We start from the raw sequence: 57671 nt of genomic DNA, 5'->3' as shown, positions 1-57671 counted from the left end.
GCCAAAAGCAGTGGTACTCGCAGTTCTCGACATAATGTCCATACCGCGCGTAACCATGATGCACCTAGCGTACGTGATGTTTCCCAGGCGCGACGATCTACGCTCGAAAACGCCGCCTGTGAAAGTGCAACCATCACCGGTGCGCAAATTAACATTTGTCCTAAAATCATACCTTGTTGGGTAAACAACCACTTTAAATCACCTAGCACCCCTTGGCGAGTCAGCAATAAATAAACCAATAGCCCAATGACAACCGTTGGAATCGATTGCAAAGTTTGAATGAGGTTGGTTACCACCCAGCGGCCACGAAAATGGCTGAATGCCAGAATAAACCCTAAGATAATCGATGGAATAATCGTGATCAGCAGCGCCGCAAAGGACACCGAAAAAGAGATATTAATAATCGCCCAAACATCTGGGTCAAAAGAGAGCAGCAAGCTAAATGCTTGCTGCAATAGGGCTAACCAGCCGTCACTCATTTTTTATATGTTGCCTTGAACAATTGCTCTCCTTGCACTGTGAATTCATTAATCATAGTTTGTGTCGCTGGGCTAATTAGCCAATCACTGAACGCTTTTGCACCTTTATGATTAAGATCTGGATACTTTTCTGCGTTAATTAATATGACTTGGTAAGGGTTGGCTAATGCTGCGCCGCCTTCAAAACTAATGGTTAAATCAAGTTTAGCTTTATAAGCAATAAAAGTACCACGGTCTGCTAACGTATAAGCTTGTAATTCATTTGCCATTAACAAGGTTTTACCCATGCCTTGGCCTACTGAAGTATAACCGGCAAAGTCAGGTGTTACGCCAGCAGCTTGCCAAATTTCAAGCTCCTTCATGTGGGTGCCTGAGTTATCCCCACGAGAGATAAACTGACTTGGTTTAGCCGCAATTTTACTAAATGCTTCCGTTGCATCTTTGCTTGATTTTGCCGCTGCGGGATCATCTTTAGGCCCAAGAATAATAAAATCGTTTTCCATAATACCGCGGGGCTCAACACCATAACCATCGGCAACAAATTTAGCTTCAGCTTCTGGCGCGTGGGTCATTACTACATCAACATCACCCTGGCTGCCTAGCTTTAATGCCTGACCTGTCCCTGTCGCAATAACTTGTACGCTGTAGCCAGATTCAGCTTCAAACTTAGGTAAAATAGCCCCTAATAAGCCAGAGTTTTCAGTACTGGTTGTTGTGGCGAGTTTAATCACTTCACCTGCTAACGCGATTGGGCTGAACATTGCGCCACTAAAAACCGCTGCGGCTAATAACATGCTGACACTTGCTTTAAGTTTTAACATTTCCATTCCTTGTAGTATTAATGACCAGATTTTTTTCTTAATTACCAAAGCCATAAGCAAGTTAAATGCCAAATGATTTTAATGCAAATACAGTTCACGCCTGAAATCGAAATTGTGAACTTGATCCCAAGCTTGAAGTAATTATGATAGACAAATTGTCCCACGATCACTTTTCTGTGGTTCATAGTGACCCTGTCATTTCGATTCAATGGTAGAGTAAGTTCAAAGCGTGTCAAAATGTCCTAATAAGAGTCCATTTATGAGTCCAGACGAACAGATTACCCCTGCAGCCCAAACCACAATGTCGGTATTAATCGTAGATGACGAGCCAGGCATGCGCAGTTTTTTGATGAAAGCCTTAGCCAAAAAATTCGCCCTAGTTGAAACCGCATCCACCATCGCTCAAGCAGAAACGCTCCGTAGCCAAGGTCATTTTGATTTACTCATTGTCGACATTAGACTCCCTGATCGTTCTGGCATTGAGTGGCATGAAGCATTAAACGATCGCGAGAGACAATCGGACATTATTTTTATGACGGGTTATGCCGATATGGATGTGGCGATTAAAGCGTTACGGGCAGGTGCTTCTGACTTTATTATGAAGCCATTTCACCTTGAACAAATGATGACCGCAGTTGATCGCTGCATTGAAAAACGCTTGTTAAAACGCGAAAACTTTATGCTAAGGCGCGAATTGGCCCATGGGCAGTCATCAACTATTATTGGTAACAGCGAAGCTATCCGTGATGTTAAACAGGTCATTGAACGTATTGCTCCCACCAATGCAGTGGTATTGATTGAAGGAGAATCTGGCACGGGTAAAGAGCTCGTTGCAAGGCAATTACATCAACTCAGTGGCCGCAGTGGTGCTTTTGTGCCTGTTAACTGTGGCGCTATCGCACCAGAATTATTGGCCAGTGAGTTATTTGGCCATACAGCAGGAGCATTTACGGGTGCCAAAGGCAATCGTGAAGGCCTGTTTAGTTATGCCTCTGGCGGGACCATTTTTTTAGATGAAATTGGCGAAATGCCAATGAACATGCAAACTGCATTATTGCGTGTGCTCGAAGAGCGATCGATTAGACCCGTGGGCAGTGAAAAAGAAATCGATATTGATGTGCGAGTGGTTGCCGCAACCAATCGTTTATTGATTGATGAAGTCGAAGCGGGACGTTTTCGTCGAGACTTATTTTACCGTCTAAATGTACTCAATATTGTGATCCCTTCTTTGCGCTCTCGCCCTGAAGATGTTGTTGAATTAACGCATTTCTTTACCTTACAGCTATCACAAGAACTGGGCATCAAAGATATTATTTGGAGTCATGAAGACCTGCAGGTTCTTCAGCAATATGATTGGCCAGGTAATATCCGTGAGTTACGCAATATGATTGAACGTTGCATTTTATTGGGAAAACCCCCCGCAGAATATTGGAAGAAGCCTGTTGTGACTGTGATACCTGAAGCTATGGGTTACCCACTTGATTGGCCTCTAAAAGAAGTCGAAAAGCAACATGTTACCCAGGTCGTTGATGCCCATAATGGTAATAAGTCAGCAGCAGCACGAGATTTAGGGGTGTCACGTAAAACTCTCGACCGTAAATACAAAGAGTGGGCTCATCACGACGATGACTGTGATGGAGTAACGCCGTAGTGGTTAATAAATCGGGTTTATTCACTCGAGTATTTGGCATTAGTTGGCTACAGATGCAGTCAAAGGTGCGCTATCGCATTTTATTTCTAACCTTATTGCCGATCTTATTAACCCTGGTGAGCTTAGTTTTTATCACGATTTATTGGAACGTGATATATACAGGCAACCAATTGTTTATGAAGGTGAAAGCCGATCTCGTTGTAGCCGAGAATACATTGGAACAGGTGCAGCAGCGACAACAACATCAGCTTAGTACCATTAGCGGATCGTGGGATTTTCAACATGCTTTTCAGTTGCTTAATCACAGTGACTCTCAACCTAATGCTGCCGCGATTAATGCACTCAATATCTTATTGGCCCAGCAACAACAAACGCTAGGCTTAGACTTTTTACGTCTCATTAGTCTTGCAGATGCCGCCGCCGATCCTGATTTACGGATAATGCTGCACCAAACACAACAGCATGCAATATCAGGACTAATGGTTTTGCCCGGCACTCGACTCGCGCGGATCAATTTGGCCCTTGCAGAGCAAGCTGAAATTGAGCTTGTTGCCACTAGGCATGCGGCAGAACCGCCTAAAAAATCGGAAAGTCGCGGGTTATTAAGTCGCACACTAATGCCTGTAGCCGACCGGTCTGGTAATGTGTTTTGGTATATTGATGGTGGTGTGCTGCTTAATCGTAACACGTTGATTGTCGACCATATTCGGGACTTGGTTTATGGTGAGGGGACGTTACCTGAGCGCTCAATTGGCACCGTGACACTATTTTTAGATAATATCCGTATTAGTACCAATGTGCCTTTCGAACAGTTTCCAAGTGATCTGAGCAAACAAAATAGAGCCATTGGCACTTTAGTATCAGACGAAGTGTATCAGCAAGTGTTAATCGAAGGCGAAAACTGGATTAACCGAGCCTTTGTATTGAACGAATGGTATATATCGGGCTATTCACCCTTGTATGATATTCGCGGTAAACGTGTCGGCATGGTTTACGCCGGATTTTCTGAAGCGCCATTTTTACATAACTACTTATTAAACATTATTGAGCTCGGCACCATTTTGGTGATCGTGTTATTTCTGTCTGGCTTTTTGGTGTATCGCGGCGCAAATAGTTTATTGCAGCCCATTGAATATATTCACCAGGTTGTGACCGCTGTGCAATCGGGGCGCAATATCCGCATTGGTAAACTGGACTTAACCAGCGATAACGAATTAGCACAATTAGCAGAGCAGTTTGATCGTATGCTCGACCAATTACAGCGACGCAATACACAAATTCAAGCTGCAGCAGAGCAACTCGAAATCAAAGTTGAACAACGAACTCGCAGCTTACAGGATAAAACAGAAGAGCTTGAACGAAACGTCGCCTTATTACATGCCACTCGCCAGCAATTGGTTACCAATGAAAAACTCAGCGCATTAGGTGAGTTGATTGCCGGCATCGCTCATGAAATCAATAATCCCACCGCGGTGATTTTGGGCAATATGGAGCTATTAAAATATGAGCTTGGCGATGGTGCAAAAGTCGTCGAAGAAGAAATTGAGTTAGTTATTCAGCAGGTAGGACGCATCACCACGATTATCCGCAGCTTATTACAATACAGTCGCCCAGGGGAATTTAATGCACCAATAGAGTCTCAAGCGATTACGCCTATTGTAGAAGAAGTGCTGTTATTGGCACGTCACTCCATTGAGCAGCAAAAAGTGGAACTGGTGAAAGAATTAACCGCCAGCACACTGGTAGAGGTTAATCGACCACAACTATTGCAAGTGTTGATCAATTTAATGGTTAATGCGGCCCACGCTATTAAGGTTAATGGTCGCATTTGGGTGAGAGCGTATGATTGGATTGAGGATGGCCAGAGTATTGGGGTGAAAATTGAAGTTGAAGATGAGGGCGTTGGTATTTCGAAAGAGGATTTAAGCCGCATATTCGATCCATTTTATACCACCCGTAAAGACGGTACAGGCTTAGGTTTATCATTAAGTTATGGCATTATTAAACGTCTTGGCGGTACCATTGAAGTTAAATCAACACTTGATGTCGGTACCGTCTTTACGATTGGTTTGTATCATAAAGCAAAAGATGATCAACAACTTGGACCATACGATGGTTTACAGTTTGGCGATAAAATATAATATAAATGCTAAAAAACAGGCAAAAAAAAGCCGGGAATAATTCCCGGCCACAAAGAGTGTGTGAGCAATGTCGTGCTTGCGAACTCAGTAGACTGTTTAAAGGTGATGAAGTCTCTATTGAGTAAACTGAGTTTTGGAACGCACATTAATAGTAATCATTCTCATTTGTGTTTGCAAGTCATTAAACGATAAAATGATCATCTTTACATTGTCATCATTAACAGAATCAATAGCCTTAATTATGGGGACATCTCGTTAATCGAATCGATGTTTGGGTGATGTTTTAGTAGAGGGCTGTTTACTCATGTTCAATGTCTAGTTTGCATCGCGTAGACTAATTTGAACTTTGAACTTTGAACTTTGAGCTTTGATGTGAATTGATGGGGTGGGATTTAACCATCAAGCTTAGCAATCACGACGACTAAGCTTGATGTATGACTATTTCGAGTTCAGATTATTTATTCGCTTCAATAATGACGTTTTCGTTATTGATAGGGCTGTCGAACAAAATCTTGTCTTGAAGCACTTTGAGTAACACGCCATATGCTGGTAAGAATAAGCCTAAACTGACGATTAATTTAAAGCCATAATCTACCGTAGCGATTTCGGGCCAATGGGTAGCCATAAACGTGTCGCTAGATGCGTAGAAAGCCACACTAAAGAAGACTAACGTATCGACTAGATTACCGATTAAGGTCGATGCCGCAGGAGCAACCCACCATGCTTTTGCTCGGCGTAACTTAGCAAATACCGTAATGTCCATCAACTGGCCAATCAGATACGCTACAAAGCTGGCAAAGGCAATTCTGAATACAAAGCTGTTCCATTCTGCTAACGCTGAAAATGCTTGTAGCTGACCTTGATGAAATAACACGCCCACCAAATATGACACCAATAATGCAGGGATCATGGCTTTGAGAATAATATTTCTGGCAGCTTGCTGACCAAAAATTCTCACGGTTAAGTCAGTGGCTAAATACACAAAGGGAAAGCTAAATGCGCCCCACGTGGTGTGGTAGCTAAACAGCTGAAAAGGTAATTGAACAAGGTAGTTACTTGCGCAAATAATTAAGATGTGAAAACTGACTAATAGCATCAGTGCTCGGCGATATTTCGCCTGGGATAACTGCAACATATTGTGGCCTTTTTAATTGGGTTAGCGCGGGGTGAGGGAACCCGCTATTGATACGGTTAACAGTATTTATGTATGTCAGTTTAGCGACATATCGCTATAAAGCGGTTTCATAAATGACTACTACAGAGAATATTATCATTATGGTTGTGTTGCTACTTAGCGCTTTTTAGCCTGGTTAACTTAAGCGGAAAAAGGGCTGCAAACACGGGGGCGGGATAATAGCATGGGTAATATTCAAGCGAAAGATTTAAGCGCGGTTAAAAGTCGATTAAAATAGACAGCACAGTGGCTAATTTATTTTCTAATTCTTGCCATTCTGCCAACGGGTCTGAGCCTGCGACAATCCCAGCTCCTGCAAATAAATTGATTCTACGTGGTTCAATTAATGCGCTACGGATTGCCACCGAAAATTCAGATTCATTGCGATTAAAATAGCCACAAGCTCCAGCGTACCAGCCTCTGACATATCCTTCACGTTGACGAATAAAGCTCAATGCGGCTTCACGCGGTAATCCTCCAACCGCAGGCGTAGGGTGTAATGCGCGCAATAATTCAAAGTCACTGACGCCGGGTTGTAATTGAGCCCTAATTGAGCGATGTAAGTGCTGAATATGATTTAATTTAAAAATTTTAGGGTGTTCATCAGCCCCAAGGTATTGGCTTAGTGGTGTTAACACATCGACAATATGTTGTCTTACTAGCTGATTTTCATGGCTGTTTTTAATATCATCTAATAAAGCTTGCGCCAGCAGATTGTCTTCATCTGGGTTAAGCCCACGCACAGTCGTACCTGCCAATGCTTCGGTAAATAGCTCTTGTTGGCGGCGCAAATATAAACGCTCAGGCGAACATGAAATAAAGGCTCGTTGCGGACTAAATTGAAAACCAAACTGAAAACTGTTGGGGTTTCTGCCTTGCCAACATGCTAATACTGTCCACGGATCGATATCATCACTGACATCAATTTGAGTATGCCGTGACAACACCACTTTAGGTGTGGTGCGATTAAACTTTTCTTGAGTGACTTGCTCAACGAGCTCTTTCCAGCGTTCATAACGGGGTAAATCACTGCGCCCCATTAAAGTCATTTTGTGCGGCGGCGGCAAAGGTTGCGGTTTATTCACTTGCGCAATGGCAGTCAATGCAGCTTGAATTTCTTGTTGAGCGTCGGTGCCCTCAAAATTGAGGTTAACCAGTATTCTGAGTGTATTGCCGGTTCGGCGTAATTCAATTCTAGGCAACACAAAATGTGCGCGGCCAAACTCAGGCCAACTTTCTACTGTGCGGTCAAAGGCAAGGCCACCATAATAGCGAATGTCTTGCTGATTGGTTTTATTACGTTGTTGCTGATAAATCTGTGCCAAGACATTGTCGTCGACTTGGTCTTCAAAAAAGAAGCTTTTACAGGCACCAATTGCAGCGACATCTTCATCTCGATCTCTACCGTGCCAATAAATTTTCGGGAATTGATTTTGAGCAGCTAACCAGGAAAGTAAGGGTAATGCAGGAGCATCTACCGACAATTGGATAATAGATTCACGCGCAGGCACTTTACTCAGCTGGTTAAGCTTAGTAATCAGTTCATTAAATTGTGATGAAAAGGAGTGGCCCAAAAAGAAATACCTCACGTATAAACACTACAGAGCTAAGGTAATAAAGCGATTAAACACTGTCAATTAGCAAGGTTAAATCGTGTGATCTGAATTACTAATATAATCATTTAGACAGTTTGAAAGCGGCATATTATGTTATGCCGTTATGAAAAACACTTACCTAACTTTGTAAGCGCTTACTATTAACGAGGTGGTGATAACTTGTTTGTTAAAATCGACAGCTAACAATTAACATAAGAATTGTTTATTTCGATGAGTCATGTATAAACATAAGTCACAATAATACCGTGACCAAAAGACTATACTGACTAAAATCGATAGAATAGTGGCGTAAAGTAGTTCAAAATAGTAGCGCTCAATCTGTGAGCTAAGTCTCATTATTAAGTTTTCTTCCCGGAGTACGTGTGCATGGGCGATTCAGTTGAATCAAGCAATGTCATTAAGATCCCTGTTGATAGACTTGCCCTTGGCATGTTTGTTACCGCTATCGATCGTCAACAAAGCAAAGTCGATATTCGCAATCCTGGCCAAATAAAGCATCGTGACGCAATTGTTAAGCTCAAAAAGAACAATATCGCAGTGGTGTGGGTCGATGTTGATCGCTCGTCAGATACCTGCGGATTAAAAAAAGGTGACCGCGCTAACGCACCCGCTAATCCATTGGCACGTAAAGCAACGGTGACTCGTGATGGTCAACAGGCACAAGCTAAAAAGTTACTTGCCGAAGCCAAAGGTTTGATCAAAAAAGTGATGTCTGAAACTTTCGAGGGTAAACCTATCGAAGTGGGTCAATTTGAAGACGTTGCCGACAAAATGATTGAGTCGGTGATGGATGATGCCGACGCGTTTAAATGTATCTCAGCATTGCGCACAAAAGATGCCTACCTTCTTGAACACTCAATTAACGTCGCATTCTTACTGGTTACTTTTGGCAAGCACCTAGGGCTTGAGCGTGAATTGCTTAAGCAAATGGCTGTGGGCGGTATTTTACATGATATCGGCAAAATCAAAGTCGATAATGAAGTGCTGCATAAACCTGGAAGGCTAACTCCGGAAGAGTTTGAGCACATGAAGTTGCATCAAGTGTATGCTGCTGAAATTATGCGCGAGACCGAAGGATTGTCGCAAGTGAGTAAAGATGTGTGCTTAATGCATCATGAAAAGCTTGACGGCAAAGGCTATCCTCATGGACTCACCGAAGACCAAATTCCTCAACATGGTCGCATGAGCTGTATTGTTGATATTTTCGATGCGCTAACCGCAACTCGCTGTTACAAAGAAGCCATGAGTCCGGCGGCAGCATTTAAAATTTTGCTCAGTTTGACGCCGTTTCATTTAGACCAAAAACTGGTTTATGAGTTTATCCGCTGTGTGGGCATTTACCCAGTGGGTTCGCTTGTGCAACTGTCTGATGAACGCGTGGGTATTGTATGGGACTCAAAAGGACGTGATGCTTTACATCCTATTGTAAAATGCTTTTATTCGTTAAAGCATAAACGCTATACCGAAGTGACTATGGTTGATTTACATAAAGCAGAGCTGAATATCGAACGTGGTGTATCACCAGGGACGCTAGAAGTCGACCCAACGCCATTTTATTAAGGCAAAATGACATCGCAGTCAGTGAGTGCTGCGATGGATAACTTCTTTGACGGCCTATTTAATGATAGGTAATGTCTTGATACATGGGGGCGAGCTTAGCCAGTAACGCATTACGTGTACCAATAGACACGTTTTGTTGTGTTAATGCGTTAATCAAATGACCGACAACGGCATCAAAATCCGCCTGGCTAATGTGTAAACCAATATGCGCATCAAACATAGATGCTCCTTGATACTCACAGCCTCCACCGCTCACAACACATAAATGCTCAATTAAACGTTGGCGAAATATCTCAATGTCAGTTTGAGCAAAGTGATGCACTATGCGTTTATCTTGTGACAGGTTTACCAAAAAATCATCAGTAATTAGGCTAATGCCAGCATTACCGCCCAACTGTTGATACAAGGTTGTCGGTTGATTAGCGCAGCCTGAACCGACTAGCAGTAAGCCAACGAATAAGCTGATGAAATAGTGCTTAGCAGTGAGCATTACAATGTCCCCTCAATCGATAAATACCAGCCTTTTTGTTGCTCAAAACCCGCAATACTACCCAAGTCGACATATGCACCTACAAGAGACACATGTTTATTGATAAACCAGGCAGCAAAGATATCCTGCCAGTCATCTTCCTTGGCAAAGCCGAGTTGATCGGGTTTTTGTTTGTATTCATAACCCACAGCAAAGCTGTCGGATAACAGTAACGCAATAGAAGCTTCTGCTTGCAGGTGATAATTGTTGTCTGTCGCGGTGCCAAAACCCAGTAATCCGGTTTGATTAGCCTTGGTAGCTCTGAGGGTTAAATTAGTTACTAGGTTGCGACCGGCAATAGCATCAAAATACACTTTACTGGCCGCAAGATACACATCTAGCCCCCAATCATTGCGTGCTCCCACCGCTTGTGGAATGGCATAGTCATCAACGCGTTTGTATTGCATGCCTACGCTTATTTGCGGCAGATTACTGTAAAGTAATTCGCCTGCAAGTTTGTATTTAACGCCAACAATATCTTGGCCAAGCTTGCCGCCCATAGTGTCGAGATCGAAAGTCTGTTTAGCTAAACTTAACTCGAATCGATTATTGATACTCAGCGATGCCCCAACGGCATGTAAAGTAAAATCATCAACTGAAACCTGGGTATTCATTGCGGTTACTGACCATTGGTCTGAGCTGGCATAACCATTTATGACTGCCCATGGCACAATTCCGCCGCCCGCCGTACCTTCAATGGTAGTGGCACCACCAGTGGCAATCACTTTGCTCGTATCGGCATGTGCTGGCAGGCTTATACCCGCCACAATAAATAGGCTGATGATGAATATATTTCGAAACATTAACTCACCGTATCTTTGAGTTTAGCGGCCAGATCGGCCTGATTAAATTGGCTAAACCATATTGCAAAATCATCCGCTTTAAGCGGTTTTGAATACACATAACCTTGTACGATATCGCAATCGAGTCGACGTAAAATGTCGATACCTTCTGTTGACTCAACCCCTTCAGCAACCACAGACAAATTAAGCCCTTTAATGAGCCGAATACTGGTGTCGACAATCATTAAATCTGTGGCATCTGTATGAATATCTTTAATAAAGCTGCGATCAATTTTAACTTCATTTACGGGTAACAGCTTTAAATAGGCCAGTGACGAATGCCCGGTACCAAAGTCATCAATGGCGATGGCGATGCCAATACCTTTAAATTGCTGCAATACCGCGATAACCGTTTGAGCGTCCTTCATCACCGCGCCTTCGGTAACCTCTATCGACAGTGCTTCAATCGGTAAATCATGATCAGCTAACAGCTGTTTAATATCTTGAGGCAGTTGGGCATTAGTGAGATCGTGAGCCGATAAGTTAATCGCAACTTTTAGCTCAATTCCCTGAGTTTTCCATTGGGCTAATTGTTTCACTGTGGCGTTAAGCACCCAGTCACTGATCATCGAAATATTGCCCGAGTTTTCAGCTAAACGAATAAATTCATCTGGCGGAATAAACCCGAGTTGCGGATGCTGCCAACGAATTAATGTCTCGGCGCTATCGCAGCGATTGCTGTGAATATCCACTTTAGGTTGAAATACCAAATGCAGTTGCCCCTGACTAATGGCAATCGGTAAATCGCGAATAATCATTAACTCGCGCAGATAACGCTCATCCTCGCCTTGCAAATAAGTGGCAATGGCTAACGATTCAATACGGGCTTGATTTAATGCTATTTCTGCGTGGCGAATTAACTTGTCGATATCAGTGTGGTCATAGTCATCACTTAACTCAACCAATCCAACACGCACATTCACGCTGATTTTAGAGCCTTCAATATCATAAGGCTTAGTCAGTTGCTGTAAATAAATGTCGAGTTGTTCACGGCTAATACCGGGTTGAAATAACAATAAAAATGAGTCTCCATCTAAACGGGATATTAATGCAGTCGTTGGCGATAAGCTTTCTAAGCGACTGGCAAACAGCATGAGTAAATTGTCGGCATTCGCAAAGCCGATAATATTATTTAAATGTCGAAAGTTTTTAATGTCTATCATCGCGATGCAGCCATGCATTTGCATTAAAAGCTGGCCGAGTTGTTGTTTCGCCGCAACACGGTTATACAAACCGGTTAAGTTGTCATGTTGTGATTGATAGACTAAATCGTGTTCGCGCGACTCAATATTCTCCCGCATTACCGACAAGGTATTGGCTAACACTTGCAGTTCTGCTGGCGCACCCATAATGGGTTGCGGATTTTCACCTTGACCGACTTTTCGGGCAAAGTTAACCAGGGCGTAAATAGGCTGGGTGAGCCCGCCTGCAAACCAGGCGGCTATTAAGAATGCCAATAAACAGGTGATCGCAAATATCACCAGCATATTGTTACGCAGCGCATCGTAACTTTGTTGCCATTTTTCATTTGACTGGTGTAACACCGCCCACTGGTGGCCACTGTTTTTATCAAGGGCAATCGTAGTGGATAAATACTCGCTGACAACCGTGTCGCTAAAGTTATCCACGTTTTGTGCTATTTGGGTGATGTTTGCCAACACTTGTTGCTGTAAACCTTCGGGCAACGTTGACACGATATCGACTCTACCTGACTGGTTAATAAAGCTAATATCAATGCCCGTAATGGTCTTGGCCTGGTCAGCTACCGCTTTATCCATGGTAAACCCCATGCCCACCCAAGCAATTAATGTGGGTGCTTTTACGGGTTGTAACACAAATTGGTAGCTACTGTGGTCAACATTAAAGATATCGACACTGTTTGAACGATTTTGGGTTAAAGCAAATAGGTCATCGATATTTTCTGGCGTAAGCCCTGGCAAACTTGATGACAGTAATGTGCCTTTTGGCGACAATAATATGACCGCATTGGCATTAATCCGTCGACCGTGATTAGCTAACACCGATGATATGGTGTCTTGCTCCCCCGTAGCCACCGCGCGTTTAAAGCCAAAGTCAGCGCTCAATAATGATAAACTCTGACTGAGCTGGTCGCTTCGATTTGACAACATTTCAACAAAAATATTTGAACCAATATTGAGGTTTTGAGCTTGTTGTTGGCGGTAGTCTCGTTGCGTTGCGGTCAGCACAAACAGCGCTGTGGTTAACTGCATTAGCGTTAATATGAGTAAAAAAGCAATAATCAGCCGGCTACGGAAACTATTTGGCATGTTGTCCTACGTGTGAACTTGCATTGAGGTTAACACCAAAGCCGCCAGGCGGTGAAGAAGGCTTATCTTGTCTATCAACATCCAATGTTAATGTAACAGCATCAATCTCTTTATTAATCATCATTGTCGTCGGGGCCGTTTCTGCTTGTTGCCAAGGGTGCCAAAGCGTCACGCTATATTCGCCAGCCGGTAAATCGGTAATGTTGGCCAATCCCTTGTCATCGCTTGACGCAAAATAAGGGCTTTTTGCTACATAAATAAAGGCTTGCATATAGTCGTGAATATTACAGCCAATGGCCACTAAACCTGGCTGATCAAATAAAATTGGCGACTCAGTTTTGCCAACATACAGCTTTAATTCAAATTGCTTGGCTTCAGAAAAAGAATAAACATGATGGCGAGTGCGGTCTAAGTTAGGGAAATCGACTTGAGCACCTTGAGGTACAGCAAGGACAAACGGTGAAAAAATACGATCTTGTTGGCGCATTTCATAATGCTGCGGCGTTGTGGGTGGTAACTCTGTTGCCGTGATGGGGGTTAATTCGACAACGGCATCACCTAATGCGACGCCCTGAGTATCGGTGATAGTTACCGTTAAAGAGGCTGCACTTAGCGAGGAACACACTAAATAAGATAAACACAATAAACAGTAAGTGAGTCGAGTCATTGGTTTTTATTCGCCTTCTTGGTATGCATGTAACATAAAAGTTAACCCGGTAAGCATTGTCCATCATAACCCACAACATTGATAAATACGTCATCCCTATCAGGGTTAGGGACGCTTATTTCGGACGATACTCACTAATCACATAAATGTTTGTAACCGATTGATTATAAGCAACACTATAACAATAAAGCCCGTGTTTCTATCAGTTTAGCTTATATATCGAAAAGGTCGTGCGTAATGGTTAAGTAAATTGAGTGCTAAAGGCATAAATCTCATACAGAGGTGAGTATTAAGTCGCGATATTTCGTGACCTGGTTATACTGGTACCATGATTTGCAACAGATGTGGCGAAAATGGCTCATTCAGATACCGATTTAATCGTAACAGCTAACCATTTTTTACCTGAAAACACCTTATTGTTGAATGCCATGACTGAAGGCGTATACGGTTTTGACTTAGACGGAAATGCGGTATTTATTAACCCCGCCGCTGAGCAAATGACTGGCTGGAAAAATGAAGAGTTGATCGGCAAAAATATCCACGATTGTCATCATCACAGCCATGCTGATGGGACTCATTATCCACAGCACGATTGCCCCATTTATCGCACCTTGCATGACGCGATACCGCGGCAAGTTTCTGATGATGTTTTTTGGCGTAAAGACGGCAGCAGCTTTCCGGTGTATTACAGCTCAACGCCAGTTTATCATCAACACAAACTCGTGGGCGTTATCGCGATATTTCGTGATGTTAGTATGCAAAAACATACAGAACATTCCCTTAGGCAAGCGTTAGCGCAAGTGCAGGCATTGTCTGAACGCCTCGCATCAGAAAACCAATATTTACTGACTGAACTGCAAGGCCAACAAGGTGCGCTAGGGTTGTCAGGCAACAGCCAACCGATTAAACAATTAGTGCAACAGATTAACCTCGTGGCCAATACTGACAGTACCGTTTTGATTTGCGGTGAAAATGGCACAGGTAAAGAATTAGTTGCCCGTAGTTTGCATCGCTTGAGTCATCGAAAAGATCAACCCATGGTGAGCGTCAACTGTGCGGCTTTTTCCAGTGCATTATTAGAAAGCGAGCTGTTTGGTCATGAAAAAGGCGCATTTACCGGTGCAACAGCAAGACGTAAAGGTCGGTTTGAGTTAGCGCATAATGGCACATTATTTTTAGATGAAATTGCTGAGCTGAGTTTATCTGCCCAATCAAAGCTGTTACGCGTTATTCAAGAACACAGTTTTGAGCGGGTAGGCAGCAGCGACACCATTAGCGTAAACATCCGTTTAATTGCCGCGACTCACCATGATTTAGCTGCTCGAGTTGAGCAGGGTTTGTTTCGAATGGATTTATATTATCGCTTAAATGTATTTCCAATCACCGTACCGCCGCTACGAGATCGCCGTGAAGATATTCCACAATTGGTGAGCGATTTAGCTGCGTCATTGGGTAAAAAATTAGGCAAAAAAATCACTAAAGTCAGTACCAAAGGATTAAAAAACTTACAACAGTACAGCTGGCCCGGTAATGTACGAGAACTGCAAAACTTGATTGAGCGAGAAATTATTTTGTCGCCTAATGGCCAATTGTCATTTAATACCTTACCCGCAGTTGTGGCGTCACCGCTAGCAACCAGCACTTTAACGATGGCCCAAGCAGAAGCGGCTCACATTGTTGCGGTGTTAAATGCTACCCATTGGCGTATTTCAGGGCCTCAAGGCGCTGCAGCCATGCTCGATATGCCTGCTAGCACATTACGTTCGCGCATGAAAAAACTCGCCATCACACGCTAAGTGATTCACTTATTATCCAGCAACTATTTACATCTATCTCACTCATTATCTCAATAACGCGCTCTTTAAGTTTTACAGTGAGTCGCGATATATCGCCATTTACGCGTTATATCGTGACTCATTACGAACGAGGTTTATTTAAAAACAATTTAAATCATATGGTTATGTTTAATTTGTAGTTGGCGCAGTCTTTGCTATAGCAAGGCAGTATCGTGTTATAGGAAACCAGTTATGCCCAACTCATCAAATCACACCGCGCCAGTGGCCGAGCCGAGTGCCAACATCCGCACGTCGCAACGTATTCCGGTGGTTCAAATTGCCACGCCGTCGACTAAAATTCATGTGCGTGAGCAAAAGGGAATATTTCAACGATTACGTCAGTACAGTAGTACCCTATTAATCGCGGTATTTTTTCTGCTGCCATTTATTAATTACCAGGGGCGCCAAGCGATTCTGTTTGATGTTACTGAGCAACAATTCTTTTTCTTTAATCTCACCTTATGGCCACAAGACTTTACCGTATTAGCATGGTTTTTTATGGCGGCCGCCTTTGCGCTGTTTTTTGTGACCGTGTATTGGGGCCGAGTATGGTGCGGTTTTTTGTGTCCGCAAACCGCTTGGACATTTATTTACATGTGGGTTGAAGCAAAAGTTGAGGGTAACCATCATCACCGGGCAGCGTTAGACAAAGCGCCGTGGTCGTTAAGTAAATTGCGTAAGCGTGTCACTAAGCATGCGCTGTGGATAGTATTTGCGTTGCTTACGGGCTGCGGATTTATCAGTTATTTTATGCCTGCGCGCGAACTGTACATTGATATTTTTAGCGCAAGCAGTGGTTTTTGGACCGGTACGTGGGTGTGGTTTTTTGCGCTTTGCACTTATTTAAATGCCGGCTGGATGCGTGAAATGATGTGCTTGCATTGTTGTCCGTATTCACGTTTTCAGGCGGTGATGTTTGATGCAAATACCAAAACGGTAAGTTACGATGCTGCGCGTGGCGAGTCTAGAGGGCCGCGTAAACGCTCACAAAAAACAGATTTAGGTGACTGTGTTGACTGCAATTTATGCGTTGATGTTTGTCCAACAGGCATTGATATTCGTAACGGCTTACAATACGAATGCATTAACTGTGGGGCCTGTGTTGATGCGTGCAATCAAACCATGGACAAATTTGGTTATGCACCCAATTTAATCAGCTTTACTAGCGAAAACGTGTTGAAAGGCCAACCCAAAGCCAGTTTGTTTTCGTTAAAAGCTTTAGGGTATGCCAGTGCTTTACTGATTATGATTGGGTTAATTATTATCGATTTAAGTCAATTGAGCGATATTCAGCTTAATGTGATTCGCGACCGTCAAACCTTGTACCGTGAAGTGGGTATCGATACTGTCGAAAACAGTTATCAACTTAAAATTCGCAATAAAACCCAGCAAGCTGCGGTGTATAAGATTACGGTGCTCAGTGATAAAGCGCCAACGTTTACCATAGTGACCGATACCGTGGTGCAGATAAAACCCGGTGAGCAATTAGATTACCCCATTACGGTTAGCGCTCGTCGCAATGAGCGAATCGATGATGCGAGTCAGCAAACACTGCAATTTAGTGTGAGCCAAGTTTACAGTGCGGTAAATCCAACACCAGTAGAGCCTGAAAATCACGTGGCGCAGCAATCACGCTTTTTTTGGCCGTAATCACCAAGTCATCAATGTACAACTAACACCATAACAAAAAGGCTTCTCACATTGATTAAATGGGAGAAGCCTTTTTTGTTTAATGGCCGCAATTTTATTGTCACTATTTACTGTGTTGAATATCTATTGCTACCACAATGCATCACTTCGAGTATGTATTAACGCTGATGTAGTGCGTAATCGCTACCGTCTTTAGCGGTAAATACCTTGCAGTTGCCTTCAGTAGGCTGGCAGCTAGTGTGTAATAAGCTGATCCACTGCTTGTAAGGTGTTGGTAAGTTTTTAATTGGCATAGACACCTGAATATCTTCAATATTAGCGTCGTCACTAGCACCTAGCTTACCTAGGCGGTCAAAACAAATTTCAACATGGGTATCGTTGTTTTTTAATACCACAGAAGTCGGTTCATTTTTGTGACCCGTTAACGCCACAAATTGACATGGATTTTGTAAGCCACACTGGGTGCCATCTTTTAAGAAAGCCAGTAAGTGATTGTAGTAAACCACATAACTAGACACATCTTGATGTGAGCCATCGGCTAATGGGAATTGCGCATCCAAAAATTCTTTTGCATTTGTGCTGCGGTCATTTTGGTTAGTGGTCGCCACAAATTGCTCACCAATGAAGCGGTTAAGGTTTTGGGTGGCTGTAGAGCTTGCTTGAGTAGACATATTCATCGCCTTATTCCTCTTCGTATTGTTGTAGGTCACAGAACCATTTTAATTATTGTTTATCATTAAGCCTTGTTCGCAGCTTGATTTTTAGTCTATGCTATTTTTACAAACAATTTCACAATAAAAATTTTACAGTGTGAATTATACAAAATGAGAAATGAAAAAAGCTTAATGCGAAAGACCCATTTTTTGGGCACAAAGATAAGAAACTTGCGTAAACGCAACAACTTAACAATGGAAGACTTGTCGGCACGTTGTGTACGTGTTGACTCGAGCAATTCGCCATCTGTGTCATATTTGTCGATGATTGAACGCGGAAAACGGGTTCCGAGTGCAGATATGTTGGCGGTGATTGCGGTTGTTTTCCAAAAAGAAGTGGGTTGGTTTCTCGATGACGTGCCCGAAGATGAAGCTATTACGCCCGAAAAAGGTAACAAAGGTGGCATCAGTGGCATGCCTCTGGAGCCAAGTTTTTTATTTTCGAATGACATTCTGCAAATTGCCATTCCTGAAATGCTGTCGCAAACCGGCACCAGTGGCCGTCAATTTGCCCATTTGCTGATCCGCGCACACCAGGAGCATCATCAAAATCACTTTCCAGATTTAGAACGTGCCGCCGAAGAAGTGGGCTTAAAACGCATGCCGTTGGCCACCGAAGATATTATCGATATCGCCAAAGGTATGGGGTTAAAAATCAAGTGGATTGACCGGGCTCCGAAAGAAGTCATCAATGAAATGGGGTTGAGTTCTAAGCAATTAGTTACCTCTTTTTTTGAACCGCCAGGCACTATTTATATCAGTAACGTGTTGAAAAACAGACCCAGTAGATTGAGGTATGATTTGGCGGTGCACATCGGCCATTGCGTGTTGCACAATAAAGACGGCTTAAAGAGTGTGATGATGTCGGGCCGCCGTGATGACTTTGATGATGCACTTGTGCCTCAGTCAAATACCTTAAACGCGCAAGATATTTTGCACGCGTGGCGTGATTTTGAATCAAGCTTTTTTGCCGGCGCGTTACTGTGCCCTAAAGTGCCGTATCGACAATTACTTGACCGTCACGGCTATGAAATTAGCGTGCATAAACAATTGCAGGTTTCTGCCTCAGTGGCCATGCGCCGCATGACTGTGGTATCGCCTTACCCGCACTGGCATTACTTTGATGCTTATGCACCAGGTAAGCTTAAAGCGGTGTATCGAGGCAATGGTATTCCACTGCCTTGGGGCAATATGCGCCTAGTGGAAGATCCGTGTCAGCACTGGGCTGTATTTAGAATGATCAGCGAACCGGTTGAAGGCACATCGGCGCAAATATCGATTTTAAATGTTGGCAATGAACCGCGAATTTACTGTTGTGAGTCGGTCAAGGTCGATGACTCAGCGGGTAACCCGCATGTGTTATGTGCCGGTATCGATTTAAATCCAGCAATTGAGGCGCAAGGCAAAGACGCGCAATCTATTGCCAACGATTTAAAACAAGCTTGCGCTGGTAACGGTGGCTCAATTGTTATTCCTCAACACATTAAAAAAGACCTCACCAGCGTGGCGAAAATCCTCAATATTAATTGGATTGAACGCGGGATTAAAAGCGAAGCGCGCTTAATTTGCTCTCGTGGCGCAGTATGTCCTCGCCAACCAAGCTGTTATGCCGCAGGGCGTAATTTGTGTGAAGATAATTAGCGGTTAACCAATATGCATAAGCCGTCTAGCGCAAAGGCGGCTTATGGCATGTTAATGACCTGTTGTGACAAGTGCTGTTACGATTAACCGATAATGGCACAGGGTCTTTTTTCAAAGCGTTTATTGAGATAACGACTAAGCAGCATAAAATATTATCACCCAATGCTTCATGAGTTGGACTGTGTTCCAAAATCGATGTTCCGTAACAAATCCCCCTAAAAGTCCTACCTACAATTGATTAGTCGATATCCGCCGATATTTTCATCAAACATTATTATTAGTTCCCATTTTGGAATTGATTCCAACGATATGATGAAGCGTCAATAATATAAAAAGGGGTGATAACCTATGAGCAATATAGATCTATTAGGGCGCCGTAAGTTTATTGCAGGTCTAGGTATTGCTGCTGGTGCAGCGATGGTAGCACCAGCAATGGCAGTGTCTGAAAAGGCTGACGGTGTTAAATGGGACAAAGAAGTCGAAATCGTTATTATTGGTTCTGGCTTTGCAGGTTTAGCAGCGGCAATTGAAGCGACTAAACATGGTGCAAAAGACGTCCATATATTTGAAAAGATGTCCTACTTTGGTGGTAACTCGGCGATTAACGGTGGCTTATTTGCAGCGCCTGGTACGCCAATGCAAAAGAAAGAAGGTGTTGAAGATTCGGTAGACCGAATGGTTAATGACCAATTGGCTTCAGGCCGTGGTATTGCCGATGAAGCTTTGTTGCGCCACGTTGCATCGCATGCAGTTGAAGCGTTACAAATGACCTTAGATGCGGGTTCTGAATACCATCCTTACTTACAACAGTTAGGTGGTCACTCGGTTGCACGTACTTACCAAACGTCAGTAAGCTGTGGCGCAGGTATCACTCAACCATTGTACAAAGAGTGTAAACGTATTGGTGTAAACACTCACAATCGTTCTAAATTCGAAGGCTTTTTAGTCGGCCAAAAGGGTGAAGTTGTCGGCGTTAAAATGCGTCAAAATTATCATTTCGGTGAAGACCAGCCAGGTAAAGTCTTAAATATTCGCGCCAAAAAAGGTGTGATTATGGCGACTGGTGGCTTTGCGCAAAACGTTAATCTACGTATGGCGCAAGACCCAACCCTAACGGCAGATGTTGGTTGTACCAACGCCCCAGGTGCAACAGGCGAGGGCATGTTCGAAATGTTCCGTTTAGGTGCTATTCCTGTGCATTTAGCTCATATTCAATCAGGTCCTTGGGCTTCTCCTGATGAAGGTGGCTTTGGTTATGTGTCTAACTATTCCATTTTCAACATGCCTCATTCAATTGCGGTTAGCCGTACCACCGGTAAGCGTTTTATGAATGAAATTGCCGACCGTAAAATCCGTGCTGATGCTGAATTAAGTAACCGTGATGAGAAAGGTAATCCTGTACCGCCGATTTTGATCTCCAGCTTTAAAGATTCTAAAGCCCATCCAAATACCGAAAAAGTCATTAAGTACAATGTCGGTTGGAAATTTGAATCTGTAGAAGAGTTGGCTAAACACTTCAGCGTGCCACTCAAAGCGTTAAAAGAGCAGATCGCAGAATATAACGGCTATGTTAATAGCGGTGTAGATAAGCAATTTGGTAAAGATATGACCTTGGCTAAAAACAAGATTATTGAAGCACCATTTACGGTTGTGCGTTTATGGCCAAAAGTACATTACTGCCAGGGTGGCGTAAAAGTGAATACTAAAGCCGAAGTCACAGATAGCTTGACTGATCAGTCTATTCCAGGACTTTATGCCGCTGGCGAAGTGTGTGGTGGTATTCATGGCGTTAGCCGTTTAGGCAGTTGTTCTATCCCAGAATGTATGGTGATGGGTATGACAGCCGCTCGCAGCATCATGAAAGTTTAATTAGACCAGTGAACAAGAGGAATCATTAATGAAAAACTTTAATATTATACTTGGGCTGGTACTACTTGGATTAACCAGTTTATCAGTACAGTCAGCAGAGATCCGTGACTACCATAAAGAGGTTATCGGTAAAGACTGTAAAGCCTGTCATGACAATGGCATTAAGCAGTTTCCATCGGATCAAGCCTGTTTGCAGTGTCATGATGTTGATGAGTTAGCTAAGAAAACCGCCAGAAGTGAAGAAGACAAGTGGCAAAATCCACATAACAACCTTCACTATGGTAAAGATGTTCCTTGCCAAGAGTGTCATAGCGAACATAAAACAAAAGAGCCATTATGCAGTAACTGTCATACGTTTAAGTTTGATAAGCATAAAGGGTAAGTTAATTTAATCTTTATTAGCATTTAAAGCCGCATATTAATATGCGGCTTTATTTTTAATGCTAATTTATATTTATTATTTTAACGGTAGTCTTTATCTTGCTAAATAACTAAATAACTAAATAACTAAATAACTAAATAACTAAATAACTAAATAACTAAATAACTAACTAGATTTAATTGATCTTAGAGGTATGTGAGTTACTTGTTATTAATATGTACTAAGTTGGTTTTTGGAATTAATTCCACGAGTAAAATCCATTTCAATTACTAATAATAAAATGAGGTGGATGGTATGAAGTATAATATATTACTAGTGGCGATGTTGTTGTCTAGTTCTAGTATGGCAAATGAGTTACCTGCATTTTTAGATGCTAACGATATTAATGATGCAGAGTTTACTTGTTTAGGCGCCGAGCAAACTTATTCTAAAACTGATCAACAATATGTCGATATTCTGTGGAATGAAACACTGCAATATTTACAGTCTTACGCTGTAGCATTAACCAATAGTGAAAATGGTCCATGCTTAAATTCAGATCAAGCGATGTATGATTCTACCGAAGGTGGTAAGAATATGTGCATCATGGATCGCCGCGACATGAAGCTTCTTGTTAAAAACATTTACCAGGTGATTAATAATCCAAACAAAGCGAAAAAGTGTTTTGGTGCTCGCGAAGATGTAGATTGGATTTACAGTCCAGGTGGAGAGCTAGCGCAAAAGTCCCCCGTTGCCAAATGGCTTAAACGCACCACATTCGATACCTTCTTTGACACCAAAGTCACCAATAAAGATGTCCGTAAACTCGGTAAAGAATTTACCAAAAACTTTACCAAAATGGTTACGGGTAACGAAATTAAAATGCCTTCAGCATTTCCTACCGACATCAGTGCTAACACCTTACCTAACTTATGGGCTGCAGCGGGTTGGTTCCCAATGTATGCCGAAGAAAGTAAACGTAATGATAAAAATTACAACAATATACGTGGTGGTTATGCTTACGCCGAAATCTTTGGCCATTGGGGATTACTGCGCATTGACGAAATTAATAATCAAAAAGTGGGTGCCGAAATTGGCATGACAGTTCAGTCGGTAGATACGCTTTACCCTTATCATAACCATGCAATATCTGAAATTTATTACAATATGCGAGTACCTGCATGTGCTAATGAATTTAAAAGCTTTGCTGTTCGTGAAGACTCACCATTACTCACCACCGTAAAGCAAGACGACACAATGCGACAAGTACAGTTTGATGCTGGTCAACATAATGGCCACACTATGTGGCTTTCTGGCAGTGCAGATATGGATCCACTGATGTATTTTCATCAAAACACCATTCACGCATTTGAGGTAGATGGTAGCTGTGAAGCAAAACCTGAAGAGCGTGCAATTGTATCCGTTTGGGCCAGAAGTAATGCCGACGACAAACGTAATGACTACGGTACAACATTACTGTGTGAGTCAGCTAAAAATCCTGGTACTCCCGCACATAAAGATGAAGTTATTCAATGTGATTTAACCAAAATGAAATGGTAACGATCGTTTATATACATTAATACTAACAATTAAATTGGAATATATATAATGAAATTATTTAAACTTTCTTTATTATCAACTTTGGTGTCACTGTGTTTTGTTGCAAACTATTCAGTCGCACAAGATACTGATGATGGCATAAATGTATCAGGCACATTAAGAGCTAATTATTCATATAAAGAATACAGTGAAAGCGCTAAAGATAAGTCGGGAGACTTAACATTTGAAATGGCATCAATTAAATTTAATGGTAAATTAGATGATTGGGGTTTAGCATCTGAATATCGTTTTTATGATGGCTGGGAAACATTACGATATGGTTATGCTTTTTATGACTACTCGCCAGAATGGCAAATTCAACTTGGTATCAATCAGGTCCCTTTTGGTAATCCTGGGTTCATCTCAAATAGTTTTTGGTTTGGCGTACCGTATTATTTAGGTTTTGAAGACGATTACGATGCGGGTATTAAAACCGTTTATTCGAGTAATGGATGGGGGACTGAATTAGCGTTTTATAAAAATGCTGAATATGGTGCCAGTCGCAATGAACGTTATTCAACCGATTTGTATACTGGAACGGTTAACGGCACTGAATATTATAACGAAGAAACTAATCAGTTAAATGCTCGTCAAACCTACACAATGGAATACGAAGGCGGAAAAACCGTACTCGGTGGCTCGATTGAAGTGGGACAAATTTACAATAGCAACACTGGTAATAATGGCGATCGCTATGCAATTGCTCTGCATGTAGACAGTAGTTATAACGGTTGGAACTTACAACTTCAGGCAATGCAGTATGAGTATGATGCAGCTGACTCACTTGATGAGAATAAAATTGCCGTATCGGCTTACGCCTGGCAGTACGAGATTGCCTCAAAAGCTCAGGCCTACAGTGTCAACATAGCAAAAACGTTTACCACTAGCTGGGGCAGTGTAAAAGTATATAATGACTTTGGACTTGTGACACCAGACGTAGACAGTGACGATTACGACAATAGCTATCAAAATGTCACAGGTGTGGCGTTATCGTCAGGGCCGACATATACCATGATAGATTTTATCACGGGCAAAAATATGTATGCTTCGACATTAGACAACGGTCACGTTGGTCTTCCTGAGATTGGTGACAGCTGGGATTATCGTATCAATGTTAACTTTGGGTACTATTTTTAAGCGTTAACTATTTGTCTTCCATTAAATGCCAATCATTTGATTGGCATTTTTATTGTAATTTCGAGGCCATTTTTTAACGATATACTGCTTAATAATTCTGCTGATAACTGCCTCTGCTTTATTTCCACTCAGTAAATTGATCCACGTCTATATTCGTAAAATAGCAAAAGAGTAGTATCACAATCTCTAAAGCAGTTATCCCTGCTATACCGTCAAATACTCAGGAATTAACAAGTTCACACTATGATGATACTAGAAATAATAATTGTGCTCGGGGCCATTTACCTCGGTGCGAGAATGGGCAGCATAGGGATAGGCTTTGCTGGTGGCGTAGGCGTGTTAATTCTCACTGTGGGTTTAGGCTTAACGCCTGGCGCGATCCCTATCGACGTGATGTTGATTATTATGTCGGTCATTACTGCTATTGCTGCAATGCAAGAAGCGGGTGGAATGGATTATTTGGTGTCGATAGCTGAGAAATTACTGCGAAAACACCCAAAGCATATTACCTTTTTAGCGCCAATAGTGACCTATTTGATGACATTATTTGCTGGGACTGGCCATACGGCTTTTTCGACCTTACCGGTTATCGCTGAGGTGGCTAAAGAGCAGGGTATTCGTCCTTCTCGACCATTATCTATCGCCGTTGTTGCCTCACAAGTGGCTATTACGGCATCGCCTATTTCTGCTGCAGTGGTATTTTTCTCGGGGATTTTAGAGCCTTTTGGCGTGGATTATTTAGTGCTGTTAGCCGTGTGTATTCCCTCTACCTTCATTGCCTGTTTAGTGGGCGCCGCAGTCGCGTCGTTATTGGGTAAACCATTGCAAGAAGATGCTATTTATCAACAACGTTTAGCCGACGGATTAGTGAAGGTTCGTGGCGAAACTCAAGCCACATTATTACCTGGCGCTAAGCGGTCTGTTGCCATTTTTTTAGTGGCGATTGTTGCGGTGATGTCTTATGCCACCGCAATATCTGACAAAGTCGGTTTAATTACGCATCCAGTGCTGTCGCGCGATGTGGCGATTATGTTGTTTATGCTATCTGCTGCGGCGGCAATTACGTGGTTTTGCCGCTTAGATGCCAGCAAAATTTCTAATGCGTCGACGTTTAAGTCTGGCATGTCAGCGTGTATTTGTGTACTTGGGGTAGCATGGTTGGGTGATACTTTTGTATCTAATCATATTGATGAAATTAAAGATATCGCAGGCACTTTACTTCAAAACCAGCCCTGGTTGTTGTCGGTAGCGTTATTTTTTGCCTCTATGTTGTTGTATTCTCAAGGGGCGACAACAAAAGCATTAATGCCCGCAGCGCTGGCGATTGGCGTGAGTCCGTTAACGGCTATTGCATCGTTTGCTGCGGTGAGCGCCTTGTTTGTATTACCCACTTACCCAACATTATTAGCGGCAGTTGAAATGGACGACACGGGTTCAACGCGGATTGGTAAGGCGGTGTTTAACCACCCGTTTCTTATTCCTGGAGTCGTCACCATTGCCATGAGTGTGTTGTTGGCATTTTTGTTTGGTAGCATGATTTTATAGGCAATATTAAGGTGCTTTCTAGCAAGCTCAAAGAGGGCGTCATGGTGAGTATGTGATTGGGTATAACCCTATCGGTAAGCCAGATGACCTACCGTGAGTAATCACCTAGATAGCAGCGATAGGCTCGTCGAGTTGATAGCCTTTGTGTTCAACGTTGGCCTTAATTAAATCTATTAACTGTTTTGTCGCGTGGGTTTGAGTATTAGGGTTGAGATAGATCGACTCATTAAACAGCGGCAGTGGTGGTAAGCCATGTTTTAGTGGGTCTAACACCTGCATTTTATCGTTAATTCTAAATTCGGCTACCGGTGCAATCACTAAATCATTCTCGACGGCCATGCACAATGCTTGTGGTGATGGGGTAGACAGTAGCACTCTGATAGGACGCATAGATAATTGGTGATTAGCGAATACTTGTGCTCGAATAGGACAGTTTTCTGGGTATAAGCCTACAGGAATCGTTTTGTTTTTATGGGCATTACCGTTAGCCGCAGCAACCCATTTAAAACGGCGGGTAAATAATAGTTCGCCATTAACGGGTAATTGCCAATGCGTGGCAACAATCACGTCAAACTCACCTTGATGTAACCGCTTGTATAAATTACCGCTGACGTCGGTGTCGATGACTAATTCAATACAGGTGAATTCACGAATAAACTCTAATAAACAGCTGTTTAAATAGCATTTTATAAAGTCGGTTGGTACACCAAGGCGGATAACTTCACGATTATTGCACTCTTTTAATTCATCGAGAGCTTGTGAGTTTAGCTGGATCATTTTATAGGCGTAACTAAGTAAGGTTTCACCAGACTCGGTCAAGGTGACACCTTTGTTGTCTCTAATCAGCAACGTTTGGCCGACACTTTCTTCAAGCTTTTTAACTTGTAAGCTCAGTGTAGATTGGGTTCGGCAAATTTTATCTGCAGCTTTTGATAAGTTGCCACACTCAGCAACCGCGATAAAACTCTCTAATAATTCAATCTTTAACATAGGCCATTGAATAAGTTCATAGTGGTATCAGTATTACTCAATTTGCCATATCTAAAAAGCTTGCTATGGTGTAAATGTGAGATGTTAACGTTTTATTTATACTAAATATGATGGAGTACAAATGAGCAGCTGGGAAGAGCGCGGAAACTATTTGATTGAGGTGTCACAGCGTTGTTTAAAAGGTCACAAGACCTTTGATTTGTGCCGTTCACATTTAGTTGAGGCCAGCCAGATATCGAAAGGCACCATCTATAATCATTTTACCTCAGAAGCTGACCTCATTGTGGCGGTGGCCTGTGCCGATTATCGTCATTGGTTAGCGCAAGCAGAGCAAGACACTTTGCAATATAGTGACCCTTATTTACGCTATATATTCCATCATTGTCAGCGCTTGTATCACATCTTGTCTGAGCAATCGTTTGTTATCGCCAGAGTCATCCCTAATGAAGCCGTTATATCTCATGCCAGCGATTATTATCGTGAGCGTTTTGAACGTGTGAGCTCGCAATATAAGCAATGGAACGCGCAAACCTTAACTGAAATTGGTGAAGTTGGCGGATTTAATCGTGGTGAGTTACTGTGCGATTATTTACGCGGCGCGATGATTAACAGTGATGATGCACAAAAGCATCCAAATGATGCCGAAATGTACTATCAGTTTAGTTTTGCCATGACCCAATTAATGGGCCACTCACATAAACGCCCTCCCGGGATTAAAGTGTTTTTGCAATGGTTAGCGGACAAAGAAGCATAAAAAACCATGAAAGCGCTAAGCTATTCATGGTTTTTATTATTGAGACTGTATTGATTTCGGAAGACTGTAATTAATATTTAACTACTAACTATCAAATACTTACCTCAAAATACTTATCTCATGGTAACAAATTCTTCAGCGCCAGTAGGGTGAATTGCCACTACTGAGTCAAAGTCTGCTTTAGTTGCGCCCATTTTCATTGCCACGCCAAAGCCCTGAAGTATTTCGTCCATACCAAAACCGATACCGTGAATACCGACAACCACTTCATTATCACCTGCACACACCAGCTTCATTTTACACGCCTGGCGATGCGCTGTAACAGCGGAATACATTGAGGTAAAAGTAGAGGTGTAAACCTTGATATTGTCTTGGCCATACTGCTCAGCGGCTTCTGGCTCAGTTAGACCCATGGTACCGATAGGTGGATGACTAAATACTACGGTTGGAATTAAGCTGTAATCCATTTTGGCATCTGGCATGTTGCCAAATAAGCGCTCTGACAACAAACGACCCGCTTTAACGGCAACTGGGGTTAATTCAACACCACCCGCCATAATGTCGCCAACACAATAAATACCTTTAGCGGTGGTATTTTGTTGATCGTCAGTAATCACATAGCCTTTAGCATCTAACTTAACATCGGTATTTTCTAAGCCGATATTACCCGTTGACGGTGAACGGCCAATGGCCCAAATTAGGCAATCAATTGTTAAGCATTCACCGTTTTCAAGCGCTAGGGTTAAGCTGCCATCAGCATTTTTGTTAACCGACTTTGGCACGCTGTGAGTGTGCAATGTTGGGCCATCGGTGGCCATCGCTTCAACTAATGCGTCCATTAAAATAGGGTCAAAGTTACGCAGTGGCGCATGCTTACGTACCAATAAATGGGTTTCGCTGCCCAAGGCATGCAATACGCCTGCTACTTCAACAGCAATATAACCCGCGCCAACCACAGCAACGCGTTTTGGTTGCTCGCGCAGGGCGAAGAAACCGTCTGAATCAATACCGTATTCTGCACCCGGGATGTCTGGAATAGTCGGCGCGCCGCCAGTGGCAACAGTAATATGGTCAGCGGTGTAGTGCTCGCCATTGACTTCAATGGTGTTGTTATTAACAAAGCGACCATAGCCATTTAATAAGGTCACTTTATTATTCGCAAAACCACGACCGTAAGAATCATGGATGCGGCTAATATAAGCTTCACGATTGTTAACCAGAGTGTTCCAATCAAATTTATTGACAGTGACATCAAAGCCATAGTCTTTAGCGTACAGATTTAAGGCTTCGGCGACATGTGCGCCATACCACATGACTTTTTTAGGAACACAACCCACGTTAACGCAAGTGCCGCCAACGTGTTTTGCTTCAATGATAAGAACTTTTGCGCCACGCATTGCTGCACGGTTTGCTGAGGCGATACCGCCACTGCCTGCGCCAAGCGCGATATAGTCAAAATGTTGAGCCATGATGATCTCCACTACGATTAATGGCCCCATTGTAGGGGGGATTGTGTTTGCAATCTAGTCGTTTACTTATTGTGTTAGCGCAACGCATTAACGCTTATGCTGACATGCACCACGGTCAACGTTACCTGGGCCGCTGGTTGCACACTTAAGGCAAGCCCATTCGTCCTCTCTAATATCGATTTCATCTTGATAATGACTAAATTGACTGTGTTGGGTTTGGCGCTGCTTTTTTTGTAAGTGCGTTATGCGGTTATTTAACCAACGACAGCTAGGGTCGTCGACCATGCTTGGCCGCGTTTGACTTGATGAAAAATGAGATGGTTGATTGGCATCGATGTGTTGTTGCAAACTCGGTTTGAGGTAAATATCGTCAGCGCGATACTCTAACGCTGAACTCGTTTCAGAGGGTAATGTGATGCGATTACCTTGATGATCAATCGCTGATTGTGGTGGTAAATCATTGACGTTGTCATTACTAAGCTCAGTGGTATTTTTAGACGGTTGTTTATTTAACTGATTGAGCTCAGCGGCAACGGCTACCGAGGAAGCCCATAAAGAGGGTATCAACAATACGCCACATATAGCAGCGTATTGAACTTGGCGGGTTAGCATGTGCATTCCTTGCGCGATTAAATATTAACCACTCAGTGTAGTCGCACAATGATAAAACGCGAGTCTGCTAAAAGCCCAAACTGATAAATACACCCGCATAAGTTTCGTTTAAGCTGCCTTGTTGGCCGTCAATCCGGGCTTGTTGTTTAATGTCTTCTAAGGCAATGCTGTGGCTAATATGGGCGGCAATCGCAAGATTCTCACTAAATTGATGCTCTGCTTCTAGGCCAAATTGCACATGGTTGGCACCGTCGTGGTCTTCGCTACTGTAGCCAAAATCAAATCCTTGCAATACATAAGGTGTTAGCGTGAGTTGTGGGTTGATTTCCCAAGGACTGTGTACGCTCAGGGTAACAAAGTAACCAGACGCTTCAGTGGCATAAGTATAGTTGACGGCGGGGACCAACCAATCAATGCCGCTGTAGGTGATTGAACTAAAAAATTCATTGTCGGATGCGCGATCATCACCATAAAATTCCAGGCGTTGGTAGCCTATCGTGGCGTCAATGTCATCGTGTAGAGATACGCTGTATTCTAACCCAACATTCCATTCGGTGTAATGTACCTGGTCTGCTCGGCCAACCACAGCAAAGACCACCATGTCATTATGTTCAACGCTTGCAACAGCCCAGGCAATGCCGCCTTTATCTAGGTTGTCGCGACCCTCAGTAATGTAATGGTTCTCCCAGCCCACATCTAAGCCAAAGCTAGGTTGAGTATCAGCGAGGGCTAATGCAGGTGTTGACAGTGCTAAGCTAATTACCGCAAGTACCGGTAAAAAAACAGCAGTAACACCATGTTTACAACTAACAGTACAGAAAGCAAAGGTCATGTGTTGGCCCAAGGTTATGGTGCAGAGTGATGGTACATAGATGTGTTCGTAATGAGTATGGTATCTGTTTAATGTATAAATTAAATGATAATCAGTCTCGTTTGAGACCTAGTAAACAATAATAAAATTGTAAATTAAGTGTAAATTAAAACTGTGGAAGCAGTCACTTTATTTGTATGAATAATACGCTAGAGCCAACTCAGCAGATCAATCGTTAATTCATTCATCGCGATAATAGATCTTGAAAACGCAGCAAATTGACCCAATATATGTAGCAATTGACCCTATATAAGTCGTCACACGAATTATTTCGAGGAATCTTTATGAGCAATCCATTGCTAAATAGCGCAGCGTTACCCGAGTTTTCTAAAATCAAACCAGAACACATTCAGCCTGCGGTTGAGCAAGCCATTGCCAAATGTCGTGAAACCATTGATGTTTTACTGGCTAAAAATAGCCTATATACCTGGGACAACCTGATTGCCCCCCTTGAAGAAGTGGACGACGAATTAAGTAAAGCGTGGTCACCGGTATCGCACATGAATTCGGTTGTCAGCAGCGATGCATTGCGTGATGCCCATGATGCGTGTTTACCATTATTGTCTGATTACGGTACCTATGTTGGCCAGCATCAGGGGTTGTATGAGGCGTATAAATCAATTCATCAATCAGCTGGTTTTGCCGAGTTAACTCAAGCGCAGAAAAAAGTTATTGAACAAAGCTTACTCGATTTTGAATTGTCGGGCATTGGCTTAGATGATGGTCAAAAAGCGCGTTATGGCGAGATTGTTAAGCGTCTATCTGAGTTAACTAGCAACTTCTCTAACCAGTTACTCGATGCCACCGAAGCCTGGACCAAGTTGATTACCGACGAGGCTGATCTAGCGGGTTTACCTGAGTCGGCAGTGGCCGCTGCTAAAGCAATGGCTGAAGCCAAAGAGTTAAAGGGTTGGTTGTTTACCCTTGATTTCCCCTCTTATTTACCGGTGATGACCTACAGCGAAAACCGTGAGCTGCGTGAAGAATGCTACCGTGCATTTGTCACCCGCGCCTCAGATCAAGGTCCAAATGCTGGCGAATTTGATAACACTAATAACATGAACGAAATCGTGGCATTACGTCATGAGTTAGCCAATCTACTCGGTTTTTCCAGCTATGCAGATAAATCACTTGCCACCAAAATGGCAGAGTCACCAGAGCAGGTGTTGGGCTTTTTAAATGAATTAGGTCAGCGCTCAAAAGGCCAGGCGGCAACAGAATTAGCTGAACTACGTGCCTTTGCTAAAGAGCACTATGATGTCAGCGAAATGGCCTCATGGGACTTAAGTTTTTATGCCGAAAAACTGCAGCAACACAAATATGAAGTGTCGCAAGAAATTTTACGTCCGTACTTCCCAGAAGACAAAGTATTATCAGGACTATTCTTTACCGTTAACAAGCTATTTGGCTTAACGATTAACGAACAAAAAGGCGTTGATACCTGGCACAAAGACGTGCGTTTTTTTGATATTTTTGATGCTGATAACGTACATCGCGGCAGCTTCTATTTAGATTTATATGCCCGCAGCGGTAAGCGCGGCGGCGCATGGATGGACGATTGTCGTGGCCGTCGTATTACCTCTATCGGTCTGCAAAAACCAGTGGCTTACTTAACCTGTAACTTTAATGGCCCAGTAGACGGCAAGCCGGCGTTATTTACTCACGACGAAGTTACTACATTATTCCACGAGTTTGGCCACGGTATTCACCACATGCTAACAAAAGTCGATGTTGGCGGCGTATCGGGCATTAACGGTGTGCCTTGGGATGCCGTAGAGTTACCAAGTCAATTTATGGAAAACTGGTGCTGGCAAGAAGAAGCCCTAGCGGAAATCTCTGGCCACTACGAAACTGGCGAGCCATTACCAAAAGCATTGCTCGACAAAATGTTAGCCGCAAAGAACTTCCAGTCAGGCATGATGATGGTGCGCCAGCTTGAGTTCTCGTTGTTCGACTTTAGAATGCACCATGAGTTTGACCCAGCAAAAGGCGTCGATATCCAAGGTATTTTAGATGAAGTGCGCAGCCAAATAGCGGTATTAACCCCACCAAGCTTTAACCGCTTTCAACACGGTTTTGCCCACATTTTTGCCGGTGGATATGCTGCAGGTTATTACAGCTATAAATGGGCTGAAGTGTTATCGGCTGATGCGTTCTCACGTTTTGAAGACGAAGGCATCTTTAACCCAGAAACCGGTAAAAGCTTCTTAAATAACATTCTTGAAATGGGCGGAAGTGAAGAGCCAATGGAGCTGTTTAAACGCTTTATGGGCCGCGAACCCAACACAGATGCATTACTGCGTCACAGTGGTATTGCCGCGTAAATCATTAATGTAAACACTTTAAAAACCGACATTGATTGTCGGTTTTTTTATGCCTGCGATTTGAAACACTGCGGTCATTTGGGTTGATATAAAAATAAAGTTATCGTTTATCGATAATTTGTTGTCGAATAAAAATAACTATGCTAACGTTTAATTAACATTAGCCAACCTAGAATCATCATGGATAGAATTGTTTCACTCAGTAAATGGATTAAATTACTCATCGTTTTTTTAGCCTTATTACAAGCCAGTAGCTATTGCGGCACCATGGTGTTCGGCGAGTTTCAAGCGGGCGAATATGTACTCACAATTGACTGGTGGGGCTGGTTTAGCAGTTACCTTGCCGTTGATTTTGGTAGCCCCTGGCAGGCTCTTGCGCAAAGCCTATATGATGCTGGCTTCCATCCTGGGTTAATTCTGGGCGGTGTTGAAATACTGCCTTACCTGTTTATTTATTATTTTTTATATCAGTTATTCACTTTGTATCAACAGGGCCAGGTGTTCACCCCAGGTAATTTTCGCTGTTTAAGCAACATTGCTTTGGTCTTTTTAGCGTGGATTTTACTCAGCCTTTTCTACCCGATGATCATCGCTTTTTCACTGCACTTTAGCGGTACATCCAGTGCGGTCCCTGTTTATTTTAGCTTGGGCAGCCAGGAGCTAAAGTATGCGCTGTTTGGAATGATTTTTTATTGTGTGGCCTGGGTGATGAAGCACGCGACAGAGCTGCAAGAAGAGGCGGAGTTAACCATTTAATGGCCATTATTATTGAGCTAGACGTGATGCTGGCAAAGCGCAAAATGAAGTCAACTGAGCTAGCAGAATTGGTGGGTATTACACCGCAAAATTTATCGGTATTACGCAGCGGCCGCGCTAAAGCGATTCGGTTTTCAACACTCGACGCCATTTGCCAGCATTTACAGTGCTCGCCAGGTGACATTTTAATCCACAAGGAAGATGAATAATTAAGGACAATAATATGCAAAATACAGTAAAAAAAATGGTCACGGTGGCAATGATTAGCACGACAATGCTCATTATCTCTGGCTGTACGGTGCGCTTAAGTGAAGAGAGTTTTATTGCCAATGATAAAGAGCCCGTGGCCTTTAGCGCTGAGTTCACTCAAGCATTACGACAAGCCATGCCGAATCATCTAATCACCCAACTGAGCCTAGAGGCAAGTGATCACGTTAAGCTGAATGGTTTTTTTATTGATAATCCTGCAAGCAACACAACCCTAGTGTTTTATCAGGGTAATGGCATGAAAATTCAGCCACATTGTTTGGCCGATTTAACGGCATTATCAGCGCTTAACACTGATATTTTAATCATGGATCGCCGTGGTATTGGCGCTAGTGAAGGTAAGCCGCGGATTAACAATATTATCTTGGATGCCCAGCAACAATTAGACTATGTACAGCAACAATACCAACCCGAAAAAATCATATTGCATGGTTACTCGTTAGGCAGTTTTATTGCCGCAGAATTAGCCAGAAATAATAAAATCGATGCATTGGTTTTACACGGTTCGGCCACCAATGCCGACGATTGGGTCGATGAGAAAACACCCTGGTACATGGCACCGTTTATGAGCCTAGAAATGCCCCAAGACTTTCGTAATATCGATAATCAAAAAGTGGTTACCAATGATTACCAAGGCCCATTATTGGTGATTGCCGGAGAGGATGATGAAGAAGTTCCGCCAGCACTTGCTGAAAAACTGTTTGCTGCGAGCAAGTCTGCTAATAAGCAGTTCATTATGGTCCCTAATATCGGCCATCAAGGCATGCTAGAAGAGGCAACTACAATGCCGCAGTATCAAGCCTTTATTGCCGGGCTTTGATTGAGCGGAAAATCGATACAAAAAGAGGCGCAATGCGCCTCTTGTTTTGGATAGTCGTTGTTACGCTTTGAGTAACAACTTACGCTAACTTTAAATCATACTGGTTGCGGTACATCACCATGTCTTCGATGGTGAGAACAGGCATATTGTGCTTTAAACCAAACGCGACGATTTCTGGCGTTTTCGCCATGCTGCCATCTTCGTTGGTGAGTTCACATAATACACCTGCTGGCATTAAACCGGCCATTTGCATTAAATCAACCGTACCTTCGGTATGACCGCGACGAGACATCACCCCGCCAGCGCGAGCGCGTAGCGGAAATACGTGTCCAGGATGGGCTAAGTCTGATGCTTTAGCATTACGGTTTGCCGCCGTTTTTATGGTGGTAACACGGTCTTGTGCTGAAACGCCTGTAGTCACACCCACTTTCGCTTCAATGGAGATGGTAAAAGCGGTTTGATTGGCGCTATTGTTATTAATAACCATCGGTGGCAATTCAAGCTTATTAGCATGCTCGTCGGTTAAACATAAACACACAATGCCGCTGCATTCGCGGATCATCAATGCCATTTGGGCTGTGGTTAAATGCTCAACTGAATAAATAATATCGCCTTCGTTTTCGCGATCTTCATCATCGAGTAGTAATACTCCGCGGCCTTCTCTAAGCGCAGCAAGGGCATTTTCGACACGGGTGATTGGTTCGCCAAATTCGGCAAGTAGTGATAACTGATTCATGGTTGTACTCCTAAAATGACCAGAATCAGGGCTTGTAAAGAGGGATATAAATCCAAAACAAATTGCATCAAAAAGCCGTGGGCTGATTGATGTATCTCTATTCTCTCTCATCCGGACTATAACCGTCGGCTCTGGACTGTTAGACATTACCTTTAAGCAATACTAAGTCACCAGATCTGCTGACCTCGACGAATCGAGCGCTCGCGGGCTTACTTTTTCAAGTTTACCGCCGGTGGGGAATTGCGCCCCGCCCTGAGAATTATAAACAATGTTGTTTGCGTTTAGCATTTGTCGATAACGATAAATGCTGTTGTTCATCTTGTCAGTGTCTTAACAACACCAACAAGTTAACACCGCATTGCTATGGTAATCAGTTAAGCCTGAGATGAAAAGGGGGATGAGTCGCAAAAAGAGTAACAAATTACGGTACGCTGTTGAGTTTGTGTTGATGATTGAGTGTTAAATAAGTCAAAGTCAGCAAAGCTCCTTGCTCGCTGGTATGACCTTTGTTAGCCTGTCGCGCTAACAATAGGAGTAGTGGTAAATGAATCTGTATTTTCGTTTTGCGTTATTGTTTTTATGGCGAATTGGCCATTGCAAACGTATTGATTTTTTAGGCACCAGTAAAATTAACTATCGTGTTTTGCCGTTAGATTGCGACATCAATATGCATTTAACCAACTCGCGCTATCCTGCTTTTATGGATTTAGCGCGTACTTATTTGATTGCTGAAATTGGTTTAATGAAGCAATTTTTAAAGAATAAATGGCTACCCATAGTCAATGCTGCAGAGTTTACTTATATTCGCGATATTAAACCGTTTGAAAAGTTTACCATTGAAACCAAAATTGTCGGTTGGGATGAAAAATACTTTTATATTGAGCATCGTATCGTGACAGCCCGTGGTTTACATTGTATTGCGCATGTTCGCGGGGTGTTTGTATGCCGTGGTAAGCAAGTGCCTATCGAAACCTTAATTACGGCAGCGGGTTATACCGGTGGTACGCCTGAATTGCCGGCTGAAGTGGTAAAATGGAAACAGTTTTTACAACTCAAAAAAGAGTGTAATACATAACTATCATTGATTTTTAGTATATTTAGATCAATCAATCTGACTCTGTCGTATTAGCAGTTTTAGGTTGATAAGGTGAAAGGGGTGACACGGTGGCATTAGAGAAATTCAGTGATATTTGGGCGCGAGCATGCGAGCGTAAAGGCGGACCTGCTGTCGTTAAGTCATTGCTACCCAATACACTCGACGCTGATGAAATCAGTGAATATACCGATGCGCAGTTACTTTCAGTGATGAGTAAACGTGTTTTTCAAAGTGGTTTTGTATGGCGAGTGGTCGACAATAAATGGCCAGCTTACGAAAAAGCCTTCTTTGACTTTGAACCAATGAAAGTATTGATGTTATCGCCAGATCAAATTCAGCAGCGTGCCAGCGATCCTGCGCTTATTCGTCATCAAAAGAAAACCCAAGCGATTGTTGATAATGCTTACATGATCCAGCAGATCAATGCTGAACACGGCAGCTTTGCTGAATTTATTGCACATTGGCCAAGTGATGACATAACGGGTTTATGGCAAGTGCTTAAAAAACGTGGCACTCGTTTAGGTGGTAATACCGGCCCTTATTTTTTACGCGCAATAGGTAAAGACACCTTTTTGATGAGCCAAGATGTGCAAGCGTATTTAACCGGCCATAAGGTAGTGGATGCGGGCTTTACCTCGCAAACTGCATTGCGCCAAACTCAAGCGGCGTTTAATCATTGGCAGCAAGAGTCTGGCAAGAGCTTGGCAGAAATCAGCCGGGTTATTTCTTTGGGCGTGGGCGACAATAGGGTGTAGTCGTTGTGGGTATAATGACTAAACCTGATAGCGGCACAAAAACACGTTGACGATTTCTGCCGCGTGCTGGTCTTTTTCTTCGTCAGTTAACGGCTCAATAATTTGAAAAATTAACGGCCAAAAACATTGGCCTTTAATTAAATTTTGGACTTGGTCTTGGGCCTGTTCAATATCATCTACATTGATGCGGCCATCTTTGTTCGCCGCTTTAATCCAACGTAAAATCGCGGTTTCTTCTTTAATTATTTTTTTGATTTCTTGTTGCATTTCAGATGCATAAAACAAGTGGCCAATCACCATTCTCGACACTTCAATGTGTTCTTCTGACTGAATATGATCAATATCACAGCGTACTAACTGTTGTAATTGCGGTGCTAGCGGCTTGCCTGGGTTATAAGGCTCAGAAGGTTGCGATAATGCCTGTTGCCATAACTCGGTCATTAAGATCATCACTAAGGCTTCTTTGGTGGCAAAGTGATTGTAAACCGTGCGTTTAGACACTCCAGCCACTTCTGCTAATTTATCCATACTCGTCGCCGCAACCCCTAATGCTTTAAAGGTCGTTCTGGCGGCTTCAATAATGGCCGCACGTTTAATTTGGCTACGAGTTTGTTTTTCTTGAGTCATGATCAGCACTGTATTCAATTTTATGGAAGATATTTTACACTGAGCAGTTTACTTTTCAATGAGAGATTATTAAACTACACCGTGTAGTGTACTTTATTGGTGTTGAAATGAAAATATTAACCGGTGTTATTGTCGGGTTTTTGGTGTTAGCTGCGATTATATGGCTCACTAAAACATGGTCAGCTGCCAATAAAAGCCAGCCTTTCATTAATAGTGAAAAAGCTTATCAAGCGGGGTTAAGCAGTTTATGGCCTATCGCCAAAGCTTATTGGAATACCCAGCGCCAGGCGCCAGCGCCTCAAAATGCCGTGCCGTTAGAGGCGCTAACGCCAACTCTCCTAGCGCAATCGACAGAAGATGCTGTTTATCGCTTAGGCCACTCAACGTTACTGATGCGTATTGATGGTGAATACGTGTTAATCGACCCGGTCTTTAGCGAACGAGCATCACCTGTACAATGGGCTGGGCCGAAGCGTTTTCATCAATCGCCAATTAGTATTGCTGATTTACCGGCCATCAAAACGGTTATTATTAGCCACGATCATTATGATCATCTCGATAAAGCCGCGATGGAACAATTAATCGGCAAAGTACAACATTTTGTGACGCCGCTTAACGTCGGAAAATACTTAACATCATGGGGTGTAGACCCTATTCAAGTGACCGAGCTTGAGTGGTGGCAGTCTGTTGAGTTAAATGGTTTACATATCACCGCTACGCCAGCACAGCATTTTTCTGGCCGTGGTTTGCTAGACCGCAATCAAACATTATGGGCCAGTTGGGTTATCCAGGGGTTACAGCACAAGGTGTTTTTTAGCGGCGACAGTGGCTATTTTAAAGGTTTTAAAGAAATTGGTGAGCGTTTGGGGCCGTTTGATCTGAGCATGATTGAAACGGGTGCCTATAATGACTTATGGAGTGATATCCATATGTTGCCAGAGCAAAGTCTACAGGCGCATATCGATGTTAACGCTAAGGCAATGATGCCAGTACATAATGGCACTTTTGATTTGGCATTACATGACTGGTTTGAACCTTTCGAGCGTATTAACACATTAGCCAAACAACATAACGTCACCTTGTTAACCCCTAAATTTGGCCAGGCAGTGATGTTGGCAAATCCACAGGCTAACCAGTTATGGTGGCGCGACATTATGATAAATCCAGCGATGGATGGTACAGAACAACAGGTTAATTCAACCAAGATGGATGAATTAAATGAGGTTGTCACGGATCATAATTAATCTATGTTGATAGTAGTGCTATCTAACCCGAATGCAATTAAGTTGATATTGTCAACATGTTGCCGTAAGGTGCGCTAAAATAAGTGATTGGATCTAATTTGTTTGATTGCTCATGTGCAAGCAACAATTTATTAACAAATTAGCTATATATAACCTAAACTTATTATTTATTTACAATTTATTGTATTAGGTTGAGTTGTTTGAATTTTGTACCTATGCGATAAAGAACACAGAAAATTTAACAGTTTAATTTTAGCTATTTTCAGATGGAATGCCTCAAGACTGAGGAACCATATTGAACGTAAATCGGAGTAGGAGCACACATGCATAAAGCATTGAAAATCGCCGCGGTTATATCAGCCGCATTATGGATTACCGCTTGTGGCAAGGCTGAGGATGGCCAGGCACAGCAACAGCAGCAACCTCCTTCTCCCGTAGGCGTAATGACAGTTGAAGCCGTATCTCAAACTCTTATGGTTGAGCTACCTGGTCGTAGTCGTGCATTTTTAGAAGCAGAAGTGCGTCCACAGGTTTCTGGTATTGTTACCAAGCGTGCCTTTACCGAAGGCAGCGAAGTGACTCAAGGTCAGTCACTTTATCAAATCGATTCAGCAACCTATAAAGCGGCATTAATCAGTGCCGAAGCAGACTTAGCCAGTGCCAATGCCGCATTAGGTTCTGCTAAAGCCAAAGCAGCTCGTTACGCTAAATTGGTGAAAACCAATGCAGTGAGTCAACAAGATTTTGATGAAACAGAAGCAGCATACAAAGAAGCGCAAGCCGCGGTCACAGTGGCAAAAGCGGCAATTAATACTGCTAACATTAACCTTGAGTACACCGAGGTTAAAGCGCCGATAGCTGGCCGAATTGGTAAATCATCGGTGACGGCAGGGGCATTGGTTACGGCTAATCAGGCCACAACGCTCGCGACCATTCAGCAACTTGATCCCATTAATATCGACATCGTTCAATCAAGTGTTCAACTATTACGCTTAAAAGCCAACCTACGTTCAGGCCAGTTACTGAAAAGCGACAACGCTGAAGTGACATTAATGCTTGAGGATGGCAGCACTTATGACCATCAAGGTACTCTACAATTTGCTGAGGTGAATGTAGACGAAACGACCGGTTCGGTGACATTGCGTGCAGAGTTCCCTAACCCTGAAGGTACGTTATTGCCTGGCATGTATGTGCGCGCCCAGTTAAATGCTGGTCAGGACCCTAATGCGATTTTAGTGCCGCAACGCGCTATAACTCGTAACAATAAAGGCCAAGCGGTTGCAATGGTCGTCGACAAAGATAACCACGCAGAAATGCGCGTAGTGACAACAGCTGAAGTGATTGGCAACCAATGGCGTATTGTTGAAGGTTTAGCGGTGGGCGACAAATTAATTGTCGAAGGTCTGCAAAAAATCCGCCCAGGCGCACCGGTTTCACCACAAGTATTAACGGCTGACGAATCACAAAAGTAGGGATAAATTATGGCTCGCTTTTTTATTGATCGCCCTATTTTTGCTTGGGTAATCGCAATTTTAATTATGCTTGCAGGTGTGTTGGCCATTAGAGGCTTACCGATTGCACAGTATCCGAGTATTGCACCGCCAACAGTGGTGATCAGTGCTTTTTATCCTGGTGCGTCTGCCAAAACCATGGAAGACACGGTAACACAGGTTATTGAGCAACAAATGACCGGCTTGGATCATTTACGCTATATCTCATCGACCAGTGACAGTTTTGGTAACACCAAAATCACCTTAACCTTTAATGCTGAAGCCGATCCTGATATTGCACAGGTTCAGGTGCAAAACAAATTACAGGCTGCCACACCTTTACTGCCTTCTGAAGTTCAGCAGCAGGGTGTAAAAGTGAATAAGTCGACATCAGGCTTTTTGATGGTGATGGGTTTTGTGTCACAAGATGGCTCAATGGGAAAAAGTGACATTTCAGATTATGTCGCAGCCAATGTTCAAGACCCAATGAGCCGTGTACCTGGCGTGGGTGAACTGACGCTTTTTGGTGCGCAATATGCGATGCGTATTTGGCTCGACCCACTAAAATTAACTCAATACAACTTAACCAGTATTGATGTTACTGCTGCGATTAGTGAACAAAACGCACAGATTTCTGCAGGCCAATTAGGGGGAGCCCCATCGGTAGCTGGGCAAGAGTTAAATGCGACAATATCAGCCCAAAGCCGTCTGCAAACACCAGAAGAGTTTAGACGGATTATTCTGAAGTCTGACTCATCAGGCGCAAATGTGTATCTTGAAGACGTGGCTAGAGTTGAGCTGGGTGCGGAAAGTTATGCCGTTGACTCTTATTTTAATGGCAAGCCAGCGTCTGGTTTAGCGGTTAAATTGGCTACAGGTGCCAACGCGCTCGACACCGCAGAAGGTGTTAAAGCCAAAATTAATGAGATGAAAGCGTTTTTCCCGCAAGGACTTGAAGTTGTTTACCCTTACGATACTACACCATTTGTTGAGCAATCGATTGAAGGCGTAGTGCATACATTGATAGAGGCCATTGTATTGGTGTTCTTGATTATGTATCTGTTCCTGCAAAACTTTAGAGCCACGTTAATCCCAACGATTGCCGTACCGGTTGTATTGCTTGGTACTTTTGCTGTGCTATCGGCAGCAGGCTTTACCATTAATACCTTAACCATGTTTGCCATGGTACTGGCGATTGGTTTGCTGGTGGACGATGCAATTGTTGTGGTCGAGAACGTTGAGCGCGTGATGTCAGAAGAGGGCTTAAGTCCACTTGAGGCCACCCGTAAGTCAATGGATCAAATCACCAGTGCGTTAGTCGGTATTGGTTTGACCTTGTCTGCGGTATTTGTGCCTATGGCATTTATGTCTGGCTCTACTGGGGTTATTTATCGTCAGTTCTCGATTACGATTGTATCGGCAATGGCGTTGTCTGTGTTTGTCGCAATCGTATTAACACCGGCATTATGTGCCACCATGCTAAAACCGATTAAAAAAGGCCATACCCAAGCGGACACGGGGTTCTTTGGTTGGTTTAATCGCAAGTTTGATGCCATGACCTCGCGTTATGAGTCTAGTGTTGGCAGTATTTTAAAGCGCTCATTTAGAGTGATGCTGATTTACATTGGTTTAGTGATTGCGGTGGGTTGGATTTTCTTACGTATGCCAACCGCATTCTTGCCAGATGAAGACCAAGGTATCTTATTTACCCAAGCAATTTTGCCAACAAACTCAACCCAAGAAAGCACCGTAAAAGTGCTTAAACAGGTTAACGACTATTACCTCAATGACGAAAAAGACATTGTTCGATCTGTATTTACCGTCGCAGGCTTTAGTTTTGCCGGTTCAGGTCAAAATATGGGTATTGCGTTTGTAGGCTTAAAAGATTGGTCAACTCGCGAAGCGCCAGGTGAAGATGTTCAGTCACTTGCTGGCAGGGCAATGGGGCGCTTTATGCAAATCAAAGAAGCCTTAGTGTTCGCCTTTGTACCGCCGTCGGTCATTGAGCTGGGTACCGCCAATGGTTTTGATATGTACTTAAAAGATTTGAATGGTCAAGGCCATACCAAGTTAATTGAAGCGCGTAATCAAATGCTCGGCATGGCGGCGCAAAACCCCAACCTAGTGGGCGTCAGACCTAACGGTCAAGAAGACGCGCCTATGTATCAAATTCACGTCGATCACGCTAAATTGCGGGCATTAGATATTGATATCAATAACGTTAACAGCGTAATGGCGACTGCATTAGGTGGCTCATACGTAAATGACTTTATTGACCGCGGCCGCGTGAAAAAGGTGTATGTGCAAGGTGAGGCGAAATATCGCATGCAGCCAAGCGACTTAGACACCTGGTATGTGCGTAATAGCAATGGCGAAATGGTACCGTTCTCGGCATTTTCGACTGGATCGTGGGAGTTTGGTTCACCTCAGTTACAGCGTTTTAACGGTGTACCCGCGGTTAACATTCAAGGTGCGACAGTACCTGGTTACAGTACTGGTGCAGCGATGGATGCACTAGAAGAAATGGCCAAACAGCTTCCACCTGGTTACGGCATAGAATGGAATGGTTTGTCATACGAAGAAAGGTTGTCGGGCAACCAGGCACCAGCGTTATATGCATTATCTATCTTAATTGTGTTCTTGGTACTTGCGGCACTATACGAGAGCTGGTCGGTGCCGTTATCGGTTATTCTTGTGGTGCCATTAGGGATTATTGGTGCATTGATAGCCATGAATGGTCGTGGTTTACCTAACGACGTATTCTTCCAGGTAGGCTTATTAACTACAGTCGGGCTGGCGACCAAAAATGCCATTTTGATTGTTGAGTTTGCCAAAGAATACTACGAAAAAGGCTCAGGCTTAATTGAGGCAACACTGCATGCAGTGAGAGTCCGTTTACGCCCAATTTTAATGACATCATTAGCCTTCGGTTTAGGTGTTGTACCATTAGCCATTAGCTCTGGCGTAGGTTCTGGTAGTCAAAACGCTATTGGTACGGCAGTACTGGGCGGGATGATGTCATCGACATTCTTAGGTATTTTCTTTGTGCCGTTATTCTTTGTGGTGGTTGAGCGCATCTTTAGTAAGCGTGAAAAACCCAGCGAAGAGGACGACGAAAAAGTCGATAACGATAGAAAATCGATTTAATCGGTAACCCTGTTGTAAAAAAGCCCAGTTTAACTGGGCTTTTTTGTGCCTGTAGCAATATGCATTTATATTTGGATTTAGCTAAAAAGCGCATAGCGAGTAAAAAGAAGATTAACAGTGATTAAATGATACTTAAAAGCCGCTAATGGACTTATTTAAATAGAGTAAACTTAAAAAGTGTTTAAAAAACACCCTGGTAAATTAGGCTTTAGGTGGTTGAAAAAAATGGTGATTAAAAAATTAACTGTGTAAATATCATCCAGATGTTATTCGATAATTGTGTTATGATTAAGATCGTAATCAAAACAGTTTTTTAACATCTATTTGTACAGGTAAACACTTTTGTGGTTATTTTTTAGCGAAGATATCGCCGATAAAGATGAACTTTTGATTAAATAATGATTATGATAGTGAATAACAATAATAAAGGATGTCACCATGCAGGCGCTATTTATTAGCCTCACTTTAGCCGCGATTCTGGCCTATCTTTGGTATGCCAGTTTACTTAAAAAACGCACTTCAGCCATTGAAGCGCTAAAAGTCATCGACTCAAAAATTGATAGAAGACTGACACTCTTTACTGAGCTGTGTCAGGAAAAACCCTCTTATCCACGCCCGTTAACCGATGACCAGCAAGCTCAGTTGGAGCAACTAAAACAGCTACAACCCGAACATGATTGGCAGCAACCGATTGAAGAATCAAATGTTGCAGGTGGGTCGTTGTCGGTATCGATTGCAGCATGGCAGCAAATCGATCAAGGTCTAGAGTCACTATTGTCTACGGTAAATAAAGACAAACTGTGTACCGAGCAACTGGCTGAGTATTTGCAACTTGAACTCGACTTTATACATGCCGAAGATTTTTACCGTAAAGCGGTCGATGAGCTTAATAGTGGGGTTAAGATTTTCCCTGGTTCTGCCGTTGCTAAATTTGCCCGTATCGCGCCAATGCCGATATTTGATCAAGTGCAGGAGTAACTCGATGTTGTGGCGTAATGAGCTGGCGCTATTGATTATCGTATTACTCTTTTGTGCTGTGCAAGTACACGCTAAACAAGTGGTTTATCCTCAAGTAGAAGAAACCACAAAACCACAAATAAAAGCGAAATACCGTGCTGAAGAGCCTACCGAAAAAAAGCAGCTCCAGCTAAAGCCGACACAGAACAATGCGCAGGGAAATAGCAGTAAACCCACGCTTGAAGCATTTAACGTGTTGACGCCAAACAGCCCTAAATCCATTAACGATCAATTATCGCTTAATGGCGGGTATGTTGGCGATAAGCCACAACCGCGAACGTTAACCAATGATTATCCGCTGAGCCAATCATCCTCTGCAACACGTAAACCCAATGTTAAAGCACAATATTCTGAAAACGGTATTGTCAGTGATTTAGGCGTCGAAAAACGTAAAGTGTATCAATACAAGCAAGCCAACGGAATTATGGTGTTTAGCGATCAACAACCGGTAGATGCCGATTATCAAGTGCTGTTGTACGAATGTTTTGCTTGCCGCCCAGATTCAACTATCGACTGGTACAAAATTCCACTCTTTACCTCGCACTTTGCCACCGATGTAGCGTTAGCGGCACACAAATATCAGTTAGATCCGGCATTAATCAGAGCCGTGATCCATGCCGAATCGGCGTTTAAACCTGGGGCAGTTTCAAAAGCCGGTGCAAAAGGGCTAATGCAATTAATGCCCGGTACCGCCAGTGACATGGGCGTAGACAACCCGTTAAATGCCCAACAAAATATTCGTGGTGGTAGCCGCTATTTAGCGCAACTATTAGCCCAATTTAATGGTGATCTAGACTTAGCGTGCGCCGCGTACAATGCCGGCCCGAGTACCGTCACTCAATATCGTGGCATTCCGCCATATCCTGAAACTCAAGCTTATGTGAAGCGCGTAAAAATATTATTCAAACGCTATCAAAAAGCATTAGCCAGTTAATTAAGGTCATTATTCATGAAGCATTTTATTCATAAAGCGCAGCCAAAGCGCGTCAAACTTAGCCGAAATAGTGGCTACTGTTTAGCGGGCATGGCGGGTTTATTAATCTTTGGCGCTGTGGCAGTGCCAGCTCTTGCCGCGGACAAACCCATATTTGTTGCCCCTTCGCAAGAAGACATGCGCTTGTACGATATTGCCAACGCACCTCAAGCGCAGCGCATTGAGCAAGATATTCGTACATTGGTGAATTTTGGCACTCGCCATACTATGTCGGACACTCAATCTGACACCCAAGGCATTGGCGCCGCAAGACGCTGGATAGAAGCCGAGTTTAAGCGGATTTCAAAAGAATGTGGTGGTTGCCTCGAAGTGGTAACGGTAGCAAACACCGTAGAGGGTAAGCGCATTGCTAAGCCTACCGAGGTGGTCAACGTTATTGCTATTCAACGCGGTAAAACAGACCCTAAACGTGTAGTGATGATGAGCGGTGATATTGATTCGCGGGTGACTGACGTACTTGATGCTACCTCCATTTCGCCTGGTGCGAACGACAATGCCTCCGGTGTAGCTGGCGCGTTAGAAGCCGCTCGTGTGTTATCAAAATATCAGTTTAACGGCACCATAGTGTACGCCGCGTTGTCGGGTGAAGAGCAGGGTTTGTACGGCGGCAATATTTTAGCCGACTACGCAAAAGCGCAAGGCTGGCAAGTGCAAGCGGTGTTAAACAACGACATGATAGGCAATATTTCTGGCATTAATGGCGTAGTCAATAACAGCAGTGTGCGAGTATTTTCGGAAGGTGTACGTTTTGCAGAAACGGCCGACGAGGCAAAAGAGCGTTATTTTAGTGGTGGTGAGAACGATTCTGCTTCGCGTAATTTAGCCCGTAATATAAAAACCTTGGCCGACCAATACATGACGAATCTAGACGTAATGTTAGTGTATCGCCTCGACCGATTTGGCCGTGGTGGGCATCATTTACCGTTTAACCAAGCCGGTTTGCCTGCGGTGCGCATTATGGAAACTAACGAACATTACGACCGCCAACATCAGGATATTCGGGTTGAAAATGGCATTGCTTATGGTGATGTGATTGAAGGGGTTGATTTTGGCTTTACCGCCAAGCTTACCGCATTAAATGCCTTAAGTTTAGCCGCACAAGCCTGGGCACCTGCACCGCCAACACAAGTGAAGATTGAAGGCCAGGTGTCTCCCAGTACCACATTGAATTGGGCAAAAAGCAGTGATGAAACCGTGGTAGGTTATCGAGTGTATTGGCGCTCAACTACCGCACCAGAGTGGACCCACAGCCGCTATGTGGGCAAGGTGAATACCTTTACTCTGGATAATCTTGTGATTGATAATTACTTATTTGGCGTAGCAAGCGTGGCCGCCAATGGCAATGTCAGCCCAGTGGTATTCCCAGGGGCAGCAGGCGCGTTTTTTAAGTAAGCTTTTTAAGCGACCTTAATAACCAAAAAATAGAATAGTAAAAGCCCGGCTCATATGCATGCGCCGGGCTTTTTTATTGGTATCACTATTAGCCAAACTATTAGCCAAACTATTATCTAAGTTGGGACATTTCGATTACTCGCCAACTTCCCACTTCACGGTCGTGTAACCGTCAGCACGGCCTAATAATGGCGCTAAGTAATCTAATGCTTCTTTGGCCATGACGTCCATTTGCCAAGGTGGATTGATAATCCATAAACCGGCTGCTGTCATGCCAAACTCGTCACTGTCTGCACTCAAGCCTTGCTCAATACGCAGTTGTTTTTTAATGCCGCTATTTTTAAGTAATGTCAGCATGGCTTCCGTTTGTTCACGTTTTACTACCGGATACCACAGCATAAACATCCCGGTCGCAAAACGCTTATGTGCTTTAATAATCGTTTCTGCTACATCAACGTAGTCTGTTTTTATTTCGTAACTTGGGTCAATTAATATTACGCCACGACGTTCTAACGGTGGCACCGCAGCGATTAAACCCGCCAGCCCATCACCATTAATCACTTTCACTTGTTTGTCTTGAACAAAATAATCTTCAAGTAACTCATGGTCGGTGGTGTGCAGTTCGTGTAATACCATGCGGTCTTGTGGGCGTAATTCCACATCAACAAACGCTGGTGAGCCAGGGTATACAGCTAATTCACCATCATGCTCAGCGTTAAAATGGCGCACAGACTCTACATAATCGGCTAAAGCGATAGGCAAATTATCGTGGTCCCAAAGCTTCGCTATACCTTCTAAATACTCACCGGTTTTTTGCGAAAACTCATCTGTTAACGAATACGCGCCAGCACCTGCATGGGTGTCGATATACACGTAAGGTTTTTCTTTTTTCTGCATGGCTTTTAACGCTTGAATAAGCATGGCGTGTTTAAGCACATCGGCATAATTGCCAGCATGATAACCGTGGCGATAACTGAGCATGGGCATTTCCATTAACTAAATGAGACAGCAAAAACTGTGTAATAGCACCATTATAAGTTTTCTCAAGCGTGAGGTATAGGTATTCACTGGAGATGGCTTTTGGCATAATGAGGTAGTTTCTTATATTGGCATGGTATTTATCTTGTTGCAGACACCGATCTTCTTTAATCAGCAGTACCCAACATTGGTTGATATCGCCAGCCGCTGGCAATTAGTGTGGGACAAAGACGCCGCGTTTGAATTGCGCTTTGAGCAAAACTGTTTGAGTTTGTACAAACGAGATGAACCTAAATTAGACGGTATTAACGTTGATTTTGTATCCGGCGCTGTGGCACATCGCCGCAAATTTGGTGGCGGGCGCGGTCAGTCTATCGCCAAAGCGGTCGGGTTAAAGCAAGGCGTAACGCCAACGGTAGTCGATGGTACAGCAGGCCTAGGCCGCGATGCGTTTGTATTGGCAAGCCTAGGTTGCAAAGTGATTATGGTTGAGCGCAACCCTGTTGTGGCGGCCTTATTAGAAGACGGTCTACGCCGCGCTTATGAAGATGCTGAAATCGGCCAATGGATGCAGGAGCTGATGAGCCTATTTCACGGTTCAAGTTTGACAGCATTAGCTAACGCCGCTCAATCATCGGCCACCGAAATCGATGTGGTTTACCTTGACCCCATGTACCCGCATCGCGAAAAGTCAGCTTTAGTTAAAAAAGAAATGCGCGTATTTCAAACCTTAGTTGGTGCCGACTTAGACGCCGATGGATTGTTAGCCCCGGCAATGGCACTCGCCACCAAACGCGTAGTCGTAAAACGCCCCGATTATGCTGAAGACCTCGACGGAGTAAAACCAAGCATGGTTATCGCAACGAAAAAGAATCGCTTTGATGTGTATGTGAAAGCCGCGATGAAATAGTGGTGTTGAAATAGCAGTGATTAAGCATCAAAGATAAGGATATTGCTGTGGGTTTAATTGAAATCTTAATTAATGCTGCTCTACAGGTTTGGTATATATTTCCTGTTATTTTATTGACCTATATCACCACAACACCTTGGTTTAAAGGTCTTTGGGGTGAGTTTCAGGTCAATATGTTACTCAAGAGATTACCGCAGAACGAGTATCACAGGCTTAAAAATATTACTCTGCCAACTGACAATGGCACAACTCAAATTGATCATATTGTCGTGTCTCAGTTAGGAGTGTTCATTGTAGAAACAAAAAACATGAAAGGATGGATTTTCGGCTCAGCCAACCAAAAGCAATGGACGCAGAAAATTTATCAATACTCATCTAAATTTCAAAATCCAATTCATCAAAATTATAAACATCTTAAAACACTAGAAGCGCTGCTCAATATCAATATTGATGCACTCTTTTCTGTGGTGGTATTTATCGGTAACAGTGAGTTTAAAACGCAAATGCCGGATAATGTCACTCATGCAAGCGGTTGCTTATCATACATTCGTTCACATTCTGTTGAACTACTAAATCAACAGCAAGTTCTAGACATAATCAACAATATTGAATCAGGTCGTTTAGCGCGAGGGGTTGCAACAAATCAGGCTCATAAAGTGCATGTTAAAGAAATCATTAAGCAAAAAACTGACCAAAAGCTTTGTACAAAGTGTGGCTCATATATGGTGTTACGTGAAGCTAAAAAAGGCCAAAATGCGGGCTCTACATTTTGGGGCTGTTCAAGTTTTCCTAAATGCAGAGCGGTAGAAAAATTTAATTAATTGGTTGTTTCTCGTTGAACTTTATTTGTGAACTGGTCAACTGAATTCGGTCACTCTAGTTAAGCTACTTCTTTTAACGGTTCATCCATACACTCGAATTCAATAGGATTTTGATAATTGAGGCATTAATGTATCCGTTGGCTGTTGTACCACATCTTGATGTAATTCAAGAAATTTTGTTGACCTGTATAGTGCTGGTCAACAAAGTGAAATCAGCCTCTGACGAAGTTAGGAGGTAAATCTTTGTGGTGTTTTTGTAAGTTGTGCTTTTTTCACCTTAGATATGAATACCAGTCAATCTTATAATTTTGTATATTTTTTGGTAATGACTCTCTATCAATTGGTTTTACTTGTCTTCTAAGAGAAAGGTATTCATCTTCATTTTTTATGTTATTTTCTTTTATGAAATTGACTATATCATCATAAAATTCAGGTAGTTCTGCAGTCTTATGATTAATAGATTTTTTTATTTCGGACCAGGATATTACACCATCATTAATTTTATTGGGAAGGTCTAAAGCGAATGCTCTTGCAGGTATTTCATTGTAAAAATCAAGATAATGTTGGTAACTGGATATTTCATTTTCAATAAGCACTTGTGAAAGGTACTCGGTTTCTATTACCTCATTTTCATCCTCAACTTCAAATGTGTCCTCAACATCTTGAATGTTATTTATCGACTCCATTTCATCAGACGTTAATAAAGCGCCTCCGGAACGATATGCTAAATGGTTATATATTGTGTCACCACTAATAGTCTTCATTTGAAGAATGTTCTGATGTTCTTTAGAAAGTAAGTCCACCCTCAATAGCCCAAAACCAATTCTATTGAGCATTAATTCGAATTTTTTATCTGCTTCAATAAGATAATTATCTGAATAATCTATTCCATCTCTGAATTCGTTTACAAGATCTTTAGCGTATCTCTCTAATAACTTTTCTTTGATGGTAAAGAAGCGCTCAGTAAACCTTGGAAGTAGTCGGTTTGAAGCTATCCTGTTGCATTCCCCGCATAATAATATTTTTATAAAAGGAATATTATTATTTCGAACATAAAGGTGTGCTGTTGTAATTGCAGGGCAGTGATCTATTTGAAGGTCTGAAGTTATCCCACAACATTGGCATACTTCATCTTGAATTAGTGGGTACTCTTTTTTGTATAAGCTGTTATAGACAGCCATTGACTGCTTTCGATCCATGCCTAATTTATCCTTAAGAGTTTTATGATTAAAGCGCAAAGTTATTTCGTATAAAATCTTAGTTTAATTACTATATTGTACCTATGAATTTAATCTGACTGTATAAAAATAATAATTTAATTTAAACAATGACTTAATTTTATTTTTCATTCTAAAAATGGATTTATCATTTCTTTCAAATGTCCAAATTCAACTCTGAGTTTGAGGTCGTTTGTAGACTCTTTACTTGTAAATACGTGAGCTGGCATAAGTACAAAAGTACAAAGCAAACACCTGGATCCCGGCTAAAAAACATTGCCGGGACGACGAGCAGGTTGAATTTAGTCGGGTCAGAGTAAACTTTGCAAAAATTAAATTTAAACAACAGTTTATATAAAGCTTTTGTGTCCATTAATGACTTAAATCTAGCTTGAAAATGTCCAAATTCAACTCTGAACTTGAGGCCGTTGAAGAAAATGACGTGAGCTAACCATGGATGGCGAGCTAGCTTTAGAGGGGAAGGGACGCCCCATCTGAAGCGTTAGCATTTTCGAATAAGGCCGAAGCCGATTCCAAATAGAGTTAAAAGCTGGATCTAACCACGTCGCGAAATTATCGCTTTTCAGATAATTTTGATGTGGCGGCTGGGAGATCCAAGAGGGAGCAGCCGTTGGTTTCCTCTTGGTCTGGTGTGGGCGAAGCGCCACGACGTTAGTGGCCGCAGGCCATAAAGAACAAAAAACACCTGGATCCCGGCTAAAAAGCATTGTCGGGAAGACGAGCTGGTTGTTAACAGGATTTTGTTCCAAATCAGAGTATCCATTTCTTGAAATACCTTAACTCAACTCTGAACTTGAGGGTGTTGAAAAATTTATTTGGGTCAGTGTAAACTTTATGTCATTGCACTAAATCCGAAGATCTAACGCACTTTTGTCCAAAAGTTTGTTAGATAGGGCATAAGCTATTTGGCTCTTCATAATAAAATTACATTCTCCTTTTAAGCACTATTTTATGAGTTTTCGATTTGTCAGACTATGGGTGCATTTTATGTCAGACTATGGTTATATCTTTTCGGTAAGTGATTGAAAGCTAGAAGCTGCCTATGTCAGACTTTGCTTCCAGCGACACGTCTTTCCTTGAATTGGGGCTGTTTTGACAATATGTATCAGCCAACGTAATTAACCTTAATTAATAGTGGGAGCACTATGACAACACCAATACCTATGCGCCCAAGCGGCGTGCTTCGTGGCGATAAAGCGGCTGACATAACGATTGATGTTTTTGTTGATATTCAATGCCCCCATTCACGAGCAATGTGGCCGACGTTGCTTAGTGTGATACAACATTACAAAAGCAGATCGGTCAGTCTTAAAGTTCATTTAATGACATTAAGTAATCATCGCCAAGCGTGGGATATGAGTCTTGGGCTATTTGCCCTAGCAGATGGTGATGCAGATAAGTTTTACGACTTTGCCACTTTTTTATATGAACGACAGGATGAATTTTACAATGCAGAGTTTATGCATAAAACTCACGACGATCTTCGGCAACTTATTGCAGACAAGGCCGAAGAGCATTTAGGGATAAATCGTTGTCAATTTCTTAGTCGGATGGATGACGGTGATATTTACACCTTAGCCAGAACTCCGATTCGATATGCTGCGACAAAATCTGTATGGGCAACCCCAACTGTTTTTATCAATAATGGCGGTAATGTACTCGTTAATCACCTATCAACGTTGGCAGATTGGCAACAAATGATTGACCCATTGTTTGGCGAAGAAACTATATAAAGGCCCTAACTAACTATATAAAGGCCCTAACTAAGGGGATAGCACATATTTATCCTAAAAGTTGCACAAAACGAACGCGTGGAATTTGGCTTTTACGGTAGAGAAAATGCTTTATTTAACGTCAAAGTTAGTGTCATTTTTATAGTCATCATGCTTGTTTGACATAATTTATGATCGGCTGAGTAGTCTCTGTTTTAGGTATGCATTTATCCGCAGATACTTTGACGACGCGTTGTGTATTTGATTGGACACTGAGACCACTAGCAGAATCTGTTATCGATTCGCTGTTACTGTTAAAAAATGCATAGGTTAGCGACACCATTATTTCATCAATCTTCAGTATCTCTGAAGATATTCTATATAGGTTTACGATAAAATATTACGAGTCACTCAGCACCATAGACAGTTTAAAAGTGGCTTACTCAATGCTTATTAACGTGCACCCACGGGTTGGCAACGGGTGATAAAATGTTTATTTCGCTTTATCCTTTTACATACTTGTTTTGGGGCAGTGGATTGTGTAGCTGAATCATCGACACTTATATTTTGAGAATAAGTGCCTCGAGAGCCTATGTTTTGACGCTCAGTATTTTTAAGCTCAGAACTTGAAGTATCAGTAGTTTGCAAATGCGCACAGCCGGATAAAAACATGATGATTGCTGCGAGGGTATAAACTTTCATTGTGTATTCCTAAATATTAATTGATAGCGTGATTACGTCTGTTTAAGCCGCTTATCTTTATTGATTAGCTTGAGTCCGTTAGGGCTGAGTAAATTAGGCTGTGAATATACTACTGACTCGGCCTTTAGAATGGCTTGGCCTAATGCATAGACTTGCTTAATCGAAGGGAGCATTGTTGTTTTGCTCCCTCGTTTTCATGAGATTAAGCGTCTACAAAAATCACTTCACCAGTAATAAAGCCATCGACAGAACGCTCGAATGCTTTGCCAACTAATCGTCCAGGGACTGGCTCAAAACCTGCCATCATTTCGCCATACACATCCCATGCTTCAGTTAACACCGTTGGGTTGACCACATTGATGCGGGTGTTTCTTGGCATTTCATAGGCGACACACTTTACAAAGGTATCGATAGCGCCGCTGGTGGTGGCATCGGCAATCGCAAACGGAATAGGCTTAACATTTAATATGCCGCTGATTAAAGTAAATGAACCGCCATCAGCAATGTATTTTTGACCAATACGCACTAGGTTAATTTGGCCCATCATTTTACTCATGACAGTGGTCATCCATTGGGCTTCTGTCATTTCTACAAATGGCGCATATTCACAAGCGCCCACGGTATTGACCACAGCATCAAAGTGACCGACTTTTGCATACAAGGCTTCAATCGATTGCTCATCGGTAATATCAACAATGTGGTCGACGTTGCCAGAGCGGCCCGCAGTGATAACCTTATGCTTACCTAAGCCAGATAACGCTGCTTGACCCATTTTGCCTAGTGCACCAATTAAAATTACTGTTTTCATTTTTGTTTCCATCTATTGAGTTAACTTGATGGGTAGACTTTAGCGAATGAGTAAAACAATTAGAAACAATCGTTAATTGTAAGTGATACAAGTTATACTTGTTAATGGTGGCGGAGTGGGCCAGCGATGATGTATTAAGGATAAATTATGAGTAAATTAGACCGATTAGACTTAAAACAATTGAAGGTTTTTCAGGCGCTTATGCGTGAGGAGAATGCGTCTAAAGCTGCAAGTCAGCTCGGTTTGACTCAACAAGCTGTTAGTGAGCATTTGAAAAAACTCAGAGACGTGTTTGATGACAGGTTGTTTGTTAGGAAAACAAATGGCTTTGTGCCAACGCCTTTTGCTGAGGAATTATCGGTTGGGGTTGATAAGCTGCTGATTGATTTCAACTCATTAATATCAACCAAAACCTTTATTCCACATAAGGCCAAGGGCACTTTTACTATTTCTGCGACAGATTATGCGCAGCAAATTGTTCTGCCTATGTTGATTGCCAAACTAAGAGTTCAAGCGCCCAACTTAAAGCTGATTGTGCAAGATTTTGAGATAGATAAATTACATGAGCAAATGGAAAGCGGAAAGGTGAATTTGGCTATCGCGTTTCCTGATTATATTCCTGATAGTTATCGCGTTATTAAGCTGTTTGAAGAACGCCATGTTTGTGTGACTTCAACCCATTCAACAATATCAAAAACAATACCTTCGTTAGCTGAGATAGCCCAATATCCTACCATTATTGCGTCACCGTCTCGGCCCAACTTTAAAGGTTCTATTGATGATTGGTTTGCGCAATTTGGTTTACAACGAAACATAGTTGTATCTGCGCCCTGTTTTTCGGTGGTGCCTATGTACCTTGAAACAACCGACTCAATTGCTTTTTTACCCTTACGAGCGATTAAAGGGTTAGATGTAGTCACCCTTGAACTTGAGCAATCGCCAGATAGTTTTGATGTAATTGCCGCTTGGCATCCGCGTTACCACGACGACCCTTTGCAAAAGTGGGTTATATCGTTACTCGATATTGAGTCGTAAGTTAGTCGCTATAATAAGTTAGTATCTATAATAAGTTAGCCTCTATAAACAGAGGCATAGACGTTGAAGGGTAGTGAACGAGGCATACTGATTGATTAAGGCATATTCACTGAAACAGAATGGCTATGCCTCTCGCTGAGTCATCACTTATTAACGCGGAATGGTATTAAAACTCTCGGTTCATTTTTTCAAAGCAGGTTTTCAGTACATCGACAGCATGTTGATCTAGGTTGCGGGTAATGTCTTTGGTCAGCTGCATGTGCATACGATTATGATGTGAATGAAGCTCAGTACCTTCGCTGGTGAGGCCGACTAGTATTGAGCGTCTATCGTCTTCGTGTGCAGCGCGATTGACTAATCCCAAATTGACTAACTTTTCAATCTGCACCGTTAACGTGCCGGTAGTAATGCCAAGCCTGTCGGCTAATTCTTTCATTCTCATTGGCCCATGAGAGCCTAACACTTCTATTGTGTGTACCTGCGCCAGTGAATAACCGGTATCTTTGACGACAGATTGCTCCCAAGAAGACAATTTGTCGTAAAATTCGATAATTAAGTTATTCAAAGAATGCATAAACGACCTCAGCAGTGATTCACTTCAATAGTAAAGTGGCTTAGCTTATCAAACTTATGTAAAGCGTGTTTAATTGATTCCGCATTGGCCTCTGTTGAAGTACAGACTGCAATAGAAGCTGAATAGTGGTCGGCACTGATTTTCCAGATATGGATATCCGTAACTTGGGTGTGTTCATCTTCAATCGTGTTAACGATTTCTGCCTGGTATGCTTTGTCGATGTTTTCATCTAGCAAAATGGGGCTTGTTTGTTTCATTAAGCCTAATGCCCATTTAGTAATGATAACCGCACCCACTATCCCCATCATTGGGTCTAACCAATACCAGCCTAGATATTTCCCGACTAATAGCGCACAAATTGCAAGCACAGAGGTTAATGCGTCTGCTAATACGTGAAAGTAAGCCGCCTTGAGATTATGATCCTGGCCGTTATGATGGTGTTCGTGATGTTCGTGATGTTCGTGATGCTCATGATCATCGTGGTTATGAGCATGATTATTTGTGTGGTGATGTTGGTCGCTATGAGTATGGTTATTCCCATGACTGTGACTATGGTCGTGACTATGACTATGAGCATGGTCGTGGCCGTGACTGTGCCCATGGTCGTGGCCGTGATGCTCGTGGCCTAGAATAAACATACTGGCAATGTTGACGACAAGTCCGACGATAGCCACCAAAATCGATTGATTAAACTGGATGTCAACGGGTGACAATAAGCGATGTACCGATTCGGCTAGCATGATGATTGCCACAATCCCTAATGCGATTGCGCTGGTATATCCGCCAAGCACTCCCACTTTGCCCACACCAAAAGAGAATTTGCCACTTTGCGCGTGTTTTCTGGCATAGCTATAAGTAAAGAGTGTGATACAAAAAGCTGCCGCATGCGTACCCATGTGCCAACCATCAGCGAGTAACGCCATTGAACCATATAGGGTGCCAGCGACGACCTCAACAGCCATGGTAATGACCGTAATGATCAGTACATACCAGGTACGTTTTACATTTTGCTCGTTAACGGCAGCAAAATTATGGTGATGAGTATACTGAGCAGCAATATTGTTCATAACATCTTAGTTTGATAATCAAATAATTTTCGATTCTATGTTGTTTGATTATCAAAGTAAATACTGCTAAAACACATTATCAATTGATGAATAACAAATCAGAAATTTAAAAGTAAGGTATTAAAGGGATTGGAGAAGATAATGGAATAAAACATCTTATGTTATGCATCTTTTTCACATTAATACGTCTTATTAAAATGCTACTATTATGTTTAATCGTGCGTTAATCAGTGCGTATATTATTGAGGGATTATTATGTTGGCTGAATGGCAAAACCATAAAGCGCAGCTTCGAGCCTATGTGACCAAGCGTATCGACGATGTTGATGCTGTGGATGATATTTTGCA

At 42.7% G+C, this 57671-nt stretch carries 50 protein-coding genes, 1 pseudogene and 1 riboswitch (2 of these 52 cut by a window edge); of the genes and pseudogenes, 29 read left to right on the top strand and 22 right to left on the bottom strand.

Annotated features, from left to right (window positions below; all coding sequences use genetic code 11):
* Positions 1 to 479, bottom strand: partial view of an ABC transporter permease gene (locus AC19MX_RS12605; RefSeq protein ID WP_432402309.1) — the 5' portion only. Its footprint begins 229 nt before the window's first position; only the first 479 of its 708 coding nucleotides appear in the window; it begins with the start codon at positions 477 to 479; its stop codon lies off the left edge, out of view.
* Positions 476 to 1300 carry an ABC transporter substrate-binding protein gene (locus tag AC19MX_RS12600; protein ID WP_432402311.1) on the bottom strand — a complete coding sequence of 275 codons (825 nt, stop codon included), beginning with the start codon at positions 1298 to 1300 and terminating at the stop codon, positions 476 to 478. The genes AC19MX_RS12605 and AC19MX_RS12600 overlap by 4 nt, the downstream gene beginning before the upstream one ends.
* Positions 1301 to 1559: 259 nt before the next feature.
* Between AC19MX_RS12600 and AC19MX_RS12595 the strand changes: the two genes are divergently transcribed.
* The gene (locus tag AC19MX_RS12595) at positions 1560 to 2951 is read left to right on the top strand and encodes a sigma-54-dependent transcriptional regulator (RefSeq protein ID WP_498298451.1); all 1392 of its coding nucleotides are present in this window, start codon (positions 1560 to 1562) and stop codon (positions 2949 to 2951) included.
* Positions 2952 to 3004: 53 nt separating this feature from the next.
* Positions 3005 to 5092 carry a sensor histidine kinase gene (locus AC19MX_RS12590; protein WP_498298582.1) on the top strand — a complete coding sequence of 696 codons (2088 nt, stop codon included), beginning with the start codon at positions 3005 to 3007 and terminating at the stop codon, positions 5090 to 5092.
* A gap of 454 nt (positions 5093 to 5546) precedes the next feature.
* Here AC19MX_RS12590 and AC19MX_RS12585 read toward each other — a convergent pair whose 3' ends face one another.
* Both AC19MX_RS12585 and AC19MX_RS12580 read right to left on the bottom strand, forming a co-directional pair.
* Positions 5547 to 6227 (bottom strand): 7-cyano-7-deazaguanine/7-aminomethyl-7-deazaguanine transporter, encoded by a 681-nt coding sequence (locus AC19MX_RS12585; protein ID WP_432402315.1) that lies wholly within the window; start codon positions 6225 to 6227, stop codon positions 5547 to 5549.
* Between the two features lie 257 nt (positions 6228 to 6484).
* Entirely contained in the window at positions 6485 to 7840 is a 1356-nt protein-coding gene (locus tag AC19MX_RS12580; RefSeq protein ID WP_498298450.1) for an isochorismate synthase, read from the bottom strand.
* Between the two features lie 408 nt (positions 7841 to 8248).
* Between AC19MX_RS12580 and AC19MX_RS12575 the strand changes: the two genes are divergently transcribed.
* On the top strand, positions 8249 to 9442 hold the full coding sequence (locus AC19MX_RS12575; RefSeq protein ID WP_498298448.1) for a cyclic di-GMP phosphodiesterase: 1194 nt from the start codon (positions 8249 to 8251) through the stop codon (positions 9440 to 9442).
* Between the two features lie 58 nt (positions 9443 to 9500).
* On the opposite strand, the gene AC19MX_RS12570 is transcribed toward AC19MX_RS12575, so the two are convergent.
* Genes AC19MX_RS12570 through AC19MX_RS12555 form a run of 4 tightly spaced genes read right to left on the bottom strand, consistent with a single transcriptional unit; the run spans position 9501 to position 13768 of the window.
* Positions 9501 to 9932 (bottom strand): group I truncated hemoglobin, encoded by a 432-nt coding sequence (locus AC19MX_RS12570; RefSeq protein ID WP_498298446.1) that lies wholly within the window; start codon positions 9930 to 9932, stop codon positions 9501 to 9503.
* Entirely contained in the window at positions 9932 to 10774 is an 843-nt protein-coding gene (locus AC19MX_RS12565) for a DUF3034 family protein (RefSeq protein WP_498298444.1), read from the bottom strand. The genes AC19MX_RS12570 and AC19MX_RS12565 overlap by 1 nt, the downstream gene beginning before the upstream one ends.
* Entirely contained in the window at positions 10774 to 13101 is a 2328-nt protein-coding gene (locus tag AC19MX_RS12560; RefSeq protein WP_498298442.1) for a putative bifunctional diguanylate cyclase/phosphodiesterase, read from the bottom strand. Before AC19MX_RS12560 ends, AC19MX_RS12565 begins: the two co-directional genes overlap by 1 nt.
* Entirely contained in the window at positions 13091 to 13768 is a 678-nt protein-coding gene (locus AC19MX_RS12555) for a methylamine utilization protein (RefSeq protein ID WP_498298440.1), read from the bottom strand. Before AC19MX_RS12555 ends, AC19MX_RS12560 begins: the two co-directional genes overlap by 11 nt.
* Before the next feature lie 353 nt (positions 13769 to 14121).
* On the opposite strand from AC19MX_RS12555, the gene AC19MX_RS12550 reads away from it, so the two are divergent.
* Both AC19MX_RS12550 and ccoG read left to right on the top strand, forming a co-directional pair.
* On the top strand, positions 14122 to 15564 hold the full coding sequence (locus tag AC19MX_RS12550; RefSeq protein WP_432402329.1) for a sigma-54 interaction domain-containing protein: 1443 nt from the start codon (positions 14122 to 14124) through the stop codon (positions 15562 to 15564).
* 231 nt (positions 15565 to 15795) lie between these two features.
* On the top strand, positions 15796 to 17253 hold the full coding sequence (ccoG, locus tag AC19MX_RS12545; RefSeq protein ID WP_498298438.1) for a cytochrome c oxidase accessory protein CcoG: 1458 nt from the start codon (positions 15796 to 15798) through the stop codon (positions 17251 to 17253).
* Positions 17254 to 17411: 158 nt separating this feature from the next.
* Here the strand turns inward: ccoG and AC19MX_RS12540 are convergent, their stop codons facing one another.
* A complete protein-coding gene (locus AC19MX_RS12540; protein WP_432402333.1) occupies positions 17412 to 17930 on the bottom strand; it encodes an aldolase/citrate lyase/malate synthase family protein in 519 nt (172 codons plus the stop codon).
* Between the two features lie 147 nt (positions 17931 to 18077).
* Here AC19MX_RS12540 and AC19MX_RS12535 point away from each other — a divergent pair, with 147 nt between their 5' ends.
* The 6 genes from AC19MX_RS12535 to AC19MX_RS12510 all read left to right on the top strand — a co-directional run bounded on the left by AC19MX_RS12535 (position 18078) and on the right by AC19MX_RS12510 (position 26118).
* Positions 18078 to 19607, top strand: coding sequence for a DUF3612 domain-containing protein (locus tag AC19MX_RS12535; RefSeq protein WP_498298436.1), 1530 nt, complete (start codon positions 18078 to 18080; stop codon positions 19605 to 19607).
* Positions 19608 to 19955: 348 nt separating this feature from the next.
* Positions 19956 to 21476: an acrylate reductase flavoprotein subunit ArdA gene (ardA, locus tag AC19MX_RS12530; RefSeq protein ID WP_498298434.1), complete on the top strand. Its 1521-nt coding sequence runs from the start codon at positions 19956 to 19958 to the stop codon at positions 21474 to 21476.
* Between the two features lie 28 nt (positions 21477 to 21504).
* On the top strand, positions 21505 to 21858 hold the full coding sequence (gene ardB, locus AC19MX_RS12525; RefSeq protein WP_498298432.1) for an acrylate reductase cytochrome subunit ArdB: 354 nt from the start codon (positions 21505 to 21507) through the stop codon (positions 21856 to 21858).
* 294 nt (positions 21859 to 22152) lie between these two features.
* Positions 22153 to 23397, top strand: coding sequence for a dimethylsulfoniopropionate lyase DddY (gene dddY, locus AC19MX_RS12520; protein WP_432402341.1), 1245 nt, complete (start codon positions 22153 to 22155; stop codon positions 23395 to 23397).
* A 48-nt stretch (positions 23398 to 23445) separates the two neighbouring features.
* Positions 23446 to 24573: a hypothetical protein gene (locus AC19MX_RS12515; RefSeq protein WP_498298431.1), complete on the top strand. Its 1128-nt coding sequence runs from the start codon at positions 23446 to 23448 to the stop codon at positions 24571 to 24573.
* A 243-nt stretch (positions 24574 to 24816) separates the two neighbouring features.
* Positions 24817 to 26118, top strand: coding sequence for an anaerobic C4-dicarboxylate transporter (locus AC19MX_RS12510; protein WP_498298429.1), 1302 nt, complete (start codon positions 24817 to 24819; stop codon positions 26116 to 26118).
* 105 nt (positions 26119 to 26223) lie between these two features.
* Here the strand turns inward: AC19MX_RS12510 and AC19MX_RS12505 are convergent, their stop codons facing one another.
* Positions 26224 to 27108, bottom strand: a complete 885-nt coding sequence (locus AC19MX_RS12505; RefSeq protein ID WP_498298428.1) for a LysR family transcriptional regulator — start codon at positions 27106 to 27108, stop codon at positions 26224 to 26226.
* A gap of 121 nt (positions 27109 to 27229) precedes the next feature.
* Between AC19MX_RS12505 and AC19MX_RS12500 the strand changes: the two genes are divergently transcribed.
* A complete protein-coding gene (locus tag AC19MX_RS12500) occupies positions 27230 to 27862 on the top strand; it encodes a TetR/AcrR family transcriptional regulator (protein ID WP_498298427.1) in 633 nt (210 codons plus the stop codon).
* 113 nt (positions 27863 to 27975) lie between these two features.
* Here the strand turns inward: AC19MX_RS12500 and gorA are convergent, their stop codons facing one another.
* The 3 genes from gorA to AC19MX_RS12485 all read right to left on the bottom strand — a co-directional run bounded on the left by gorA (position 27976) and on the right by AC19MX_RS12485 (position 30775).
* On the bottom strand, positions 27976 to 29331 hold the full coding sequence (gorA, locus tag AC19MX_RS12495; RefSeq protein WP_498298425.1) for a glutathione-disulfide reductase: 1356 nt from the start codon (positions 29329 to 29331) through the stop codon (positions 27976 to 27978).
* Between the two features lie 87 nt (positions 29332 to 29418).
* Positions 29419 to 29943 carry a hypothetical protein gene (locus tag AC19MX_RS12490; RefSeq protein WP_498298423.1) on the bottom strand — a complete coding sequence of 175 codons (525 nt, stop codon included), beginning with the start codon at positions 29941 to 29943 and terminating at the stop codon, positions 29419 to 29421.
* A 67-nt stretch (positions 29944 to 30010) separates the two neighbouring features.
* Positions 30011 to 30775 (bottom strand): hypothetical protein, encoded by a 765-nt coding sequence (locus tag AC19MX_RS12485; RefSeq protein WP_498298421.1) that lies wholly within the window; start codon positions 30773 to 30775, stop codon positions 30011 to 30013.
* A 323-nt stretch (positions 30776 to 31098) separates the two neighbouring features.
* On the opposite strand from AC19MX_RS12485, the gene prlC reads away from it, so the two are divergent.
* The 4 genes from prlC (at position 31099) to AC19MX_RS12465 (ending at position 34981) form a co-directional block, all read left to right on the top strand.
* On the top strand, positions 31099 to 33138 hold the full coding sequence (gene prlC, locus AC19MX_RS12480; protein WP_498298419.1) for an oligopeptidase A: 2040 nt from the start codon (positions 31099 to 31101) through the stop codon (positions 33136 to 33138).
* A 180-nt stretch (positions 33139 to 33318) separates the two neighbouring features.
* Positions 33319 to 33894 carry a DUF2975 domain-containing protein gene (locus AC19MX_RS12475; RefSeq protein ID WP_498298417.1) on the top strand — a complete coding sequence of 192 codons (576 nt, stop codon included), beginning with the start codon at positions 33319 to 33321 and terminating at the stop codon, positions 33892 to 33894.
* The gene (locus tag AC19MX_RS12470) at positions 33894 to 34103 is read left to right on the top strand and encodes a helix-turn-helix domain-containing protein (RefSeq protein ID WP_432402361.1); all 210 of its coding nucleotides are present in this window, start codon (positions 33894 to 33896) and stop codon (positions 34101 to 34103) included. Before AC19MX_RS12475 ends, AC19MX_RS12470 begins: the two co-directional genes overlap by 1 nt.
* A gap of 14 nt (positions 34104 to 34117) precedes the next feature.
* Positions 34118 to 34981, top strand: a complete 864-nt coding sequence (locus tag AC19MX_RS12465) for an alpha/beta hydrolase family protein (RefSeq protein WP_498298415.1) — start codon at positions 34118 to 34120, stop codon at positions 34979 to 34981.
* Between the two features lie 79 nt (positions 34982 to 35060).
* Here AC19MX_RS12465 and ribB read toward each other — a convergent pair whose 3' ends face one another.
* On the bottom strand, positions 35061 to 35717 hold the full coding sequence (gene ribB, locus AC19MX_RS12460; RefSeq protein ID WP_498298414.1) for a 3,4-dihydroxy-2-butanone-4-phosphate synthase: 657 nt from the start codon (positions 35715 to 35717) through the stop codon (positions 35061 to 35063).
* Between the two features lie 95 nt (positions 35718 to 35812).
* A riboswitch (FMN riboswitch) is annotated at positions 35813 to 35981 on the bottom strand.
* A gap of 280 nt (positions 35982 to 36261) precedes the next feature.
* On the opposite strand from ribB, the gene AC19MX_RS12455 reads away from it, so the two are divergent.
* Together AC19MX_RS12455 and AC19MX_RS12450 are read left to right on the top strand one after the other, a co-directional pair.
* Positions 36262 to 36792, top strand: a complete 531-nt coding sequence (locus AC19MX_RS12455; protein ID WP_498298412.1) for a thioesterase family protein — start codon at positions 36262 to 36264, stop codon at positions 36790 to 36792.
* Between the two features lie 89 nt (positions 36793 to 36881).
* Complete coding sequence (locus tag AC19MX_RS12450; RefSeq protein WP_498298410.1) at positions 36882 to 37568, top strand: DNA-3-methyladenine glycosylase I; 687 nt, start codon at positions 36882 to 36884, stop codon at positions 37566 to 37568.
* An 18-nt stretch (positions 37569 to 37586) separates the two neighbouring features.
* Here AC19MX_RS12450 and AC19MX_RS12445 read toward each other — a convergent pair whose 3' ends face one another.
* A complete protein-coding gene (locus tag AC19MX_RS12445) occupies positions 37587 to 38195 on the bottom strand; it encodes a TetR/AcrR family transcriptional regulator (protein WP_498298408.1) in 609 nt (202 codons plus the stop codon).
* 107 nt (positions 38196 to 38302) lie between these two features.
* Between AC19MX_RS12445 and AC19MX_RS12440 the strand changes: the two genes are divergently transcribed.
* The 6 genes and pseudogenes from AC19MX_RS12440 (at position 38303) to AC19MX_RS12415 (ending at position 47479) form a co-directional block, all read left to right on the top strand.
* Positions 38303 to 39439, top strand: a complete 1137-nt coding sequence (locus AC19MX_RS12440) for an MBL fold metallo-hydrolase (RefSeq protein WP_498298406.1) — start codon at positions 38303 to 38305, stop codon at positions 39437 to 39439.
* A gap of 323 nt (positions 39440 to 39762) precedes the next feature.
* The gene (locus AC19MX_RS12435; protein ID WP_498298405.1) at positions 39763 to 40911 is read left to right on the top strand and encodes an efflux RND transporter periplasmic adaptor subunit; all 1149 of its coding nucleotides are present in this window, start codon (positions 39763 to 39765) and stop codon (positions 40909 to 40911) included.
* Between the two features lie 9 nt (positions 40912 to 40920).
* On the top strand, positions 40921 to 44076 hold the full coding sequence (locus AC19MX_RS12430; RefSeq protein WP_432402377.1) for an efflux RND transporter permease subunit: 3156 nt from the start codon (positions 40921 to 40923) through the stop codon (positions 44074 to 44076).
* Positions 44077 to 44514: 438 nt separating this feature from the next.
* Positions 44515 to 45054, top strand: a complete 540-nt coding sequence (locus tag AC19MX_RS12425) for a hypothetical protein (RefSeq protein WP_432402379.1) — start codon at positions 44515 to 44517, stop codon at positions 45052 to 45054.
* Positions 45055 to 45394: 340 nt separating this feature from the next.
* A pseudogene (locus tag AC19MX_RS12420) lies at positions 45395 to 46027 on the top strand (lytic transglycosylase domain-containing protein); the annotation flags it as partial.
* A 15-nt stretch (positions 46028 to 46042) separates the two neighbouring features.
* Complete coding sequence (locus AC19MX_RS12415; protein WP_498298403.1) at positions 46043 to 47479, top strand: M28 family peptidase; 1437 nt, start codon at positions 46043 to 46045, stop codon at positions 47477 to 47479.
* Between the two features lie 135 nt (positions 47480 to 47614).
* Here the strand turns inward: AC19MX_RS12415 and AC19MX_RS12410 are convergent, their stop codons facing one another.
* Complete coding sequence (locus tag AC19MX_RS12410) at positions 47615 to 48460, bottom strand: 23S rRNA (adenine(2030)-N(6))-methyltransferase RlmJ (RefSeq protein ID WP_432402381.1); 846 nt, start codon at positions 48458 to 48460, stop codon at positions 47615 to 47617.
* 130 nt (positions 48461 to 48590) lie between these two features.
* On the opposite strand from AC19MX_RS12410, the gene AC19MX_RS12405 reads away from it, so the two are divergent.
* Both AC19MX_RS12405 and AC19MX_RS12400 read left to right on the top strand, forming a co-directional pair.
* Positions 48591 to 49367: a class I SAM-dependent methyltransferase gene (locus tag AC19MX_RS12405; RefSeq protein ID WP_432402383.1), complete on the top strand. Its 777-nt coding sequence runs from the start codon at positions 48591 to 48593 to the stop codon at positions 49365 to 49367.
* 47 nt (positions 49368 to 49414) lie between these two features.
* Positions 49415 to 50188, top strand: a complete 774-nt coding sequence (locus AC19MX_RS12400; RefSeq protein WP_498298401.1) for a nuclease-related domain-containing protein — start codon at positions 49415 to 49417, stop codon at positions 50186 to 50188.
* Positions 50189 to 50460: 272 nt separating this feature from the next.
* On the opposite strand, the gene AC19MX_RS12395 is transcribed toward AC19MX_RS12400, so the two are convergent.
* Positions 50461 to 51387: a hypothetical protein gene (locus AC19MX_RS12395; RefSeq protein ID WP_498298399.1), complete on the bottom strand. Its 927-nt coding sequence runs from the start codon at positions 51385 to 51387 to the stop codon at positions 50461 to 50463.
* Between the two features lie 1184 nt (positions 51388 to 52571).
* Here AC19MX_RS12395 and AC19MX_RS12390 point away from each other — a divergent pair.
* Positions 52572 to 53159 (top strand): DsbA family protein, encoded by a 588-nt coding sequence (locus AC19MX_RS12390; RefSeq protein ID WP_498298397.1) that lies wholly within the window; start codon positions 52572 to 52574, stop codon positions 53157 to 53159.
* Between the two features lie 432 nt (positions 53160 to 53591).
* On the opposite strand, the gene AC19MX_RS12385 is transcribed toward AC19MX_RS12390, so the two are convergent.
* From AC19MX_RS12385 to AC19MX_RS12375, 3 genes are read right to left on the bottom strand one after another with little or no spacing between them, the layout of a single operon-like run.
* Positions 53592 to 53840, bottom strand: coding sequence for a hypothetical protein (locus tag AC19MX_RS12385; protein ID WP_498298395.1), 249 nt, complete (start codon positions 53838 to 53840; stop codon positions 53592 to 53594).
* Positions 53841 to 53872: 32 nt separating this feature from the next.
* Positions 53873 to 54013, bottom strand: coding sequence for a hypothetical protein (locus tag AC19MX_RS12380; protein WP_498298393.1), 141 nt, complete (start codon positions 54011 to 54013; stop codon positions 53873 to 53875).
* A gap of 29 nt (positions 54014 to 54042) precedes the next feature.
* Entirely contained in the window at positions 54043 to 54648 is a 606-nt protein-coding gene (locus AC19MX_RS12375; RefSeq protein ID WP_059746887.1) for a short chain dehydrogenase, read from the bottom strand.
* 147 nt (positions 54649 to 54795) lie between these two features.
* Between AC19MX_RS12375 and AC19MX_RS12370 the strand changes: the two genes are divergently transcribed.
* Positions 54796 to 55683 carry a LysR family transcriptional regulator gene (locus tag AC19MX_RS12370; RefSeq protein WP_498298391.1) on the top strand — a complete coding sequence of 296 codons (888 nt, stop codon included), beginning with the start codon at positions 54796 to 54798 and terminating at the stop codon, positions 55681 to 55683.
* A gap of 166 nt (positions 55684 to 55849) precedes the next feature.
* Here the strand turns inward: AC19MX_RS12370 and AC19MX_RS12365 are convergent, their stop codons facing one another.
* Positions 55850 to 56257 carry a MarR family winged helix-turn-helix transcriptional regulator gene (locus AC19MX_RS12365; protein ID WP_432400751.1) on the bottom strand — a complete coding sequence of 136 codons (408 nt, stop codon included), beginning with the start codon at positions 56255 to 56257 and terminating at the stop codon, positions 55850 to 55852.
* Positions 56258 to 56265: 8 nt separating this feature from the next.
* Positions 56266 to 57324: a cation diffusion facilitator family transporter gene (locus tag AC19MX_RS12360; protein WP_498298389.1), complete on the bottom strand. Its 1059-nt coding sequence runs from the start codon at positions 57322 to 57324 to the stop codon at positions 56266 to 56268.
* A 255-nt stretch (positions 57325 to 57579) separates the two neighbouring features.
* Here AC19MX_RS12360 and sigZ point away from each other — a divergent pair, with 255 nt between their 5' ends.
* A protein-coding gene (gene sigZ / locus AC19MX_RS12355) for an RNA polymerase sigma factor SigZ (RefSeq protein WP_498298387.1) crosses the window boundary here: on the top strand, positions 57580 to 57671 show its 5' portion. It continues 445 nt past the right edge of the window; 92 of the gene's 537 nt are visible here — the first part of the coding sequence; the start codon lies at positions 57580 to 57582; its stop codon lies beyond the right edge, outside the window.

It is taken from the genome of Shewanella sp. MF05956 (assembly GCF_059758055.1).
Note: the sequence above shows the minus strand (reverse complement) of the source record. Positions and strands in the feature narration are given on the sequence as shown.

Coding starts and splice junctions, on each gene's coding strand:
- AC19MX_RS12485 (WP_498298421.1), bottom strand. CDS start 30,775: ATGACCTTTGCTTTCTGTACTGTTAGTTGTAAACATGGTGTTACTGCT.
- AC19MX_RS12595 (WP_498298451.1), top strand. CDS start 1,560: ATGAGTCCAGACGAACAGATTACCCCTGCAGCCCAAACCACAATGTCG.
- AC19MX_RS12500 (WP_498298427.1), top strand. CDS start 27,230: ATGAGCAGCTGGGAAGAGCGCGGAAACTATTTGATTGAGGTGTCACAG.
- AC19MX_RS12395 (WP_498298399.1), bottom strand. CDS start 51,387: ATGGATCGAAAGCAGTCAATGGCTGTCTATAACAGCTTATACAAAAAA.
- AC19MX_RS12550 (WP_432402329.1), top strand. CDS start 14,122: ATGGCTCATTCAGATACCGATTTAATCGTAACAGCTAACCATTTTTTA.
- AC19MX_RS12575 (WP_498298448.1), top strand. CDS start 8,249: ATGGGCGATTCAGTTGAATCAAGCAATGTCATTAAGATCCCTGTTGAT.
- AC19MX_RS12410 (WP_432402381.1), bottom strand. CDS start 48,460: ATGCTCAGTTATCGCCACGGTTATCATGCTGGCAATTATGCCGATGTG.
- AC19MX_RS12435 (WP_498298405.1), top strand. CDS start 39,763: ATGCATAAAGCATTGAAAATCGCCGCGGTTATATCAGCCGCATTATGG.
- AC19MX_RS12430 (WP_432402377.1), top strand. CDS start 40,921: ATGGCTCGCTTTTTTATTGATCGCCCTATTTTTGCTTGGGTAATCGCA.
- AC19MX_RS12380 (WP_498298393.1), bottom strand. CDS start 54,013: ATGCTCCCTTCGATTAAGCAAGTCTATGCATTAGGCCAAGCCATTCTA.
- AC19MX_RS12405 (WP_432402383.1), top strand. CDS start 48,591: ATGGTATTTATCTTGTTGCAGACACCGATCTTCTTTAATCAGCAGTAC.
- AC19MX_RS12535 (WP_498298436.1), top strand. CDS start 18,078: ATGAGAAATGAAAAAAGCTTAATGCGAAAGACCCATTTTTTGGGCACA.
- AC19MX_RS12585 (WP_432402315.1), bottom strand. CDS start 6,227: ATGTTGCAGTTATCCCAGGCGAAATATCGCCGAGCACTGATGCTATTA.
- ardB (WP_498298432.1), top strand. CDS start 21,505: ATGAAAAACTTTAATATTATACTTGGGCTGGTACTACTTGGATTAACC.
- ribB (WP_498298414.1), bottom strand. CDS start 35,717: ATGAATCAGTTATCACTACTTGCCGAATTTGGCGAACCAATCACCCGT.
- AC19MX_RS12555 (WP_498298440.1), bottom strand. CDS start 13,768: ATGACTCGACTCACTTACTGTTTATTGTGTTTATCTTATTTAGTGTGT.
- prlC (WP_498298419.1), top strand. CDS start 31,099: ATGAGCAATCCATTGCTAAATAGCGCAGCGTTACCCGAGTTTTCTAAA.
- AC19MX_RS12440 (WP_498298406.1), top strand. CDS start 38,303: ATGAAAATATTAACCGGTGTTATTGTCGGGTTTTTGGTGTTAGCTGCG.
- AC19MX_RS12445 (WP_498298408.1), bottom strand. CDS start 38,195: ATGACTCAAGAAAAACAAACTCGTAGCCAAATTAAACGTGCGGCCATT.
- ardA (WP_498298434.1), top strand. CDS start 19,956: ATGAGCAATATAGATCTATTAGGGCGCCGTAAGTTTATTGCAGGTCTA.
- AC19MX_RS12540 (WP_432402333.1), bottom strand. CDS start 17,930: ATGAATATGTCTACTCAAGCAAGCTCTACAGCCACCCAAAACCTTAAC.
- AC19MX_RS12565 (WP_498298444.1), bottom strand. CDS start 10,774: ATGTTTCGAAATATATTCATCATCAGCCTATTTATTGTGGCGGGTATA.
- AC19MX_RS12570 (WP_498298446.1), bottom strand. CDS start 9,932: ATGCTCACTGCTAAGCACTATTTCATCAGCTTATTCGTTGGCTTACTG.
- AC19MX_RS12470 (WP_432402361.1), top strand. CDS start 33,894: ATGGCCATTATTATTGAGCTAGACGTGATGCTGGCAAAGCGCAAAATG.
- AC19MX_RS12370 (WP_498298391.1), top strand. CDS start 54,796: ATGAGTAAATTAGACCGATTAGACTTAAAACAATTGAAGGTTTTTCAG.
- AC19MX_RS12415 (WP_498298403.1), top strand. CDS start 46,043: ATGAAGCATTTTATTCATAAAGCGCAGCCAAAGCGCGTCAAACTTAGC.
- AC19MX_RS12490 (WP_498298423.1), bottom strand. CDS start 29,943: ATGCTAACCCGCCAAGTTCAATACGCTGCTATATGTGGCGTATTGTTG.
- AC19MX_RS12390 (WP_498298397.1), top strand. CDS start 52,572: ATGACAACACCAATACCTATGCGCCCAAGCGGCGTGCTTCGTGGCGAT.
- AC19MX_RS12385 (WP_498298395.1), bottom strand. CDS start 53,840: ATGAAAGTTTATACCCTCGCAGCAATCATCATGTTTTTATCCGGCTGT.
- gorA (WP_498298425.1), bottom strand. CDS start 29,331: ATGGCTCAACATTTTGACTATATCGCGCTTGGCGCAGGCAGTGGCGGT.
- AC19MX_RS12510 (WP_498298429.1), top strand. CDS start 24,817: ATGATGATACTAGAAATAATAATTGTGCTCGGGGCCATTTACCTCGGT.
- AC19MX_RS12360 (WP_498298389.1), bottom strand. CDS start 57,324: ATGAACAATATTGCTGCTCAGTATACTCATCACCATAATTTTGCTGCC.
- AC19MX_RS12600 (WP_432402311.1), bottom strand. CDS start 1,300: ATGTTAAAACTTAAAGCAAGTGTCAGCATGTTATTAGCCGCAGCGGTT.
- AC19MX_RS12365 (WP_432400751.1), bottom strand. CDS start 56,257: ATGCATTCTTTGAATAACTTAATTATCGAATTTTACGACAAATTGTCT.
- AC19MX_RS12560 (WP_498298442.1), bottom strand. CDS start 13,101: ATGCCAAATAGTTTCCGTAGCCGGCTGATTATTGCTTTTTTACTCATA.
- AC19MX_RS12375 (WP_059746887.1), bottom strand. CDS start 54,648: ATGAAAACAGTAATTTTAATTGGTGCACTAGGCAAAATGGGTCAAGCA.
- AC19MX_RS12515 (WP_498298431.1), top strand. CDS start 23,446: ATGAAATTATTTAAACTTTCTTTATTATCAACTTTGGTGTCACTGTGT.
- ccoG (WP_498298438.1), top strand. CDS start 15,796: ATGCCCAACTCATCAAATCACACCGCGCCAGTGGCCGAGCCGAGTGCC.
- AC19MX_RS12465 (WP_498298415.1), top strand. CDS start 34,118: ATGCAAAATACAGTAAAAAAAATGGTCACGGTGGCAATGATTAGCACG.
- AC19MX_RS12590 (WP_498298582.1), top strand. CDS start 3,005: ATGCAGTCAAAGGTGCGCTATCGCATTTTATTTCTAACCTTATTGCCG.
- AC19MX_RS12455 (WP_498298412.1), top strand. CDS start 36,262: ATGAATCTGTATTTTCGTTTTGCGTTATTGTTTTTATGGCGAATTGGC.
- AC19MX_RS12475 (WP_498298417.1), top strand. CDS start 33,319: ATGGATAGAATTGTTTCACTCAGTAAATGGATTAAATTACTCATCGTT.
- dddY (WP_432402341.1), top strand. CDS start 22,153: ATGAAGTATAATATATTACTAGTGGCGATGTTGTTGTCTAGTTCTAGT.
- AC19MX_RS12425 (WP_432402379.1), top strand. CDS start 44,515: ATGCAGGCGCTATTTATTAGCCTCACTTTAGCCGCGATTCTGGCCTAT.
- AC19MX_RS12505 (WP_498298428.1), bottom strand. CDS start 27,108: ATGTTAAAGATTGAATTATTAGAGAGTTTTATCGCGGTTGCTGAGTGT.